The sequence below is a fragment of the Porticoccaceae bacterium LTM1 genome (assembly GCA_030252795.1).
Lineage (GTDB): Bacteria > Pseudomonadota > Gammaproteobacteria > Pseudomonadales > Porticoccaceae > SCSIO-12696.
In genome coordinates, this window is record CP127080.1 from 2,131,958 (window position 1) to 2,182,500 (window position 50,543).

The window sequence follows — 50,543 nt, forward strand, 5'->3', positions numbered from 1 at the left end:
TCAACTGTTCGGAGGAAAGTGAAGTTAACAACGACAGATTGGCACGACTCATGGCTTCATCATTGATCACTCGATGAAGTGCATCAATGTACTGCTGACCACTGCCCAGCGGGTTTTTCAGCCACTCCAACATGGCCAGCAGCTTCAGGCGGGTAGCATCTGCCTGCAAGTCATCCGGACAGGCTGATGCCAATTGTTCAAATGTCACTAATGGGTCTCGCGCTTCCAGCACCTTACCTGAGTCCTGATCCCAGGCGTACCAGGCCAGTTGATGCCACTGTTCACTGCTAATGGTGTCACCACGGAGCACCGCATTCATACTGTCTGCAACGGTTTGATCGGATTTCAACACCAATTCCAGCAGTTGCCGGTAATCTTCTGGCGGCGTGCCTCCGGGAATTCGAGTGACTTCCTCACCCCCTGGATTGAACAGTAGCACTGTGGGATAACCGGCAATGGCAAACTGATCGCCGTATTGCTGGGCGCGTTCGGTATCGCCATCCAGATAAACCGATACAAACTGATTGGTTGTATCTATAAATTCCGGCTCCTGAAATACTGTCGCTTTCAATACGTTGCATGGCGGGCACCAAACCGCCCCCCAGTATAAAAACAGTGGTTTACCGGTCGCCTGCGCTTCGGCAAACGCCTGATCGACACTGCCCTGATACCAGTTAATACCTGCGCTGTGCTGTTCAGTTTTTACCTGTTCCGGCTTTATCTCCTGAGGCTTTTCCAGTGGCGTCTGTTCCACTCGCTGATTACAGCCGGTCAGTACCATAGCCGGGAAAATAAGCCCGGCCAGTAATCTGTTTTTCACGCTTTTTCCTCCTCGCCAGATTCCACCGACACAACGACGCTCGACTCTCCTGCCCCCAGCATGGTGCCAATCCATTGAGTACTGGGGTTACTTTCCAGCGCAATCTTTACCATGATGGTTAACGGTATCGACAGCAACATTCCCACAGGGCCAAGTACCCAGCCCCAGAACACCAATGACAGAAACACGATCAACGGCGACAGGTTCAACCCCCTGCCCATCACTCGCGGTTCAATACCATTACCGACTATGCCGTTAATCAACACATAACCGATGGCTACCCACAGGGCATAGATTGGCCCAAGCCCAGGCTGTACCAATGCCAGCAATACGGGTGGCAGGGCTGCAAGAATAGACCCCACTGTGGGCACAAAGTTGAGCAAAAATGCCATCAGCGCCCACATCACCGCGTAATCCACACCAAGACTTACCAGCAGGATATAAGCCAATACCCCGGTCAGCAGGCTGATCAGGGCTTTCAGGCCCATATAATTGTTAACCGCCTTATTGAAGCTCTCCATCGCATTCAACGCGGCACGATCACCACCCCGTGCCTGCACCAGCTTGGTGGCGAAACCCGCCTCTTCCGCGAGAATGAATACGACGGTCAGAATAATCATCAGCGCGTTGGTCATGGTATTGCCAAAGCTGGCAAGCACTGTACCCACCACCTTCATGGCCTGGGCCGGGTTGAAAATCTGGCGAATATGCTCGGCATCGGTTTCCAGTCCAATCTTGTTGAGCCAGGGGATAACACTATCCAGCATCTGGGTTAACGCCAGCTGGTAGACCGGCATATCCTCACCGAAACGCTGAATGGAGCCACCAACCACCGCACCCAGCAGTACTACCGCCAAAACCACCATCAGAATAATCACTACTATCGCCAGCGATGACGGAATCCGCCTAGCCTGTAACCAACTGAGCAGTGGTGAGCAGAGCATGGCAATAAAAACAGAGAGAAGAAATGGCACCAGCAATGTCTGGGCCTGCTTCATTCCCGCCACAACGACAACAAATGCCGCCGCAAGCAGTAAAAATCGAGCAACCGGAGAAAAGGTTTCATTTGTGGTCATACCTGACACCTTCGTTATTCAAGTTTATTGTCTACAGATCCGAGCTGGAGTCGCTTACCGCCCTGAGGTAAAATCCGCGCCCCCTAACCTACCAAAATCAGGCGCAGTCATGCTATCACGTACAGATCAGACCCGTTTGTCTTCTTTCTTTGAACGGGTTAAAAGTCTCACTGACGACTATCTCGGATACCCCGTTAGTAAAGATTTTGATTACAGTGAACTGATACCGTTTCTGCAGGTACCCCTGAACAATCTTGGCGATCCGTTTGCAGTGAGCACCTGGAAAGTAGACAGCCGCGAATTTGAACGGGAGGCGCTGGGCTTCTTTGCAGACCTGCTGCGCGCGCCCAAAGATAACTGGTGGGGTTATATCACCAACGGGGGCACCGAGGGCAACCTGTATGGCCTGTATCTGGCACGGGAACTGTACCCCAATGGTATTGTTTACTTCTCCCAGGATACCCACTACAGCGTCAGCAAGAATTTGCACCTGCTGAACATGAGCCACATCATGATTCGCTCGCAGCCAAATGGCGAAATGGACTATCAGGACCTGAAGGAAACCCTGCGTATTCACCGCGATAAACCGGCGATCATCTTTGCCAATATCGGTACCACCATGACCGAGGCCAAAGATGATATCGGCAAAATTCGTGACATTATCAACGAGTTTGCCATCCCCAACAGCTACATCCACAGCGACGGTGCCCTCTGCGGAGCGATTGCTCCATTCCTGGAACCCAAACCCAATTTCGATTTTGCCGACGGCGCAGACAGTATCTCCATCAGCGGCCACAAATTCATCGGTTCTCCGGTTCCCTGTGGTATTGTTTTGGCGCGCAAAAGCAATGTGGATCGCATCGCACGCTCTATCTCCTATATCGGTAGCCTGGATACCACCATTACCGGCTCCCGCAATGGCCTTTCCCCGCTGTTTGTCTGGTATCAAACCCGTTCATTAGGCATTGAAGGTTTCCGCCGCCGGGTTAATCATTCACTGGCAATGGCCGAGTATACCGAGCAGCAGCTAAAAGCTCTGGGACTTGATGCCTGGCGCAACCCCAATGCCATTACCGTGGTATTCCCGGAAGTGGCAGAATGGGTTAAAGAAAAATGGCAGTTGGCCACCGAACCGGGGCGCACGCATTTAATTTTGATGCCCAATGTCACCAAAGAACAGATCGATCAATTTATTGCCGATGTAAAATCGTCACAGCAAACAGATTCCCAGGAGTAAGCATGAACATTATTTCTGTTGTTACCACTGACCAAATGGGCGCGGTTGCCAAAATTACCGGCCTGCTGTCAGAGCACAATATTGATATTGAATCCATTAACGTGCAGGTAATTGGCGCGGATGGCGTGGTTCACATTACCACCGCACAGAGTCAGGAAGCGCTCGAGGTATTGATTCAGGGAGGCTATCAGGCAATTACCGCCGACGCCCTGTTGATTCGTATTGAAGATGTACCCGGTGCATTGGCCAAAGTCTCGCAAAAACTGGCTGACCAAAATATTAATATTCGCTCCATGACCATGATGCAGCGCAATATGGGTTACAACCTGGTGGCAATCTCCACAGATAACAATGCAAAAGCCAGCGAACTCCTGGAAGCCATTAACTAACAGCTGGATCAGTTATCGGCGGGGCTTTTCAGTTCTGACAACAATTCGGCCAGCTCTTTGAGCCCCTGTGCCGTAAACAGACTGCGCCCGCCGATAAATTCCCGTTCGGAAATATCTTCACAAAGCTCGCGAATGGCCTCCAACTCGGGGTCATACCGCAATGGCATTCCAATAAATACATCCCAATCACTCTGGCTTGCCTGCCCCGCCAGCACCAATTCCAGAAGCCGAATAATATTCACTTTACCGATTCGATACGTCGGCGTGCCCAGCCGCATAAATACACAGAGTACGACGACGACCAAAAGTAATGTGAGAAATAATGTGATCAAAAAGCCCATGGATAACTCACTATTTCCCGGCCTTTAACCACATTCAAATTACAGTACATGTTGTGTTAACCGGGAACAAAACTCAGCTTGAATACCATCGGCGCAAGGTAAACCATCGCCAGGTAAATCAAGCCGATGGAAATAACATTCAACCAGACACCCGCCTTCATCATATCGTGAATTCTCAAACCGTCATAAGCAAAAACAATAGCATTGGGTGGTGTTGCTACCGGCATCATAAAGGCCATGGATGCCGCCAATGCAACCGGTATTGCCAGCATCATTGCATCAAAGCCCAATCCCACAGATACCGCCCCCAGTATTGGCAAAAATGTCGCGGTGGTTGCGGTATTGGAGGTAATCTCGGTAAGAAATACGATCGACGCAGTTGTCGCCAGAATAATCAGGGTGATATCCAGGGCATCCAGCGCTCCCACCATTTCGCCAATTTCCGCAGCAAGCCCGGTACTTTTAAACGCAGCCGCCAAAGCCAGGCCTCCCCCAAACAATAATAAAATCTCCCAGGGAATTCCTCGCGCAGACTCCCACTCAATCGTGAATTTGTTGTATTGAATGGATGCCGGAATTACAAACAGCAATGAAGCAGCGATCAGTGCAATGGACGTATCCGTGAAATTCAGGCCGGTCAGCTCGACAACCCACTTTCGTGTCATCCAGAGCATAGCTGTACAAACAAACACAGTGAGAACCACTTTTTCGCCTCGGGACATTTGCCCCATCTCCTGCAGCTCTCGCTCCACCAGGGCAGCCGCATTGCCCATATCCAGATTGCCCACAGGAAACAGCCATTTGCACAACAGCAACCAGACCACTGGAAGCATAATTAACATCAGTGGCGTTCCCATCATCATCCAGGTAGCGAAATCAATCTGAATGCCGTAGTTATCCGACAAAAAACTGGCCAGTAGTGTATTTGGTGGCGTACCAATCAAGGTTGCCACACCCCCAATGGACGCACTGTAGGCAATGCCCAACATCAGAGCGACACCGAAGCGTCGCACCTTTGACTTATCCTCTACTTTATGAGAAACAAAATCGATCAGAGAGATGCCAACGGTAAACATCATCAGAGCCGTTGCCGTATTGGAGATCCACATGGACAAAAAGGCGGTCGCAACCATAAAACCGCCAATAATACTGCCACTGGAGCTTCCCGCTATTTTTACAACGGACAGCGCAATTCGCTTATGCAACCCCCACCGCTGCATGGCTGCTGCAATCAGGAAACCACCCAAAAACAGGAAAACCAACGGGTTGCCATAATTTGATGACACCGCCTTTTGATCCTCGATTCCCATCAACGGCATCATCGCAATTGGCAGTAATGCGGTAACTGCAATAGGTGTGCATTCCGTCATCCACCAAATCACCATCCAGGCAGTAAGTGCCACCAGCTTCCACGCCTCAGGGGTCAGTGAACCCGGCGCAGGCAGTACTGCAAGAACCAAAGCAACAACTGGCCCCAACAAAATAAATAAAATGCGCTTGCGAGCCATTGGAGGTTCATTGTCGTGAACCTCTACTTCCACTTTTACGGAAACCGATGAGTGCTCTTGTGACTCTGTTGTCATAACCCCACTCTCTTGCAGTTTATGTCGGCACCTTGCCAAAGGTAATTCACGTTCACCTGCTTATTAGGAAAGCAGATTATTTCACCCCCAACAAACCACTCTCTCATTGTGGTCAACAGGTGCACTTTTAACAAACACTTCCAAATAACGCGAACAATTCATAAGCCCCTGAATATTCGAGCATTTTGAAATGAATCGTATCACTTAAGCGACGCCTGGTTGTATTGGGCAATATCAAGGTAACTGGCTACGCCCGCTGACAATTCAGTACATGGACTAGACTGAAAAAAAACAGTTCGGGCAGCGCAATGAAATGCTTTATACCTCTACTTCTGGCAGGCTGCACTCTCCACGCTGCTCAGGCAAGGGGGGAAACAACGCCCTCGTCCTTATCCAAGACTCTAGTGGATGACGCCACACTTAGCTTGCGGACACGTGTGGCAATCATTGACAGGGAGTTTGATAAAGACCCGCAAAGTGATCGCGAACAAGCTGCTGTCGGTTTAATTCTCAAATACGAATCCGGGAAAATTGCCAACTTCGCCAGTGTGGCAATAGCTGGTTATCACGTAGAAAAGCTATTCACTAACGGCCTTGCGGCCAATGATGTTCTGCCAGTTGGCAGCGACCAAAAACAGGAAAGTAGATTCAGTAAACTGGGCGAAGCCTATGTACACCTGTTCCCTGCCGAAGATCTCACCGTCAGCATTGGGCGTCAAACCAGCAAATCCCTGCTGATGTCCAGCTCCGGTCAACGCGCCATACCCAATACCTTTCAGGGCATTACTGCCAGCTACCAGATAGAGCAGGTAAAACTTTATAGTCACTGGTTCAACAAATGGTCTCGCCGCCACGATGATGGGTGGGAAAATTTTGCCACGGATATCAGTGGCAGCAAAATTGATCATATTTGGGTTAACGGCATAATTTATAAGAACAAGCAATTAAACCTGGAATTTGAACACTTAAACTCAGCTAATTTCCTGACTAAAATCGGCTTCAGAGCAACTTATGAGTGGCAATTGAAAAAGCACAGCAAACTCAGTGCACAAGTTGGTTACTTTACTTCGGAAGATGATGGCTCGCTGTTTGTAGTCGGCTCGGAGTCTGCTGAGCTGGATGACGAAGATGGTGCTCCCATTGGCACTCGCAGCAGTAACGATGGTCGGGGTACTTTTGCTCAACTCACTTACAGTTTTAACAACTGGATTTTTTCCACCGCTCTCAGCCAGTTTGATCAATCATGGATAGAAGATAACTTTGCCGGTGACCACGGCACCAACCCATTTCCGACTCGCTCTATTATCTTTCCCGACTTCTCCAACGCCAATGAACAGGCAATGATGTTGAGTGTCACCTACAACTGGCAGGATTACTTACCGGGACTGTCTACGGCGTTTACCTATGTAAAAGGCGACGATATAGAAAACAGTGTCGACGTATCACTGGGTAAAGCCGAAGAGAATTACCGTGAATTCTTCATCAAATACCAGCCGAAATGGCTGAAAGGACTATCCATCCAATGGCGCTACCACGACTACCGAAGCCGAAAAATTGGCGATGTTGACGGAGTGAAGACGGATGACCTGGATAATCGGATATTTATTGATTATACGTTTACGTTTTGAGGCACAGGGTCAATTCAGAATCAAACTGAAAGACAGGTTCAGAAAAAAACACCAATGGACTTAATTTGATCAAACTCGTTTGTCACGAGCTTGGTTCATAGTTAGCTCTTTCAATAAGCTTGAGGTCTTCACTGACAGCAACAAACATATAGCTACCGACGGGCGCATAGTCGGGATCATTATGAGCCAAAGGATTTTTACCAAGCCACTCGACCACGATAGAATCACTTTCTAACAGCCTGCTTTCTTTAACCCATGACTCAAAAGAAGCTTCAAGTTGGAGATGCTTATAGGTATCTCCCAGCATCACAACTCTGGCACGCTCCTGACCATCAGGCATCTCAAGCTCTACGATATCCCCGAGTTGTATCTTTTTATGGTCTCGATAATCCATTCTCTACACCTGCACTGCAGCCGCTTATTAACTGTGTATGGAACGCTGCCTCGCATCCCTCTCTCTATCACTATCTTCAACAACCTCAACCGAGATCATTTTTAGCTCAATGTACTCCGCAGGTAGTGATGTTTCTCTTGCGCCAATGAGTACATGGTTCATATACCAAGAGTAGGGCTTGAGTGTTTCATCAATTTTGGTGGCAACATAGATTGTTGCCTTTATCAATGTATCGTCCTGAGCTATGACCGTTACCACTTTTTCATCATACCCGTACCCAAGACCTTCTACTTGATCTAAAACTGGCTTTTCAGCTGGGTCAATCATGAAAAGAGAACCATATATCACGTCGACAGAGTTTGAGGTGAAATACGCATCACATTTTACTGAGCCATCCTCACTCAGTTTGTGAAATCTCAAATCGTGCTCATAGAGTCTATGGCACCCAAGAGGAACGGCACTTGGCGTTCTCTCTCGTAGTCGCGCAAGCGACATATTTGATCCGTAAGCGAAGTAATACATGACTTTCCTGAATAAGTTAACACCAGTTAAATGTCACCTTGTGATGCACATTATTTAGACATAACAGTAAGTATTCAGTTAGCGTAACAGACTCCAGGTCAACTTGACCTAGGACATGCTGTCTCCTAATCTCAAAGAGATCACCTAGGTAAACGAACTCCCGTTCGTCTCTGCCTGCTGTAGGTGCCGATCCGCTACGTGTATTAATTACAACTGACAATCGTCGAGGAAGGCACAAAATGCAATGCCGTCATGGAGAAATCCAAGCCTCTCGTTTCAGAACCGAACGTGTCTTTAATTGCAATGGTGCATGGTACATCTCAACGCGAGAACTCCCCAGTATTGGGCCCTTTGCGAGCCATGAGGAAGCCGATGCTGAACTAATGTTATTTATGCGAACAATTCAGCAAGGAGCTTTCTCAATTCGGGATTATCTTGCTGCAAATCAGTATTTGCCTACGGGTTGAGCAAACTCAACACTTAACATAGTCCGCCATAATCGGTCTGGGATTTAACCACCAACGAGCTCTGCCCCTGGGCCCAGTGGCTGGCCATAACTGAACTCAACATTATTTCCCGCGGGATCCTTGAGTCCGCAGTAGTAACCTACAGGATAGGGTTCCTCTCGAGGTGGCCAAAGCAGGCAGCCATCTGCCTCTGCCTGCCGTGCGATCTCGTCCACCTGCTCCCGACTCGCCACAGCAAAACCCAGGTGGCGATAGTCTCGCTCGGGCAGCGCTATATCATGCCCACCATTCATCATCACGAAGATGAAGTCGGTTTCCCGACCTGGCTCCGCCATCCAGACAATACGCTTTTCAGCACTTTCGCGATGATGAATGACCACCATATTGCAGTAACGCTGATAGAAACTGATACAGGCATCCAGGTCTTCCACATGAAGGGCGAGATGGGTCATTCGAGGGAGCTGCATGGTTACCTCTTCTTTCCGCTGAGCCTGATTCAGTTATAGCCTAATTCTATTCCACCAATCACGCCCTGGGGGTTAACCCCGGCTTAACTACCCTTCCTCTAAAGTTGCCGCTACCTACCCCCCTGGCAATGCTAATTGCCAACTTTCGGAGGTACAGCCTGCGGGTTCCCTACCTCCTTTTTTACCTGTTCTTGCGGTGATATGGTTACCAGTAGTTATTCACAAAGGCTTTCAGTATGTCCATGCAAATTCTCCTGGTAGAAGATGATCTTGATCTGGCCAGCACCCTGGTCGAGTACTGCGAGTTGAATGACATTATCTGCGACCATGCCGCCAATGGCGTTGCCGGCCTGGAACTGGCGACCCATCACCCTTATCGGGTTCTGGTTCTGGACATCAATATGCCGCGCATGAATGGCCTGGAACTGTGTCAGGCCTTGAGAAATCAGGGTATTGATACACCTGTACTGATGCTTACCGCCCGCGACACAATTGACGACAAGGTTGCCGGGTTTAATGCCGGAACTGACGACTATCTGGTCAAACCCTTTGAACTGAAAGAACTGTTGGTACGCATTCATGCGCTGGCCAAGCGCCGCAGTGGTCAGGTTCAAAAACTGACCGTGGGTTCACTACAGATGGATATGCAAAAGAAGACCGTCTGGCGTGATGAGAACCAGGTCAAACTTTCCCCAACCGGCTGGGTATTACTGGAGACCCTGATGCGAGCTGCACCTGCCGTGGTCTCCCGACAGGAGTTGGAACAGGCCGTCTGGGGCGATGACCCTCCCGATAGCAACAGCCTCAAGGTACACCTGCACAAACTGCGTCAGGCAGTTGATAAAGAGTTCACTACATCCCTGATTGAAACCGTAGCCGGACAGGGCTTTGCTTTAAGAGCCGACGATGAAAACTAAAACCACTGCTCGATTTTTTGCCCTTGGCTGGCTGATGGTGATTTCCACCATCACCATCGTGGGATACACCCTGCTGCTGAAACAGTATTTCCATAAGGGCCTCGATCTCAGCAACACCTATATGCTGGAATTTGAAGCACGTGACTTTGAACAGGCCTATCGTCAAAATCACGACGCGCCTCTGCCTCAATCCCCCATTTTCTCCAGTTATTTAGGCCTCTACTCCCTGCCAGACTGGGTATTGCAGGAATTTCCGCCTGAAAGCCATGAACCACTGAAAACCCAGCGCGTCGAGTGGTGGCCAGAAGGGGTGGAAAAAAACACCGACAACAAACACATTCTTTTCCTGTACCCGTTTGACCTCTACGATGGAACTCGGCTGTTTTTCCTCCAGCACATCACACCTGAACACGCCGCCAAGGAAACAAAAGCGAGATTTAATCGCATTACGTCAACCATCTGGCCAGTTGCGCTGATCTTTATTGTTTTCTCATTTATCGGCATCGTTATTCTTATACAGACATTCAGAAAACCGGTAGAGCAATTGTCTAACTGGGCTGACTCGCTGACTCTTGAAAATAAAGACCAGCCGCGCCCCCAGTTCCGCTATCGGGAGCACGACCTGATTGCCGAGAAACTGCAACAGGCCTTCCAGCGCATTGGTGAAATCATTGAAAGTGAACATCAGTTTTTGCGCCATGCCAGCCACGAACTGCGAACCCCAATTGCTGTATTGCGCTCCAATATCGAGCTGCTCAATCACATGAAACCGGATTGTGAAATGGAACCGCGCGCCGCCGCACCATGGCAGCGTATTGATCGCGCCGTTTCCAACATGCAGCACATGACCGAAACACTGTTATGGCTGAGCCGCAACGAGCCAATCGACAGCCACTTGCAACCGTTATCTGTCGACAAAATGGTTCAGCAGTTGATTGAGGAAAATAGCTATTTACTGCAAGGCAAAGAAGTAGAATTGACCACCGAACTAACCCCCACCACGATTACTACCGCCGAAATGCCGTGCCGAATCGCCCTGAACAATTTGATTCGGAATGCGTTTCAGTACACCGCTACAGGCTGGGTGAAGGTCCAGGTGACGAATGAGGGCGTTGTTATTTCCAACGCCAACACCGAATGTCCTCACGGAGAGCCAAACGGTACTGACATAGGATTTGGGCTTGGTCTTAAACTGGTGAAAAAAATCTGCGGCCAAATGGGCTGGGAATTCCAGAGTGACAAGATTTTTTGCGGGCGAAGAGCCACTTTGATGTTCTAGAAATAACACTATTATGAGAAAAGTCGTCACTTTGGAAAAGTTAGCCTTAATAACACTTTCCAAAATGACGACTTTTTGAATTAGCAGTCACACAAATTGGCTTATCCCAGCCTATTCCACAACAATCTTGACTGCTATAGCTTCAGTGCGAGGCGGCAGGCACATTTCGGCATTGCAGGTCTGGTAACTCAGTTTACCGTTGATGGTGTATTCACCCGCTGCCACCGTATCAGCCACTTTGATGTGCTGGATCAGCTCAATGCCCTTGCCGTCGTACACTTCATACATCCCTTTAGCATGGTGTTCTGGCAGTACCATATCACCCGCCAACTCAAAGCCTTCCGGCAACTCGAAGGTGATATTAGTTTCTGCCATACCATGTAGCTCATTGCGGCCAGTGGGTGCGTAGATATACCAGCCTTCATTTACATCCAGAGTAACCGCGACATTCAAAAATTCGCCCGGCTTTACCGTCGCAGAATCTGCAACATGATATTGCACCGGCAGTTTGCGCTTTTTCTTTTTGGGCTTTGGCTTGTCGGCACTATTATCTGTCGATAATTGATGAGCTATAGCTTTGGTACCCGTATCCTCACCCAAAAGAACATATACACGGCCCTGGTGACGCATGGTCAGCCAATCCGTCTTACCCATATCGGTATATTTGGCTTGAGTCCGGTTCCAGTAACCCAAAGCCATTTGATAAATACCTTTAATTTTTTCTTCTGAAAAACCATTGTCTTCTTTCAAGTAAATAAAGCCATCAAGCGCCGGTTTCTCCCGCCGCCCCATATCCTTGCCCGCGCTTTCAACACCATTCACGGCTTCCCACTGCCAAGTCAACTCGCTGCTGAATTCTCCGCCATTTACAGTAACAATGCTGGCGCCAATAATCAGGTCTTTAACACCATCCTTGTTCCAGTCATCCACATAAACCCGATTCCCGGAACCCGGCAAGGCTTTAACCCCACCTTTGGCAGGCAATAAATCGATACCCGGCTCAAAACGGTGGCCCTCAGCGGTTTTAACGCCCCGGAAAAACCCAACGGCCATACTGGTGTCCCTGCGGTACATATCCGTTGCCAGAATATCCAGCACACCGTCGCTGTCCCAGTCCACAACCACCATCTGAATTTTCGCAGCCCCTGATATAGACGGCTCCCAATTCTCGCTATATCCAAATTCTGAACGCTGTTGCTCAATTTTTTCTGAAGTCCAGTGACCCATTTTCAATGGCTGGCCATGGATATCCAACAGCAGCTCTCGCTTGCCAAACTTTGGCTCGGCTTTGGTACCAACATTGGCGCTGATACGCAACGCGGAACCCCCAACAACGAGATCCTCCAAACCATCACCAGTCAGGTCACCAAAGCTGGCGGTGGAGTAATGCCAATAATTATAAGACTCAGGGTTCGTCACTCCGCCACCAAAGCCTTTGGAGGACGGATAACCATACTGCTCCAGCTTGATGCCTGGCAGAAAACCCTCTTTACTACCGCGGAACCAAGTCACCTCTCCAGGATGGTACTGCCCGGTAATCATGTCCTGATAACCATCGTGATTGAGGTCGACAAATTGTGGCGTAAAGCCGATACAACACCACTGGTGTACAACCAGAACATTACCGTTGGTATCACGGGCATAGATCCAGTTTTTATCGTATTCAGGCTTGGCGTCTGTACCAATATTACGATACACACGCACAGTGGAACCGGCTTCTTTTAAATCCACATCACCGGTTTCAAATTCTCCCACCAGCAGGTCGCGCTTGCCATCGCCGTCCCAGTCCCACAGAGCGGGTGCAGCCAGGCCATGCTTTTCGGTTTTAACGGGTTGATCTCCAGCCATTAACATAACTGGCCTTTGCAGTTTTGGAGCACCTTGAACAACAGGCTGTTCAAATTCTGGAAAACCCATCTCACCTTGATGAACTGTCTCCGCATTAGCCGAAACGATTACTCCTAAGGCAAGAATAGGGGTTAGCAATTTTCTCTTCATTAAAATCACCAATCTGGTTATTTCATTCTCTCTAGAAAACTTCGCCATTCATTAGCAATGAATAAACAGAAAAGCATTAATCCTTTTTGCCCAGCATCACGTAAATACGGCCCTGATGTATCATATCGATATTGGCTATATTGTCGGTTTTCCCAAGATAGTATGCCTTGATAAAAGCACCCTGCTTTGGATCATTAAGTTTCTCGATGGCTTCTTTCTTTTGTTCATCACTCATGCGCCCCGGGTCTTTTCCTGCACTCTGTACACCAGTAACATTTTCCCATTGCCAAGATAATTCATCACTAAACACACCGTTAAGTGTTGCCACACTGGCACCAATAATCAGGTCTTTAACACCATCCTTGTTCCAGTCATCCACATAAACCCGATTCCCGGAGCCTGGCAAGGCTTTAATCCCACCTTTGGCAGGCAATAAATCGATACCCGGCTCAAAACGGTGGCCTTCAGCGGTTTTAACGCCTCGAAAAAATCCAACGGCCATACTGGTGTCATTGCGGTACATATCCGTTGCCAGAATATCCAACACACCGTCACTGTCCCAGTCCACAACCACCATCTGAATTTTCGCAGACCCTGACACAGACGGCTCCCAATCCTCGCTGTATCCATGTTCTGAGCGCTGTTGTTCGATTTTTTCTGAAGTCCATTGGCCCATCTTCAGCGGCTGACCATGGATATCCAACAGCAACTCTCGCTTGCCAAACTTTGGCTCGGCTTTGGTACCAATATTAGGACTGATACGCAACGCGGAACCTCCAACAACGAGATCCTCCAAACCGTCACCAGTCAGGTCACCAAAGCTGGCAGACGAATAATGCCAATACTCGAAAGACTCCGGGTCAGTCACTTCGCCATCAAAACCATTTGAGGACGGATCGCCATATTGCTCCAGCTTGATGCCTGGCAGAAAACCTTCTTTGCTGCCGCGAAACCAGGTCACCTCTCCCGGGCTATACTGGCCGGTGATCATGTCCTGATAACCATCGTGGTTCAGGTCGACAAATTGCGGGGTAAACCCAATACAACACCACTGGTGTACCACCAGCACATTGCCTTCAGTATCACGGGCATACGTCCAATTTTTATCGTATTCAGGCTTTGTATCTGTGCCGATATTGCGATACACCCGCACCGTGGAACCCGCTTCTTTTAAATCCACATCGCCCGTTTCAAATTCCCCCACCAGCAGGTCGCGCTTGCCATCGCCGTCCCAGTCCCACAATGCAGGAGCTGCCAAGCCATGCTTTCCGGTTTTAACCGGCTCGTCGCCCGCCATCAGCATAATTGGAGAGGCCAGCTTAGGCGCACCTGGAATATTTGGCTGTTCAAATATCGGAAAACCCATCTCGCCCTGATGTGCAGGAGTTAACTGTGTCAAGTGCGAACTGGCCTTTTCATTCGCACAACCTGATAACGCAGTAGCCACTCCCGCGGCAACAACCCATGAAAAACCACACAATTTCATCTTTTATCCCTCACTAATTAGGTCTATTAAAAACCTGAAAAATGTATTTCTGTCTGTAAAATTACAGCGCTTTCAATGACTCTTTAATTTGCTTTATAAAACTCCCCTCACCCTCCGGGTTCAGAGCAAGCCCCTCTTCCAGCACTGCTTTTGCTTTTTCCTTTTCACCCAACTTGGCGAGCAATTTCCCATAGATGGCCAAAATATAAACTTGCTTGTCCATTTCGTAACCCTGCCGAGCCATTACCTCAAATCGTCTCAAAACTTCCATATCCTCACAGGAATCCAAAATACTGGCGACCGGATGGATATAGTCGAAGGCAGTTTCCGCGCCAACTGATTGCTGTAGTGCCAGATACTCTTCACTGAAATTGGCGTATTGCTTCCAATCGCCTTTGGCGGGGTAATATCCAAGACCACCGGCCAGCCTCATCACTTCATAGCTGTCCAACTGAGAAAATTTATCGTCTTTTTCTGCATGCTCTTTGGAGTAAGCACTTGCTTTCTTAATAGCATTATTAGTGCGAATCTCTTCGACATACTTCAGGTATCCTTCATCACCCTTTCGGGCCAACTTATGAATTGTCAGATTATTGGTTCGCAATATATAGCTGGACAATTCGGCTTCAGGAGCCACATTGGCAAACTGATCATAATGACTGAACACTAATTCCGGCACACGCTGCCCACGATTTGGGCCATCCAGATAGGTTTTAATCAACGAAAAATCGGTGGCATTAATCAATTCATCCAACGAACGAGATTCAAAATATTTCTGACTCATTTCGCTGATACCATCCCAAAAAGAAGTTTGCGCCTCACTGCCACGCTCAAATTTTTGGGAATACAACGGTGCTTTAAGCAACATTTTTTGCATTAATTCGGCACTGCGCTCACCGTTGTCATAACGGGCCTGCAAATCCTCGTAAGAAATTGATTGCCCCAGCGCCTCACGACCCAACTCAATAAACAGTTGTGCGGACATAGCGCCCGCTTTACTTTTTACCAACTTGCCATTGCCATTGATAAACCAGTATGTGGGGTAACCCTCTGCCGGATAGCGCTCAATCAGCTCAGGGCCTTGTTCCTTTTCCGCATCCACTTTGTAGTTAATAAAATTTTGGTTATAAAAATCACCAACCCCCTTACTGGGAAACACATTGTTTGCCATCATCTTGCAGGGGCCGCACCAGTCGGTGTAAACATCCACAAAAAGCAGCTTTTGTTCTGCTTTGGCTTTGGCCAACGCTTCGTCAAAACTGCCGTAAAAGAAAGTCATTCCCTCTGCAAACACTGCGCAGGAAACCAGCGTCAACCCCAAGGCGATCAGTACCTTTTTCATAGCATCCTCTAAAAAATTATTTACTCAACGACAAAGAGGCGTTTGGCAAAATTTGCGCCAAACACCTCTATGGTTACAACTGATTAAAGATCAAAGTGTTTTTTCACTTCCAGATAGACATTACGTCCGTTCGGGTCAACCCGGCTGTTATCCCATTGGCCAAATGTCCTGTTGACAAAAGGCTTGCCTGCATGGAACAAGTCCCGAGCACCGAAGCTATAGCTCCAACCATTGTCACCGTGGTAATAGCCAGTTAAATCAACAGTGGTATAAGCTTCCACATCATTGGGCGAAGGATCCCAGCTACTGATTTGAATATTGGTGTAACTGGTGGAGTGCGTTACAAACAGATCCGCCCCATAGTTACCTTGGCTCCAACTCAATGATCCTCTCAACTTCCATTTATCAGGCCCCAATTGGGTCTCATCGCGCTGATAAGGTTCTGCACCATCAGTAATCACATCTTCCAGCTTGAGGGTTCTGACACCATTCAACCCGGCCTTAAAACTACCGACATTGGTATCAAAGCTGTAGCTTAGATTAATATCCAGTGATTCGCTGTTTCGTTTTGCCACATTAATAGGGGACTGATTCAATGCAATGAGGTATCCATCGGAATCACGAATGGCAAACTCCGGATTGGTCAGTACAACATCAGCTGGATAGCTAAATGTATTCAAGTCTGTAATCCGGTCCTCAAACTCCACTTTGTTGTACGTTACATTTACCGCCAATCCATCAATAGCTACTGGCGTCCAGTCAAATCCAGCTGAAAATGACGTCGACACTTCCGGTTTTAAGTTGATATTACCGCCATAGTACAGCACATAATTTCGTGGCGTAGGAGTACCACTGGGATCATAGATATCTATAACAGACAAATAAGGTGAACTCAGTATCGTCTGATCCCCAATTAGATCGTCATAACCTGGCGCCCTAAAAGACTCGCCCCAGGTTGAGCGAACAACCAGTTCATCGGTTAATGCCCAACGCATGCCTACTTTCGGGCTGAAGTGACTGAACTTCTTATCGGCATCAACCACATCGTACTCTTCCCAGCGGCCACCGAAAGTAAACATCAGAGACTGCATGCCGGTCATGGCATTGGCTTCACCGACGACGGGAACGGACAACTCAGTAAACAGCGCTGTAACTTTGCGCTCTGGTTTGAGGATCGTATCTACCCCTACATAACCTGGCTGACTGTAATCCAGATTAATTCCTATTGATGTCGCATCGGTGTAATCCATCTGATCAATACGATATTCAGTACCCAGTGCCATACGCACATCACCCGCCTTCAGGTCAGCAATGCTGCCTTCAACTTTGGCATTGAGGAAATAAGCATTGGATTCGGGTTGACCAGGAAAGCCTTCTTCCATGGTTTCGCCCAGGCGCGGAGATTGCACGGAACCATCGCCAAACAGGTTAATGGCTTCGGCGGGGTCAGACGAGGCCAGCAGCGATTGAAAAATAGTGTTGGGATTCCAGCCAACACCACCAATCCGGGTTTCCTTATTGTCATTGCCTTCCGTGGTATAGGTAACACTGGCATCCAACTGCCAGTCTCGAACAGGCAAGTCCGCAATAAAGCCCAACGTCAGATCTAGGCGCTCCTGAATCGTGTGAGTTACGTTTGGTGTAATTAATCCATTTGCCTGCTCGTTAAAGAAGGCATAATCCACATAGACATCTCGGCCGAATGCATTAAACGCATTCGATGCAGGAACAAGAACTCCTCTCGTGGAAGATCTGTCGCCTTTATTCTCTGTTTTGCTGTACAAAATATCTGAATAAACTTGGAATGTATCTGTAAACTGATGCTGAATATTGGCCGACAAGGACATATTTTTTGTGGTGGCCGTAGTATCCATATATGGAATTGTCGCTTCAGAACCCAGGTAAGCATTTTCTGGTGTCACCAGGCTGGTGTCCCACATATTATCGCTGATCACTGTCCCTTCGGGCAGGGCACCAATCAGTGTACTTGCCGAACCCCAAGGTGTTGCCTCATATATAGTGCCTGGCTGAGTCGCGCCAGTGACATCGTACCTCAAATCTTCACCACCCATGGGACGAAGATCATTGGTGGTATATCCGGCTTTGCCCATGGAGACAGACTTTGTTTCGTCGAGGCTAAGCGTTACTGTGGCACTGCCACCATCCCAGCCCATGCCAAACAGTTGGCTGATGGAAAACTTGTCGCCGCCATTGGTACCCCTTTCCATGCGAACCGCAGTTTCAGCGCCTTGATAGTCCTTGCGCAAAATAAAGTTAATCACCCCACCAACGGCATCGGCACCGTAAATGGCCGAAGCACCGTCGAGCAATACTTCAACTCGCTCAATGGCAGATGCTGGAATAGTTGACAGGTTGACAAATTGACCTTCCAGAATGGGTGAACCCGCGGTGCGACGGCCATTGACTAATGTTAAGGTTGAATTCACACCCAAACCACGCAGGTCAGCTGCTGCGTTACCCAAAAGCGTTGCCGCCCCCACAGATGCACCATCCGGGCCAAGATTAAGGCCATTACTGGACGCCCGATTTAAACTGGAAAAGTTTTGTGGCAGGGAACGAACAATATCTTCGGCAGACGAGACCCCCATACGATCAATTTGATCCCGATCAATAACAACGGTGGGAGAGGTTGGGTGGACATTCCGCAACAGAGTACCGGTAACAATTAGCTCTTCAACAACCTCCGAGCCTCCTTCTTCCTTGCGGTCGTCTTCCGTAACTTCGACCACATTATCAGTGCCGATTCGGTAGGTAAGCCCGGTATTATCAAGAAGTTGATTCAAGGCAGCACTGAGTGTCATATCACCGGTTATTGCCCTAACCTGATGACCCTTGATTTTTTCAGGATCAAAAATAATTTGTACGCCGGCGGTTTCAGCCAGCTCCAGCAATGCACGATCTGCTGATTGGGACGCAATATTCAATTCATGTTTTTCAGATCCAGCAAATGCACTAATACTCCCAAACAACAGTGCCGATGCAACACCGATTGCAATCTGACTCTTACGAAAAGCCGAAGGCCAATTACTCTGAAATTTTGATGATGAACTCATCATACCTACCTCTTGGTTATCAGTTTATATATTGGCGAAACATCACCAATCTAAATAACGTGAGACAAGAAAAAATTCCCTCAAGCCATTTGTAAATTAATTGGCATCCAAACCGGTTAATACAATTCGATCAGGGTGAATTGTGACCTGAAGGTCAAACATGGTCTCGAACCGTTCCAACATCGCATCAAAAGAATCCATTTTGAAAACACCGCTCATGCGCCTATCCATGATTCGACTGTCCTCTATCAAAATCTTTTTGCGACTGTATCGATTAAGCTCTTTGACAACTTCATATAAGGGCTGATTATTAAATCGCAACATACCGTAACGCCAAGCGGGGTAATTCTCACCACCCTCAATAGAAGCTACAGAAACAGTTGACTCGTTCCCACCAAGCTTCCCTCTAAATCGGGCGCTTATTCCTGCAGGTAATCGATACTGGCTTCCAGTAGCCACCTCATTATCTTTCGACAAAACAACAGCGCTGCTTTTATTAAGCGGACGCCCATTTTTTGGGTGGACAGCTACTTCACCCTCAACAACAGCCACATCCAGATTAAAACCGGAAGCCAGAACGTTAAACTTGGTACCAAGCACAGTAACCGCAGTGTCACCAACACTCACCACAAAAGGTCGATTTACATCCTTTTCAACTTCGAGGAAAACCTCCCCTCGATCAAGAATTAAGTGGCGTCTATTTTCGCTAAAATCCACCAGAAGACGACTATTGGTATTGATAACTGCAACACTGCCATCTGGCAGTGTCAGCGTTTGCTGCTCCCCTGTTTGAGTTTCATAGCGAACCAATTCACCAACATTTGATGGCTCACTCTGCTTATCAAACAATACACCGGTAAGAACAACCGCCAATAGAAGGCTGGCCGCCATAGCAACCCTTGAAAACAACTTGTGCGAACTTCTTTTTTGACTGGACTCAAGAACCTCAACAAGGCCTGTGCTACCAGACAAACAAGAAACTTCGTTCCAAGCATCCAGGGCTTTTTGGTACTCAACACGATTCTCAGGATCTGACGCCAGCCATAAGTCCAATGATTTGATACGTTCATCAGTCATTCGATCCAGATACATTGCCGAAACAAATTCAGCAGCAGTGTCTTCACGACTTTCCTGTTGGTGTTTCATACTTTTATACTCACTGGATCTCATCGCTTAACCTCCTTGCGAACGACCTTCAAGGCACTTGCTAAATATCGCTCAACTGTCGTTTCTGATATATCCATCTCTTCAGAAATCTCTCTGCAACTTTTCTGCATAAATCGATTCAATAAAAAGACTTTTTTATGTGAAGACTTCAATGTGTTCAAGCAATCAAGCAATCGATTGACCAGCTGCGATTCAGCTACCGAATTTTCCGGAGAACCGTCTTCCGAAGGCAAAATATCATCCGAATAGCTATCGTGTGCTTCCGACTTTCGAACAGCTGACTTTCGGTGCATATCAATGATCAGTGTGTTAGCAATCGCAAAGAGATATGAGCGAGTATTGCCTGTACTTTTTGACAATTTCTCAGTCAGATCTTTAACCGTCATCAACTTTAGAAAGACCTCTTGAACCAGATCTTCACGGTCTGCTTCAAGAGCCAAGCGAGCCTGCAGGAACCGCTTCAAAGCTGGCCCGTGATCACGCATCACCTCATCCAGAGCCGCTCTATGCACCTCTGAGTGATTTTTCATATATAGGACTTTGCCTGTCTTCTTTGCCATATCTGTACTTTTACGGTATCCCATCACTAGTAACGTGAAGCGGCACTTTTTTCCCTCAATAAGTATAGAAGGCAGACACAAAGGTAGACGACCATAGCTTGAAACCTGGTCACACACACGGAGGGGCTTAGAGGGTTCTGAAGCTATAGATCAAAGCTGGGAGTAATCGAAGAAGATTTACATAGACAAAAGTCAAAAAAATGCCCCCTCAGGTTGCCTGAGGGGGCATTAGCATTTAGTGGGCTTCTGGTTTACTACAACGGTTCAATACCCAACTGCTCTACCAAACTCAGGTACTGCTCAATCGTCTCGCGTTCTTTGGTTCGGTCCGCAGTGGCGATAAACCGCTTGATTTCGGCAATAGCCATCTCCTTTTCGCCCTGTTTCCACAGGCTGTTAAACAGCGCCACAGATGCTTTGCCATCGCCCGGCTCCAACCCCACGAGCTTGGCAAACCACTTGCTGGATTCGGCAAAATTACCATTACTGAAATTAGAACCCGCCAGCATCATCAGTGCTGCACGGTTTTTGGGGTCGTAGTTAACCACCTCAGCCAGTAACATCCAGGCATCCTGGTTATGGCCCTTTTGTAGGAGTTTTTTTGCGTGTTCGAGAATTTCGTTTAAATCAGGTTGCATAATATTTTCTAAAACTTTTCCGGGTATTTCGGTTTGAATTGACTGTAGTACTCTTTGATTTCCAGTAGTTGCTGATCCACATCTTCGCGGGCGGTGATCAGGTCTCCAAACAGAACGGTTTTGGAGTCAAAATCCAGTGATGACAGCAAAACCGGGCAATCTGCTGCATAGGCTATGCGCAGAAAACCGGACTTCCACTTTTCCACTTTCTTGCGAGTCCCCTCCGGCATAATGCCAATAATCATTTGATCACTGGCGCGGATTTTCTCTGCCATCTGCTCAGCCACCCCTTTGGGGTTGCTGCGATCCAGCGGTATTCCGCCGAGCTTGAAAAACAGGGTTTTAAACGGAAAACGAAAAATAGTGTGTTTGGCGAGCCAATTGGCGCGAAGGTCCAGCGCCATCACTACCGACATGGCAACCACAAAATCCCAATTGGAGGTGTGAGGCGCTCCGGCAATGATCAGTTTTCTGGTGTCGGGAACACGCCCCTCAATCTGCCACCCCATCAATTTGAGAAGCATTCGGCCAACCAAGCGGATAAAACCACTGCGGTGGGCTCGGTGATGGGCAGGAATATCGTCCGATGTCATAGGTTAATCATAACCCCTATTTTGCTACTGTCACCCTTGGACTCCCGCTTTCGCGGGAGTGACGGGAGCAAATTTGCCATCCTGAGTAATTATTTCATGTCATTTTGAGCGAAGCGAAGGATCCCACCCCTACAATCAAGCTCCCTTTCTTCGCTCATGGCGACACGCAAGATCAGTGCTCTCGCGTGGCCCGGAACTTCACTTCCGGGTGACGTTCTTCGGTCAGGCTCAAGTTAACACGACTCGGCGCGAGATATGTCAGGTGACCACCGCCATCAATGGCGAGGTTCTCTTTGCATTTGCGCTGAAACTCTTCAAGTTTCTTGGCATCGTCACACTCCACCCAGCGAGCGGTATTCACATTTACCGGCTCGTAGACGGCTTCAACTTTGTATTCATCCTTCAAGCGGTACGCGACTACTTCAAACTGCAGTACACCCACCGCACCGACCACAATGTCGTTGCTGTTTTTCGGGAAGAACACCTGAGTTGAGCCCTCTTCAGAAAGCTGTTGCAGACCTTTTTGCAGCTGCTTCATCTTGAGTGGGTCTTTCAGTCGAATTCGACGGAACAGTTCCGGTGCAAAGTGCGGAATTCCGGTGAACTTCAGATCTTCACCTTCGGAAAAGGTATCGCCAATCTGGATAGTGCCGTGGTTGTGCAGGCCGATAATATCTCCGGAGATGGCCTCTTCCACGTGGGAGCGGTCACCAGCCAAAAAGGTTACCGCATCGGCAATTTTTACATCTTTGCCAATACGGATGTGCTTCATCTTCATGCCTTTGGTGTAAGTACCGGAACAGATGCGCATAAAGGCAATGCGGTCACGGTGCTTAGGATCCATATTCGCCTGGATCTTGAACACAAAGCCGCTGAATTTTTCCTCGGCGGGCTCAACGTGGCGCTGCTCGGTATCGCGACCGATCGGAGCTGGCGCCCACTCCACAAAGCCATTGAGCATCTCGCGAACGCCGAAGTTACCCATAGCAGTACCAAAGAATACCGGCGTCAGGTGGCCAGCACGGTACTCGTCCAGATCAAACTCGTGACAGGCACCGCGAACCAGTTCAATTTCTTCCCGTACATCGTCGGCATAGTGACCCAACAGCTGGGTAAACTCGTCGCTGTCGATGCCCTGGATCTGAATGTCTTCTGGAATGGTGTGCCCCTGCCCCGATTTGTAGACATGCACTGTATCGGTGTAGAGGTTATAAACCCCTTTGAACTCCTTACCCATACCAAGCGGCCAGTTGATTGGCGCTGCCTTAATCTTCAGAACCTCTTCAATCTCGTCCATCACCTCAATCGGGTCGCGGATATCGCGGTCCATCTTGTTGATAAACGACAGAATCGGTGTGTCGCGCAAACGGCACACATCCATCAATTTGATGGTGCGATCCTCCACACCCTTGGCGCCATCAATCACCATCAACACCGAGTCCACGGCAGTGAGTGTGCGATAGGTATCCTCGGAGAAGTCTTCGTGCCCAGGGGTATCCAGCAGGTTTACCGTGCGGCCACCATAGGGAAACTGCATCACCGACGAGGTTACCGAGATACCCCGCTCCTGCTCCATGCTCATCCAGTCCGACTTGGCATGAGGACCGCGTTTACCCTTAACAGAGCCCGCCAACTGAATGGCATTGCCGAACAGCAGCATCTTTTCGGTGATGGTGGTCTTACCGGCGTCCGGGTGGGAAATGATAGCGAAGGTGCGGCGCTTGTTGATTTCATTGAAAAATTTGCTATCTGCCACTTACGAGACTCCTATTGTGTACGTAAATGTGTACACATCATTGATTAACGCCCAATCGGTACAATTGGTGAGGAAAAGCTGCGTATTTTAGCGGGATAGGGCCATTCTGTCAGGCTATGCCTAATAAAAAATCCGGAGCCTGTATAAGCTCCGGATCCCCTATCTAATCAAGAAAACGCTTAATGCGTCTGTCAAGGCATCTAGGCCGACTGCCATACGGTGGTCAATGTAGCTACCTGCTGCCTATGTAGATCCTCAGAAACTATCGTTCCTGCACCAGAGGGTGCATTAAATGAAGCCATAGCACTGACCAGGTGCTCAATATCCGCATCATAGAGAACCGTATCAGCCGTATGAATCTCTTCCAACTTGGCATCAGTATCAATATACCAGTCCTGAATCAGTACAGAATCCGATGTTGAATTTAACCTAACCAGCAAATCCTCGCCCTGCCGTGAAAACTGCAACATCTCTGAAGTGATATCTCCTGCAAAGCGAAGGGCATCTACATCGGTTTTCTTTGACGTGCCATTTACAATAGTGTCATTGCCATCTCCCAAAGCAAACACATAGATATCATCACCTACATCGCCCTGTAGAGTATCGTTTCCTTCTCCACCATTCAGAAGATCATTGCCACTACCACCAAACAAGGTGTCATCACCACTGACACCAAACAGGCGATCGACCTTATTCCCACCGTTTATCTGATCCGAGGCACCCGTACCTATTTGAGTGCCAGCAATAGAAGAGTCAATGCCCACATTTACAGATACACTTTCCACAACGGTCACTTGACCATCAGTAACGGAGTAATTGAATGATGCAGCCCCAATAAAGTCGGCTGCCGGATCAAAGGTTAGCGTTCCAGCCCCTTGATCCCAGAAGACATCGCCATTTGCAACCCCATTGATTGCAGCGATTGTTAATATATCCCCATCTGCATCTGAGTCATTGGACAACAGTTGGTCAATCGCAATGATAATTGACTGATTATCTAGTGTTGAAAGGGAATCCGGCATAGTCGATGGTGGTGTATTTGGTACTGAAACTGTCACACCAACCGCCCCAGATACAAGCTCAGCACCATCGCTTACCTCATAGGTAAATCCTGCACTTCCAGTGAACCCTGCACTTGGAGTAAAAGTGATCACTCCCGAATCCGAGTCATAGGAAACGCTACCATTGTACGCATTAGATACCCCACTAAGCTGGAGAATATCGCCATCCACATCGATATCATTTAACAACACTGAATCAGTACTAATAAGCAAAGCCTGATCCATATAGGTTTGCGTGGAATCTGCCATAACGATGGGTGCATCATTAACTGGGTTTACGACCAGGGTCACCATTCCACTTGAAGACTCCTTACCATCTGAGAGTTCGTATTCAAATGAAGCTATACCATTGAAATCTGATATCGGCGTAAAGGTAATAGTTTCCGCAGTAAAGTCTGCTGACACTACACCATTCAGTGCACTTGTGAATGATACGATTTCCAGTGGATCGCCATCTGCGTCACTATCATTTGCCAACAGCGTGTCAAAGGAAAAGACTATCGACGTATCTTCATCTGTCACACCTCCATCTTCACCAGCAACAGGCAATGCATTAGGTGTGACCATCAAATCAATATCTGAAGGGGACCAATAGCTACCACCCGAAAAACGAATTTCTTCCAGTGCTTGACCATCCTCAAAATAAGACAGGACCGTTATCGTTTCTCCAGAATTCAAAATTAGTTCAAGATTTGACTGCACACGGTTTGGGGTAACATCCGAAGCTAATATCGACGAATCAAAAGAAAGGACATCGATAGCTGAGTCATCAAAACTACCATTATCAATGACATCACTACCATCACCTGCCGTATAAAGATAGGTATCGTTACCTTTGCCTCCCGCCAAATAGTCATCACCTGTTCCACCAACGAGAACATCATCTCCAGCCCCACCATTTAGAGAATCAGATCCACCCTGTCCCTCCAGACTATCTGAACCCCCAAATCCTTGAATGGTGTCATCCCCTTCACTTCCAATTAAGGTATAGTTTCCTGAGGAATCTTGACCTATAAGAGAGTCGATATAGCTCAAATCCCATACTGTACCGTCAGAAAAATGCACTTCATTGAGTATCGAATCGTTAGCATACTTTCCTTTGCGAATAAAATGTCCCTTTACGGTAATTTCATCTTGAGAGTTGAGCTGTAAAACCAAATCATCTCCTACTTGCATAACCTGAACATCACCAGGGTTTACACCATAAGAGAATTGCAAAATATCTTTTCGATCGGATGTTGTATCATTGTTATCAACGGTATCTGTGCCATCACCAAAGCCAAATACATAAGTATCATTACCCGAACCGCCAATTAAATGATCATCTCCAGCGCCACCAAACAGCGTATCATTGTTATCCCCTCCCTCAAGCCAATCATTGCCATTTCCACCAGACAGGTAATCATTACCTGACTCACCATAGATTTGATCATCTCCCTGGTAGAGTTCTTCCGTATTAACTCCGGCGACCAAAATGTCATCACCCCATAGACTGTCATCACCATCACCACCATACAGAACGTCATGACCTCCATTACCAACTAACTGGTCTCTTCCTTCATCACCATGTAGTACATCGTTACCATGGTAATTTCCAGGCAGGATTAGATCATCTCCCCAAAGCTGATCATCATCTGAGCCTCCATGTATTTGGTCGTTACCCCCATTACCCAGAAGCGCATCACTCCCTTCACTGCCCTCTAGGTAGTCATTGCCTTCTCCACCTTCCAGAGTATCTTGGCCATTACCGCCGTAAAGATAATCTCTTTCTCCACCACCAGAAAGTGTGTCGTCCCCATCATCCCCATAAAGACGATCCGTAGAGCTTGCACCTATTATCGTGTCATTACCTGCTTCTGCGTGAAGCTCCACTCCAAATCCATTATCTACAACGACAATATGATCATCGCCGGAAGTAACCAAGTTTGTATAAAGCTGCTCATTAAGCTTTTTCATTACATCCGTGTGCGTATAACTTGCCCCACTTAACGAACCAATATATATACGTTTTAATTGGTTATCTCCGTCGTTGAAATATCCTGCAATTCTCGCTGAATCATCTTGACCGTTGGATACATTTTCAGAAAAAGAAATAACCAGATCATCATCCACCTGCTCCAACAGAACATCACCCCACGACACTCCCTCACCTTCGATAATCAAGTAGTCAAATGGACGCCGGTTCCCATCAGAGTCATACTGAAACTTAGTTACTGATCCAGAGAAAATAATATCGTGACCACCACCAACTCCCCAATAGTGATAATCTGTGTCGTCACCACCAAAAAGCTTGTCGTCACCTTCATCACCATGGAGATGATCATTACCTCTATCCCCTCGGATTATGTCATTCCCAGATCCACCATAAATCACATCATTTCCACTATCGGCATATACAACATCATCACCAGACATTAGGTCTATTGTGTCGTCATCTACGGTAAGATATAAAAAATCATCACCTGACGATGGGTTAGATAGCCTATTAACAATATAGGTGTCATCCCAAATAGTGCCTTCTGGGTCCGAAAATTCAATCGATGAGATAAAGACGGATGGCGCATATCTGGTTTTATAGAAATCAGAAACAGTTAATACATCATTAGTACCCAATATCTCGATAACGAGTTTATTTTCAGAACGAGACATTTTGATATCTTCAGGAGAAATACCGCCAATCAGGCGTATTACATCGTTATCCAATAGATTCACATCAGAAATTTGGTCACTCCCATAGCCTTCACCAAAGATAAATACATCATCTCCGGCCCACCCTACAAGGGTGTCATCTCCAGCACCCCCATCCAAAACAGAGTTTCTTGAATTAGAAATCAGAATATCGGATTCATCAGTAGGGGTATTGAGATAGTCTTCAATATCATTTCTTGAAAGCAACGGACCATCACCAAAACGAACCCCCTGAAAGCTTGATAAATCTAAATATCCAGCCAACAGAACAGAACCCTCGTGACCTTCAAAGGTGATTTTGAGAGAATTATGCAGTCCAAAACTAGAGTTAGTAGAGTAAGTAGATCTTTCAAACTTTACATCTGAAAGAGAAACAGAGCTATCAAAGAGAATGAGATCATTTGAATCATACCTGTCAGTAATAATTACATCGTTTCCATCACCAAGCGCATAGCGATAAACATTACTACCCACCTCTCCACGAATAATATCATTACCGAAACCACCCGTTATATCATCGTCTCCATACCCCCCTGAGAGGTCATCGTCTCCATCTTCACCATAAACAGTATCATTCCCCTGACCTGATCTAATAATATCGTTTTGATCAGTCCCATATATAACATCATCCCCCCTGGACCCATAAGAAACACCATATTCATCTAACGTATTGTACGCAGTGGATAAAATATGGTTCGAATCCCATCTCGCGACCTCTTCACCATTTGGATCAAAGAAGACAAACTCAGAAATTGTATAAGTGTAAAAGCTGTTGATTACTAGCCGATCTGTAATAAAATCTTCCCCGGACAACCAAACTCTCAGGCTACCGCTATAGTCAAAACGGATATTTACCTCCTCTTCTGCTATTCCATTTTCAAAATGAATAACATTGTGATCAGATCCAACTTCTTTTATTTCATCCCTGCCAGATAATCGACTAAACACATAAACATCATCACCCTCCCCTCCTTCCAGGAGGTCATCTCCAGCACCTCCATCTAAAAGATCCATTCCATACGAGCCAATTAGTCGATCCTCTCCCTCGCCACCGACCAATATATCGTTATCGTACCCTCCTTCAATGTGGTCATTACCTGAGCCACCAAGGAGAGTATCATCTCCTCTGAGCCCACGTAGAACATCATCGCCTTCTCCACCATCCAGCATATCTGACCAGTTAAATCCAGTCAGATAGTCATCATTTATTCCACCTTGATTTGCTCGATTTATAATATCGTCGAACGTCCATGACTCAAGAATGCTTCCACTAGAATCCACAAACTCCACAACTTCCAGATAAGGGTTAGAGTTGGGAACATCCCCATGCCCAAAGTAACCCGAAACTGTAAACTTATCTGAAGAATCTATTTTACTTTCGAGAATTAAATCTGATCGATCATTTGATTTAACGACAAGATCTTCTGACGATAACCCAGGGCCAATTACCAGCCTGTCAAAGTCAGTATCACTAGTTGAATTTGCATTATATAAGTCCGACCCATCTCCAGCATCATAATAAATGGTTTCATTACCATCACCACCTACGAGATTATCAAGACCTTCTCCTCCAGATAGGATATTATTTCCCAACCCTGAAACCAGGTAGTCATCTCCTTCTCCACCGAATATCCTATCATCCCCACCATCACCAAAAAGGTGATCATCACTTGTGCTTCCATTTATAACATCATTACCTGACCCACCATAAAAATAGACTGACTTTGACCCTGCAGAAAGATCATCATCGCCATTGGTTCCATAAAATTCCCCGCCATCTCTTCGTGAGAATGCTGTAAGCAGATCATCCGTATCGTATACAGACTCACCCAAAATCACTTCATTAAAAGACGCAAAGTGCGAATTACGAAGTACAACACCTGTATTCCATATTTTTTGCCCATTTTCATTCAAGTAATAACTGGTCAATATATTTGTATATCCAGGATTACTTGTTTGATCAAACAAAATACTGTCAATAGAAAAGTTATTGGTGAATTTAATTGTATTACTTCCTTCGTTATCCCAGATGGTATCTCCCTGATCATCAACGCCAATAATGTACGTATCATTACCTGCCCCTCCCTGAAGCTGATCACCCCCCATACCACCAGATAAGGTATCATCCCCTTCACCACCCAGAAGTGCATCATCACCATAACCACCTTCCAGAGTGTCATCACCTTCACCACCTTCCAGATGGTCATTGCCAGAGCCACCTATTAATTGGTCATCACCGCCTTCGCCAAACAAGGTATCGTTGTGATCACCGCCATCAAGCCAGTCATTACCGTACCCACCTACTAGCTGGTCGTCACCTGATTCTCCAAAGAGCTGATCATTTCCCTGATACTGCTCTTCTGTAACAACTCCTACACCTAAAACATCATCTCCCCAAAGAGTGTCATTACCATCTCCACCATATAAAGAATCATGACCACCATTACCTGCCAACTGGTCACCTCCTTCATCACCGCGAAGCACATCATTACCATGGTATTGACCTGACAGGTTTAGATCATCCCCCCAGAGCTGATCATCGTCAGCACCTCCATGTATTTGATCATTTCCTCCGTTTCCGAAAATTACATCCAGGCCGGCGTCGCCACTTAGCACATCATTTCCATGTAGTGCTCCATCAGTAAACTGATCATCTCCCCAAATAATGTCATCTTCGGTCCCTCCTGATGCTATGTCATCACCAAGATTCCCTTGGATAAAGTCATTACCTGCGCCTCCATAGAGAACATCATTACCATGTAATAAAGAGGGTAGATCACTGTAAGAAACGCCAAGTGAATCGATCCAGGCTACTGGAATAGACCCATAGTCAATACCGGGATACCATGCTTCATTATTTGATCGATCACCAAATAGCCGATCATCACCTGCACCTCCCTGAATCAGATCATCACCCAATTCCCCACTAACCTTGTCATTACCGTCTCCAGCATCAATAGTGTCGTTATAGGAAAGCCCTTCAATGGAAGAGTTTATTAACTGAGTTCCCCACAAAATATAATCATGATCAGGATCAAAGGCCGGATCCCAAAACGTATTTTCAATAATTCTTGAGTCACCATATATAATGTCAGAACCACTTCCCCCGGATAACATGTCATCACCTGCGCCTCCGGCAACTTCATCTTCGCCTTCGTCACCAAATATATAATCTCGATAACTACCTCCGGACAAGGAATCGTCTCCAGCTCCCCCACTAATAAAATCACTATCCTCAAGATTTTCATCAGTTATACCAGCATCTGGAGAGTATACTTTGGGATCTAAAGAACCAGCGACCGAATAATTTGAATCCCCCCAAATGCGATCGTCACCATCTTCGCCATACAGGAAATCACTGCCCTTACCACCACTCAAGTGGTCATCTTCCAAACCGCCGTGAACCTCATCCTGACCACCACTCCCCAACAACCTATCTTGCAGTATCCCCCCAACAAGTTGATCTGAGGCAGCGCCTCCTTCATATATGAAATATTTCCCTCCAATAGTGAACTCATTTAGAGAATTTGAATCAGCAATAATATTTTGATAGGACTCGAGTATTTCTGTACTTACTATAAGGGATCTGGAATTTACTATCGAAGACCGATAAATCTGAAGATAATCAGCTTTATCCAATTCACCATCTCCATCAAAGTCCACGGGGATTGAGTAGTCCGAAGAGACTATCAATGCCAATGGATCTATATCGGGTGGAGTATGATCTTCGACTTCTGGAGAGAGCGTTATTCCATAATCACCATCAACAAAGCCTACCAGGGTAATTGATCCATTTTCAGCACCAGAAAGACGAACAAGGCTGGCACCATCACTACTCCCCATAAAGAGGTGTATTAACTGATCTTCCGACTCGTATATTTCAGAGAATTCGCTGACTTTCTTGAATGATACTGAAGATAGATCGACGTCATTAACAACAATCCTGTCACCTCCAGTATCTCCATCAATAATCCAGTCCTGTCCATCCCCTGTGTTATAGTAAAAAACATCCGAACCTTCACCACCACTGAGCCTGTCATCACCCTCTCCGCCATAAAGGTGATCATTATCCTTTCCACCCTCAAGATAATCTTCTGACCCTAGACCATAGAGAAAATCAACACCAGAACCACCATATATAGAGTCCTGATACCCGCCTCCTCTTAAAGTATCATTTCCTTCAAAGCCATATATCTCATAACGACTCTCAAATAGCGCTTCTGAGGGACCATCGATCTGGGACAAATGATCTGATTTTTGAGAACCATAAAGAGTCGTAAGTAGCAACTGATTTTCTGCTCCAGAAGAAAACAGTTTATTTATTGCTTCAGCTCTTTCATTTTCGGCCCACTTATAAAGTTCTGACTGTAAAAACTCCAACAAAACATCCGATGAAATCACAGCATCTATCGACTCTTTCATCTTTTCATAACCCCATGCGAGCAAAGATGCAGCGTAAATAGACTCTCTAATAGAGAATCCATCCTCAGCTGAAGAATTTTCAAGATGAACAGCCAGTAAGTAGACTGCTTGCCCGACTTCAGCTAGAGATGCTATTGAATTTTCATCGTAAGTTGTTAATCGTTCTCTCTGCTCTGAAAAAAACTCATATAGATCGAACGACCAATGCGGAACAAAGGCTTCTTGTATATCTCTTATTTCTTGCTCTGTTCCAGTTAAAAATGCAGGTATAAGTCCAACCAGCAATCGACCAACAGCTTCGAGCTCACTAAATGTCGAATCATCCCCCTGAGCACTAGCTAAAATTGATGCTGTTATTTGTGCATTTGATATTTGTAAATATTGAAAATCTTGATCTAGATAGGCTGTAGAAAAGTCAACAGGAGGATATTCATAGTCATTCTCACCAGATTCACCCAACCCAGTGAAATTTGACATACCGTGATAATCAAGTACATTCTTTTCGCTAGAGGCTTCAATCTGCAGGATTTCACCGCCAATATGACCATCACCCAACAGGATTACTCCGTCATCACCATATCGGTAGTGAGAGATTTTACCACCTATAAATTGGGATTCATCATAGACCTTGTATTCAGAATTCTCTTCTATCCGCTTTAGAATCCCTGCTTCTCCACCTAGTGAGTTGAATGTTGTCAGTGATAGATCATCTATCGAAAAATTAAATTCGTTACCCAAGGGATCAATTAATAAGTCATAATAGGCAAATTGCGCTAGTGCGCCTCCTAGGCTATGACCTGTAATATCAAATGAGCTGTACTCTATTCCATCTACATCCCCACTCTTCAAATCTAGTATCTGGCTAAGCAGATCTTTATACTTATCACTTCTCCATTGGTTAACCCCATAATTGAGATTAGTGTACCAATCCTGGGCACTTTCCATATCAGTGCCGCGCAACGAAACAACAACTTCACCAGTAGTGGAATTTTTCCAGATAGCAGCCTTAAAACCCGTTTCAGAATCATCGAATGAGCTATCAAATTCAAACCCTTCCTCACTAAGATCTGTGTAGGTGTAGCTATCATTATCAATATTTAAATAGGAATTCTGGGCTGCCAATGCCAATAGATATGACTCTTGAAATATACTCATAAATCTCTCCTTGATTACATACGTTAATAGTTATTAACATTTCCTTTTAAGAGCCTCCCAAAAACACTAAACCATAATCCTTTTGGTTATCAGGAAATCCCCACATAAACACTCACAAATTTTCAGATTAATCGCACACATCAATAATTTTTAATGTTCTATTTCGAGCCGAGCCTTCATAATGAGATATAGCTAATTTGCACCCATCTTCTGAAATTGAACTTGCATATAACGGATTAAAGACACCTTGAATTAGCCTTGTTACTTCCCCATTTTTTCTTCTTAGATACACCCCTCGCTTGCCTGTAGACTTTAACCCTCTTTCTTTTTCATTAGATATATAGACAATACCCTTTTTAGTCATATAGGCATACTGGCTACTATCCGCCCCTCCAAGTGAAGGATAACGGACCACAAATACACCATCTCTTTGAAACAAGTAAGTAATTAGTTCTCTCTTACCAGTCTCCGAATTTACTACTTTACTCTTAGCTCCGTAAAAATATGAATTAACCCAAGAAACATACTGAAATTCATCTCTACCAGAGTAAGTATGCAACTTACTAAACTTACCCTTTCTATCTATGTACACAGAATCACCATTTAAATACCAATTCACCTGCCCACCAACTTCATCTAAATACACAATCGGCCTAGTAGAGGGATCATTTCTAGGCACTATGTGAAATCTTGGCCCACATCTAATAATTTGTTTATCGGGATCATAATCAATCGAAGACATACCATTCACATAATATTCCTCACCTTCAACCCCAAGATAAACCTCGTAAAACTCATGCCTACCGCCTAGATATTTACTTTTTTTAGTTGGATCTCGAAAGCTAATAATCAAACGACCGTTCTGATAATGACAAAAATTAGAAGGCCTCATACTGAGATCGTACCCAGACATCGGGTACATTTCCTTTTTCTTTTGATTCCAAACTACAAACACCCTGCCATCTTTATTCTCTGAATGATCCTCAAAAAATAGTGACTTTTCAGCTGTAAATAGGAGATTGTCATTATCTAGCCAGAAAAATTTGTTAGACAAAGGGAACACCCCCGTATCGGTTATCTCATAATCTGTCTCATTCCCCCAAGGCCCCTTTACTTCAGGGTATTTCACCTTAGAGCTATCCGAACATGAAGCAACCAAGCACATAGTCAAAATAGCAACTAATCGAGCCAAACTAATGACATACACACCACAACCTTTCAAGCTCATCACCGTTCCCTTCCACTTTCACTTTCGTACTTAATCAACGGCGACAAAATAAATTCAATCAATCGTCGCTTTCCAGTCTTGATTTCAACAGAGGCTTTCATTCCCGGAATCAGGTCAACCTGTCGCTTGTCAATCTTCATCACTAATTGATTCATAGACGCCTTCATTTTGTTGCTCCCAAACTGCACCTCTTCGCCTGCCACCGCATCCCTCGGTCATATCCTTTGCTTCCCCTTCAATGACTCCATATTTGGCGAAAGGAAATGTGTTTATTTTAATTTCTGCACTCTGGACAACCCAAACAAACTCAATATATTTATTCTCGAGCCAGGCCTCCATCTCCAACACAAACATCATTACTTGGGCAAGCATTACCACTTAATCGACTATCAAAATTTAGGAGCCATTCTATACAGAGGACTAAAAACCCGTTTCAGAATCATTGTATTAGCTATCCCACGCAAACCCAGCTTTACTCAGCTCCGCATAGGTATTACCGTCATATGTAGAATCTAAATAAGAATTCTGGTCTGCCAATGCCAATAAGTATGGCTCTTGATAAATGCTCATTAATCTCTCCTTGATTACATACGATATTAGTATTTAACCTATCCGAAATGAGATTTCCTAACATGCGACGGCCATCTTTCTCCTATCAAGATAAATCTACATACTTACTCGACCCACCTGTTTACACACATCAACAATCTTTAAAGTCTTTTCTTTTTCCGACCCATTGTAATGTGAAATAGCTATCCTACATCCATCCGGCGAAATTGAGCTTGGATAAAGCTGCTTTGGATTTCCGCGCATCAATCGACTAATTTGACCATCCTCCATCCTTATATACAGACCATAGTAATCTTCTGGCCTCCGCACCCATCTATTCTCAATACTAATATAAACCATTCCTTTTTTTGTAAGGCACGCTGAAATTCCACTACTTCTACTACTAATTTCAGGGTATCTCGCCTCAATCACTCCATCCTTTGTGAATAAATAGGAAATAAGTTCCCTCCCTCCAACATCCGGATTGAAGTCTATATTTTTGGCACCATAGAAATATACATCCATCCAGGAAACATACTGAAATTCATCTCTACCAGAGTAAGTATGCAACTTACTAAAGTTACCCTTTCTATCTATGTACACAGAATCACCATTTAAATACCAATTTACCTGCCCACCAACCTCATCTAAATACACAATTGGCTTAGTAGAGGGATCATTTCTAGGGACTATGTGAAATCTTGGCCCACACCTGATAATGTGTTTATCGGGGTCATAATCAATCGGTGACATACTACTCACATAATACCCACCACCTTCAACCCCAAGATAAACCTCGTAAAACTCATGCCTGCCCCCTAGATATTTGCTTTTTTTAGTTGGATCTCGAAAGCTAACAATCAAACGACCGTTCTGATAATGACAATAATTAGAAGGCCTCATACTGAGATCGTACCCAGGCATCGGGTACATTTCCTTTTTCTTTTGATTCCAAACTACAAACACCCTGCCATCTTTATTCTCTGAATGATCCTCAAAAAATAATGACTTTTCAGCTGTAAATAGGAGATTGTCATTATCAAGCCAGATAAACTTATTCGACAAAGGGCCAACACCTGTGTCCGTTATCTCATAATCTGTCTCATTCCCCCAAGGCCCCTTTACTTCAGGGTATTTCACCTTAGAGCTATCCGAACATGAAGCAACCAAGCACATAGTCAAAATAGCAACCAATCGAGCCAAATTAATGATATACACACCACCACCTTTCAAGTTCATCACCGTTCCCTTCCGCTTTCACTTTTGTACTTAATCAACGGCGACAAAATGAATTCAATCAATCTTCGCTTTCCAGTCTTGATTTCTACAGAGACTTTCATTCCCGGAATCAGGCCAACCTGCCTATTGTCAACCTGAATCGTTGATTGATTCATAGAAGCCTTCATTTTGTACCTAAATTTCATTTCTTCGTCTGCCACCGCATCCTGTGTCATATCCTTTACATTTCCTTCGATGACTCCGTATTTGGTGAAAGGAAATGTGTTTATTTTAATTTCTGCGCTCTGGCCAATCTCGACAAATCCAATATCTTTGTTCTCCAGCCAGGCTTCCACCTCCAGCTGTGCATCTGTTGGTACAATAAACATCAGTGGCTGCGCTGGTGTCACCACACCTCCGATGGTATGCACAGCCAGCTGCTGAACCTTGCCACTTATGGGCGCATAGAGTATCTGCCGACTATTAAGGTCTTTGGCTTTACTGAGTTCTTGCTGGAGGCTTTGTTTTTGACGTTGCTGCTCAGATAATGCCGTCAAAACCTGAGTAGCGACTTCGGCTTGCAACGCTTCGAGCTGTTTTTCTACGCGCCTAATACCGGCATTCATTTGTAACTGCATGGCTTTTTCGGCCGATAATGCATGTGCCTGCTGGATTCGCTGCTCTTCTAGCTCCAGCCAAGTGGCTTCAGCGGCGAGATCTTTCTTTAAAAGCGACTTGATCGCTTCTGCTCTCTTGGTCACCAGAGGAATGGTGGCTTCTAACTGTGCAATACGCTCTCTACTGGCTTGACGCTCAGCAATTCGCTCCTGCATTTCAGCTCGCAGAGCGTCTCTTTTAGACTGAAAGGATTGCCATTCTTGCCAAAGTAGGGCCAGTTGCTGGCTCTCTGTAACATTTAGCTCGCTGGCCTTAGTAATAAACTTGGCGTAATTGATATCTTGCTGAGGTGACTCCAGCATTTTGGTATATGCTTTCTGACGGTTGATTCCCGCTTCGACAAAGCTAAGCTCTTTAGCAAGGCGCTCCTGATCGGCATTGGTTAGAGTCTGATCCAGCTCAATCAATGGCTGGCCTTTTTTGACTATCTGACCTTCTTCGACATAGAGGGATTTAACCACTCCCTTTTCCAGTGGCTGGATCTGCTTGATCTGACCGCTGGGGATAATTCTCCCTTCTGCTATGGCGACTACATCCACTTCACCAATACAGGTCCATATGACTGCAATGGCAAATAACGTAATTAAACACCAGCTGACAATACGGCTTGTTGGGGATGGGGGCGCCTCCTGAATTTCAAGGGCAGCTGGGAAGAACTCCTGTTCTGTATGAGCTATTTTGCGCTCACCCAATTTATCACGTTGTGACCAAATTGAAGCTGTTATCTGCCACCACTTCCTTGTGCCTGCCATTATTCCGCTTCCTCTACCGCCACTTTTTCATCCATTCTGTTCGTTGGAGCGGCAGCATCTACCTTGCGAATGACAGGTATATTGCTCTGATAACTGTGTAGTTTGGCATAGTAGCCGTTCTGCTGAATCAATTGATCGTGGCTACCACTTTCCACTACTTTGCCGCTATCCATGACAATCAAACGATCACAGTGGCGTACAGTGCTAAGACGATGGGCAATGATAAATACTGTTCGTCCCTTGCAAATGGCTCCCATATTTTCCTGGACTATTCGCTCTGATTCATAGTCCAGGGCACTGGTGGCTTCGTCAAATATCAAAATGCGAGGATTGGTGATTAGCGCTCTGGCAATGGCCAAGCGTTGACGCTGTCCTCCTGACAAGTTACAACCATGCTCACCAACCAGACTGTCATAGCCCCCTGGAAGCTCCAGAATAAATTCGTGAGCCCCGGCTAGCTTGGCAGCCTGCACAATCGCGTCCATTGGCAGACCAGGATTGGCAAGTGCGATGTTCTCTCGAACGGTGCGATTGAAGAGAAAGCTCTCTTGTTGAACAACACCTATATTGCGTCGTAACCAAGCGGAATCAACAATTTTAAGATCCACACGATCCACTAGTACCCGCCCTATCTCTGGTACATATAATCGCTGTATCAACTTGGTCAGAGTGCTTTTTCCAGAACCGGAACGGCCAACAATACCGATTATTTCGCCCGACTGTACATTCAGGTTAAGATTATCCAGAACAACAGGCCCGTCGGGCTGGTAACGAAAACGCACATTGTCAAAGGTAATGCTCCCGTGTAACTGAGGCAGTGTACTGCGGTTAGGATTAAACCCGGGCTCTTTGGGGGTATTTAAGATATCTCCTAACCTCTTTAAAGAAATTCCTGCTTGCTGAAACTCTTGCCACAATTGTACGAGTTTCAGAATGGGGCCGCTGACTCTACCAGCAATCATATTGAAGGCCACCAGTTGACCAACTGTTAACTCGCCACTTATTACCAAATGAGCCCCCCACCAGATAATTAACAGTGTAGTGATCTTGTTAATTAATCCAGCAATTTGATTCGCGACATTGTTAAGGTTCTGCGCCCTGAAGGATGCCGTCACGTACTTTGACTGCTGATCCTCCCATCGCCTCTGCATTTGAGGCTCTACCGCCTGAGTCTTGAGTGTCTCTATACCTGATACCGCCTCCGTGAGAAATGCTTGATTTATCGCGCCATGCTTGAACTTCTGATCGAGACGATGACGAAGAATCGGCGTAATAAATACAGATAATGCAACATAAAAAGGTAATGTACCCAATACGATCCAGGTGAGCCTAGGGCTGTAGTGCCACAAAACGACAAAGAACACGACTGTGAAGAAAAGATCTATTACCAATGTTAGTGCCGACCCGGTAATAAAATTTCGAATAGTATCTAACTCTCGTACCCGCGCTACACTTTGACCGACCTGACGAGCCTCGAACCATGCAAGTGGCAAGCTGACAAGGTGATGAAATAATCGTGCACCCAACTCCACATCAACCCGGTTGGTGGTATGACTGAACAGGTAAGTTCGTAAACCACCCAGCACTGCATCGAATAACGCCACTACCACAAACCCGAATGCCAAAACATCCAGGGTCGTAAACCCCTTATGAACAAGTACCTTGTCCATAACTACCTGGAAGAACAAAGGGGTTATAAGAGCGAAGAGCTGCAAGAAAAAGGAGATCACCACCACTTCGCTGAAGAGTTTTCGGTACTTAACCAGTGAGGGGATAAACCAGCTAAGGTTAAATACCTGGTGCCCACCAACCGAAGAGTTACTTCGTGTTGTCAGTAGTATTAGCTGGCCAGTCCATCGCTCTTTCAGCTCCTCCAGAGTAAGGATGGTTGGCACTTTTTTTCCACATTCCTGTATTAATACTCTCTTTTCAGCAACAGTCCCTGCCTCAGAGTCAGTAACTCTGGCTATTACAAAGAACTCGCCAGTCACAGCAAGAGCAATGGCAGGAAGGATTTTACCGTTTAGGCGATCCGGACTTGTTTCAATAAACTTGGACTTAAACCCCAGTGACTTCGCTGCGCGAAGTATATCTTCTGTCGAAAACAGCTCTTCATCTCGACCAAACTGATGTTTCAGCTGTGGAGAGTCAACGGGGATTTGGTGTAAACGGGCGATTATAGATAGAGACTGCAGACCACTATCATCACCACTCCTTTGGTGTGACATCACGTCCATGTATTCCTTATTTGCACAAAATCTTTCGCACATCTACGAAAGATCCAGCACCTTAGCATCCCCATTCAAAAACTTTCAACTACCTATTGGATTGGAATGAGTAATGTGTACTTTTGTATTACAAGTGAATGACTCCAGCTAAGAAGAGTGAGTGATAAGCCGCCATTATTTTGAACAGGAGTGACACTAAGGTTATGCGAGGTTTGCCTCACACTAAACGTAGTTATGAAAACTTGAATTTGATTTGAACTCTATAACTGGCAGCAAACATTGCAAGACGACTAGAAATTTGGCCTTAAATTGGCACCCCCTGCGACACTTTGTCGCATCCCCTACCTATTTAGGTCGCGATACCATTTATCTATACAAGCCAGTTAGAAGAATGGAGCCGATTTTGAATCTGACAGCCAAGACCCTGCCGCTCACCGTAGCGCTTTTCAGCGCTGGATCCCTCGCCAGCACCAATCAGGCCATCGAAGAAGTAGTAATACAAAACAGCAAAGCGGAACACCACCAACTTGCTGCAGACCTCGCCAATAGTATCGCCACTGACGCAGCTCAAATACTGCGTACTGTTCCCGGAGCTAACGTCAATGGCTCAGGCACTATCACTGGAATTGCTCAATATCGCGGCCTGAGTGGTGACCGGGTTTCCATTAGCCTTGACGGTGGCCCGGTTTATAGTGGCGGCCCCAATGCCATGGATGCCCCCCTCTCCTATGCGCCAACATCTTTACTGTCTGAATTGAAGGTGACTCGCGGAATTGCTTCTGTCAGCTCTGCACAGGAAAGCATTGGTGGTCATATCGAAGCTGTTTTGGATCGTGGTGATTTTTCTACTGATAACCATTGGGCGCTCAGCGCTGAACTGACCAGCAATTATCAAAGCGCCAGCAACGGCACCAGAACTGCTGTGCGCACGGTCACTGCAAATAACAGCCATAAAATTGCCGGGCTTTTCAGCCGTGATAAAGGCAATGACAGCGAATTTCCCGGTGGGCAATTAACGGATACCAAGTACAAGCGCAATCGCTTTGACTTCAGTTACGGCTATCGTACAGCTGATAGCAACCTGCTTTTATATGCTGGGCAGAACAGCACCAAAGACAGTGGCACACCAGCGCTGGCAATGGATATTCGCCATATTGATACCGACCTGGCAGGTATGAGCTTTGACACTGAAATCAACAATGTGAAAGTTCTCGGGTTTCTTTCCTGGAGCCAGGTAGACCACGGTATGGACAACTTCAGCTTGAGAACGCCTCCCGCTGCTGCTGACTACCGACAGACCCAGGCGGATGCCGAGCATCTGTCATACGGTGTCAGCGCCGAACTTCCTTTGGCTGGCAGTTCCCTGACTGTAGGTGCTGACGCCAGCCGCAAGGATCAAAGCGCCACGGTGACCAACCCCAACAACGCAGCCTTTGAGGTTATCAATTTCAATCGCATAGACCGCGACATCAACGGACTCTTTGCCGAATGGCACACAGAATATCAATCGCTGAAATGGGAGGTTGGCGTTCGTCACAATCGTACCCGACTGGATGCAGGAACTGTTTCTGCGAATGGCATGATGGGAATGATGGCAATGAATGCCAATATGCTGGCTATAAACTTTAACAGTTCAGACAGAAGTCAGTCCTTTAACACCACGGGCCTGGTGGTTAAAGCGGATTACACCCTGACACCGGAGTGGTCTCTCAACGCGGGGTTGGCTCGCAAGCATAGGGCGCCCTCTTATCAGGAGATGTTTCTGTGGCTGCCAATGCAGTCCACTGGTGGACTGGCTGACGGTCGCAGCTATATAGGCAATCTTGACTTGAGGGCCGAGCGGGGAGAGGAAGTCACTCTCGGCTTGAACTGGCGTAATAAGCAGTTCTATTTCACACCCCAGATATTTTACCGTCGAGTCACTGATTACATTCAAGGCACACCGGCTGACAATGTGGCTGCGAATATGATCTCTACCATGATGGGTGGATTACCGGCCTTGCAATTTAACAATGTGAATGCCGAACTCTACGGTTTTGATACCGGTTACGGATTTTACTTGAGTGACCATTGGCATTTGGAGGGCGCTATCAGCTATGTGCAGGGACAGCGTAGAGACGCCAACGATTACCTGTACCGAATAGCGCCATTGAATCACCAGCTTGCTGTCAGCTACCAAGATCAAGGCTGGAGCCTGCGGGCAGAATCGATTCTTTACTCTGCCCAAGACAAGGTCGCCATCTACAACGACGAAGAGAACACATCCGGTTACGGCATAATCAATCTTCGCGCCCGTTACAATCTGAGTGATAACACCACCCTATCTGCAGGCATCGAAAACCTGTTCGACAAAGGTTATCAGGACCATCTGGCCGGTTATAACCGTGTTATGGGGAGTGATGTTGCCGCTGGTGAGCGTATGTACGGAGTTGGCCGGAACCTCCACCTTGGGATTCAATTGTATCTTTAATATTTAACCCCGAATCACACAAACAGTCTGGAGGCCCTTTGGCCTCCTTTTTTATGCAGCAACCCAGTAACATAGTGCCATGAATCAAGCCCATCACATCTCTGCCATACGCCGTAACTTCAGGCGACTGAATATCATCCGGTGCATAACGGTCGGCGGGCAATTTTTGGCGCTTTATTATTTCTGGAAGATCCAGAACATCGGCTTGCCCGGTACTATTCTCACCACCATTTTATTGATCTACAGCGCGGTTCTGGGTGTGAGCTGCTGGCGGGGACACTGGCGTGCTGCGATTACCGAACTGGAGTTTTTTGGTCACCTGCTGATAGACGTGATCTTCTTTACGGCACTATTGTACTTTTCTGGCGGTGCCAATAATCCGTTTGTCTCCTATTACCTGGTTCCGATCAGTATTGCGGCTGCAACACTTCCGCGCAGTTACGGCTGGATAATTGCCGCGCTGTCGCTGGCCGCCTACAGCGGGTTGTTTGCCTACAATTATCCGGTCATTGCTTTGGCCCCCTTCCACAACCATCACGGCAGCGATGACAGCCTCAACCTTCACACGATAGGTATGTGGGGCAATTTCCTGGTGAGCGCGGTTCTGATCAGTTTCTTTGTAACTCGCATGGCAAGCGAGCTGCGCCAACAGCAGAATCAGGCCAATCTATTGCGTGAACAGGAGTTGCGCAACGATCAGGTGCTGGCGGTTGCGACTCTGGCAGCGGGAACAACCCATGAATTGAGTACGCCGTTAAACACGATGCGTATATTGCTGGATGAAATCAGCGATACAGACTTGCCAGCAGAAACCCGCCAAGACATCACCACATTGCAGCAGCAAGTTAATATTTGCCGCAAAACCCTCCAGCAATTGGCGGCCACCGCTGAACTGGCCAGCGACAAGGCAATCACGCCACAGAACTTGCGCGGCTACTTTGTTGATCTTCTGGAAAATTGGCAATTGATACGCCCCGATGCTGCACCCAGTATCCACATCGACTCACGAAGCCCTGAGGTAGAAATCAGCTACCCTCCCACCGTGGCACAGTCGCTGCTTAATCTTTTCAATAACGCTGCGGATGCCAGCCGTAAAATCGACATCTATATTCGATGGGATCAAGGCCAAGCGACTGTAAATATTCGCGATTATGGGCCAGGTATTAAAGGTGAGCAGGCAGAAAAACTGGGCACACCTTTCGTCAGCTCAAAAGCTGGCGGATTAGGACTCGGTTTATTTCTGAGCCGCTCCACACTGGAGCGTCTTGGTGGCGAGGTCATCATCCGCAACCATCCTGAAGGCGGTGCAGAAACCCGTATTATCTTACCCACCGGGCATGCATCATGAATGGCATTTCGTGGTTAATCGTCGATGATAACGAGACCTTTGCTGCCACTCTTACACGAGCACTGACCCGTCGTGGTTTTAATGTGGTCGCCGCCAATACCGCCAAGGGCGCCATTGCCCTGGCAAAAAAGAACCAGCCTCAGCAGATTGTGCTGGACCTGAAGCTGACGGAAACCTCTGGGTTACACCTGCTCAAAGAGTTCAAACAACTGTTGCCATCTTGCCGGATTGTCATTTTAACGGGGTACTCCAGTGTAGCGACTGCCGTAGAAGCCATTAAACTGGGCGCCACCAATTACCTGTGCAAGCCCGCATCTGTTGATGAGATTCTTGGGGCTTTTGATAATATCGAAGGCTGCGTAGAACAGACCATCCCAGAAGACCCTCCATCCGTAGAGCGACTGGAATGGGAGCACATCCAGCGTGTCCTGGCAGAGAATAACAACAATATCTCCGCTACAGCTCGACAATTGGGCATGCATCGCCGTACTCTGCAAAGAAAGTTGCAAAAGCGACCTGTTAAGAAATAACAAGATTGACGAGTTTGAGGGAGAAAATGAATAACAGATCTAAATACTACCAGCGCGTTTTCATCGCTTTAGCATTGTTAGCTATTGGAGCGGCTGGTTACTGGTACCTGACCGATGACTCCCTGAAGGTGAAGTCATTAGCCGATGGTACAGAGATATTTTATTTCCGGGGCTCCAGCTTTGATACCGCAAGAGGTTTCCCCGAAAATCGGCTGATAGAGTCGGTGGATGGCGAGTTCTACGTTCGTACCACGGCAAACGATCAACCGTTGATTCTTCATACCAAGCTGCTGGAAATTACGGTCACCGGTGAGTCCGGGCTGCGAATTCTCGCCAATGCCGATAAAAATGGCGAGCGGGTTGATGTCCTGTACGGCCAGGCGCATACCGAAAAGCGTTATGACTCTCCCGTTCAAGAGAGGGTTGATATGGTTGGCGGCCAGATGATGATGATCAACATCACCATTGATTTTGTGGAGAAAGAGGTCTTACATGATGATGAAGTGCCGGAGTGGATACTGACAGTAGAGCCTGAAGGAATCCAGCGGCCTTCAACTGAAGGTAATGAGTAACTGCCATTTGCAGACAGGGAGTTCGCTACGATGAGCCACTTCAGCCCCGCCACCATCCAGTTTTTGAAAGATCTTAAGAAAAACAACGAACGGGAATGGTTCAACGGGCACAAGGATGATTATGAATCGCTGGTGCGAGAACCGGCGCTGGACTTTATCGAATCCATGGCAGAACCACTCTCCAGGATCAGTACTGAATTTGAGGCCATACCCAAGAAAGTGGGAGGCTCCCTGATGAGGGTTTATCGCGATACCCGTTTTGGCAACGATAAAACCCCATACAAAACCAATATCGGCATTCAGTTCCGTCACCGATTGGGCAAAGACGTCCATGCGCCGGGCTATTACCTGCATATTGAGCCGGGTGAGTGCTTTGTTGGGGTGGGAATCTGGCGGCCTGACAGCGATACCCTATCCAGAATCCGCAATGCCATTGTCGACAAGCCGGAGGCCTACAAGGCTGCCCTCAAACATCGCCCTTTCAAGGGTTTTGAAATGGCTGGCGACAGCTTAAAACGCCCTCCACGCGGTTTTGATGGCGACCACCCGATGATCGACGAAATCAAGCGCAAAGACTTCATCGCAATTACTCCGCTCGAAGACAAACAGCTTTTTGGCAAAGACCTCACAAAGCAGATTGCCAAGCAGTTTTCTGCAGCAACCCCGCTGATGGAGTTCCTCTGTAAAGCCATTGACCTCAAATTCTAGGAAATTAATTTCAATGAACTACGATCAACAGGACGAGCCAAACATTCAGCCTGAACGAGGCATGGGAAAAGGCATGATGTATGTTGGCTGGCTGATAGTACTTGCCTTGCTGAGTTATTTGTTTGGGAACTGGGAAGAGAGCCGCTATAACCCCAACCGCGAAGTTCGCAGTCAGGTAACTGGCAGTATGGTTGAGGTGACGCTGGAACGAAATCAATGGGGTCACTATGTTGCCAACGGCCTGATCAATGGCAAGCCAGTTACTTATCTTCTGGATACCGGTGCCACAAATGTTTCAATCCCTGGGCATCTGGCCAAAGAGATTGGCCTGAAGCGAGGCGCTCCATTTACTGTTTCTACAGCCAACGGCTCCATTCAGGTATATCGGACTCGCCTGAACTCACTATCTTTGGGTGATATAAAAGTCGAAGACATTCACGCCGATATAAACCCTCATATGAAAGAGGATGAAGTTCTTCTTGGGATGAGTGTGCTCAAGCATCTGGAATTGGTACAGCGTGGAAATACTTTGATCCTGCGGCAATACTCTGGCGACTGATTCTTCAACACCAAAAACAAAATACCGCGCTTTATAGCGCGGTATTTTTGGTTGGAAGAGCTCCCATTCAGTTAGTTCAAAACCCGATAGCCACGACCTCTCAGGCAATTTCGAATAACATGGCGTTTCTCATATTCTGCAGTTTTAGCACCTTGCGCTCCAGATAACACAGCACCTGTTCCCGCTCCTCGCGCAGCGCCATGACTTCCATCGAAGATCGCGCCTATTGCACCACCGACAACTGCGCCTTCTACGGCTTTTCCTGCCGTTGAAGTTGCTTTATCTATACCGGCGGCATATTGCTCACAATCGGCAAGATCTACATAAAACTGCTCCATATCGACGCCCTTTTCGTCGATTACTATTCCGCTGTGACCATAGCCACGATAAGTGGAAGCACAGGCAGCCAGGCCCAAAATGAAAAAAGTCATCACTGTATAGAGAATTGAACGACGCATAATCATTCACTCCTTTGCGCTTTATATCTAACTCCCAGAATTTATACCGCCAGAATTCAACAAAGAAAAGACTTCAATAAGAGAATAGACCAATCTTCACGCCATAAGTTTATGTGCCGAATAATTTACATTTTGCTTACATAAGGAGTTCGGCAGTGATATTACGAGTTTGATCTTTTACCATCAGACAATGGACCGCTTCACGGTGTTCACGATGACAGGCCTTGTCATCCTGAGCGCAGCGAAGTACCACTATGACTTGGTGTGGACGGGGATTGTCTCATTATCGATATCCCTCCCATTTCAAAGAGAGGTGTCAGAGTTAGTCTGTACTAATGTAAATTAGCTCACCCTCATACTTTCAATATACAGACTCAAGAAACTCCTAGTGAGCATTCCCCATATAAGTATGCACACATACGAGATCACCAAAGCGGGACACTTTTTTCATACATAAAAAATAGGCCGCACAGCAGTGTGCGGCCTTTAAGAAGGAGGAAAATCCCCCTTTTCAAAACTTATATTGGGAATCAGTCTAGAATAACCACGCCGCCATCTTGATTAATCGCCCTTACCCCTTCGACTGTCAGAGAGCCTTTACCCACCAGCGCTGTGGCACTTGCGCTACCTGCACCTGCGCTGCTGCTGGTGTTAATTGACGCCTCGACGGTCACAACATGGTCACCTGATGACAAGTTCGGCATTACAAAGTTAAAGTGGTGGGCTGACATCGTACGCTGTATCAATTCAATTTCTTCATCAGTTACAACGCAATCGTCTTCAATGTTAATTGTGATGTCGTCATCTACCACACCATCACCGTCATTGTCTGTACTGAAAGTACAAGACTCAATAACCCCTCCCAGAACAGCATTCAGTTCCTGCTCTCGTTGATTAAAGGTGATCGTGCCAGGCTCTGCCGGTATACCATCCACATAGACAGTGATATCCACTCCAGCCATAGCATTGGCAGAATCATAACTTCCATTTTTGCCCTTTACTTGAGTCTGGGTATATAGCCCCGCCTCCAGTGAGACGCCAATCAACAACTCTTTCTTGGAGGCTGTGTGAATAGTGGTTTCAAGCACTGTCGCTGTATGGTTTGTGGTTTCGTCCAACAAAGCAGTTTTACTCAGGGTCGCCGAGAATTTTGAACCCTGAATGGCAAACGCGGGAGCAGTAAATAGGCTAATGGCCAGTGCAGAAGTGAGTAGTTTGGAAATTTTCATAGTTATACCTACCAGTTTTGTAATTAGTTAATAATCTCCTTATGGATTGTTTTTATTTCCAATTGAGTGGGCATACTAGCCTAGCCTTAGCCCCTTCTGGCAAGACCCACTTCACCACCACAATGTGAGCAAAGTCACACTCAGCCTTAAACAGGTTAATTTGTGTACAAATGTCTTCCTTGGCTAAGAAGGACACAATTTTTGTACACAAAAAATGCCGGCTTTTACCGGCATTTAGGACAATCTCTATAGATCGTTTTGTTCTATCCAGGTTCGTGAAAAAAATCGGGACTCTTCACTGCGCTCAGAGTGACAGCGCTCCACTTCCCTAACAGCAGACCAAAAAGCCATAAATACAAAACCCCAGCCGCATAGCGACTGGGGTTTTGTATTTAAAGCCTGGCGACAATCCGGCAGGAGCCGGTTTGGGCGTCGAGCACCGCGAGACGGGCGCGGACCGCCTGCACGTTGCTGCGGCGCCCAAATTTGTTCCCGACAAATTTGTCACATGGAGCCCGATTTCCGTAACACTAAGTCAAAAAGCCATAAATAAAAAACCCCAGCCGCATAGCGACTGGGGTTTTGTATTTAAAGCCTGGCGATGACCTACTCTCACATGGGGAAACCCCACACTACCATCGGCGATGCATCGTTTCACTTCTGAGTTCGGGATGGGATCAGGTGGTTCCAATGCTCTATGGTCGCCAGGCAAACTGGCTTGGATCGGTTTTAGTCTTACCTCGTGATGAGTGCAGTTTCCGGTTCCAAATAGGGTGGTAAATTCTTAAGTCTTTTTCTGTTGCTCTGCTTCTGTTCAAGCGTGTCTTACTTACTTGTCCTACGTCACTGATCAGTAACTTCAGTTATATGGTCAAGCCTCACGGGCAATTAGTACTGGTTAGCTCAACGCCTTACAACGCTTCCACACCCAGCCTATCAACGTCATAGTCTTTAACGGCCCTTTAGGGGATTTAAAATCCCAGGGAGAACTTATCTTGAAGGGGGCTTCCCGCTTAGATGCTTTCAGCGGTTATCCTGTCCGAACATAGCTACCGGGCAATGCGTCTGGCGACACAACCCGAACACCAGAGGTTCGTCCACTCCGGTCCTCTCGTACTAGGAGCAGCTCTTCTCAATTCTCCAACGCCCACGGCAGATAGGGACCGAACTGTCTCACGACGTTCTGAACCCAGCTCGCGTACCACTTTAAATGGCGAACAGCCATACCCTTGGGACCGGCTTCAGCCCCAGGATGTGATGAGCCGACATCGAGGTGCCAAACACCGCCGTCGATGTGAACTCTTGGGCGGTATCAGCCTGTTATCCCCGGAGTACCTTTTATCCGTTGAGCGATGGCCCTTCCATACAGAACCACCGGATCACTAAGACCTACTTTCGTACCTGCTCGACGAGTTTGTCTCGCAGTCAAGCACACTTCTACCTTTGCGCTCATAGCATGATTTCCGACCATGCCGAGTGTACCTTCGTGCTCCTCCGTTACTCTTTGGGAGGAGACCGCCCCAGTCAAACTACCCACCATACACTGTCCTCGATCCGGATAACGGACCTGAGTTAGAACCTCAAACATACCAGGGTGGTATTTCAAGGACGACTCCACGATATCTAGCGACATCGCTTCAAAGTCTCCCACCTATCCTACACAAATAGGCTCAAAGTTCAGTGCAAAGCTGTAGTAAAGGTTCACGGGGTCTTTCCGTCTAGCCGCGGGAACACGGCATCTTAACCGCGATTTCAATTTCACTGAGTCTCGGGTGGAGACAGCGTGGCCATCATTACGCCATTCGTGCAGGTCGGAACTTACCCGACAAGGAATTTCGCTACCTTAGGACCGTTATAGTTACGGCCGCCGTTTACCGGGGCTTCGATCAAGAGCTTCGCTTACGCTAACCCCATCAATTAACCTTCCGGCACCGGGCAGGCGTCACACCGTATACGTCCACTTACGTGTTTGCACAGTGCTGTGTTTTTGATAAACAGTTGCAGCCACCTGGTCACTTCGGCCAGCCTCAGCTTAGGGAGCAAGTCCCATCACCAAAACCGGCGTACCTTCTCCCGAAGTTACGGTACCATTTTGCCTAGTTCCTTCACCCGAGTTCTCTCAAGCGCCTTGGTATTCTCTACCTGACCACCAGTGTTGGTTTGGGGTACGGTTTCTTGTGAACTGAAGCTTAGAAGATTTTCTTGGAAGCATGGCATCAATGACTTCGTCCAAAAGAGGACTCGACATCGCGTCTCAGCCTTAGGAGTCCGGATTTGCCTAAACTCCCAGCCTACTCGCTTATACAGGGACAACCAACGCCCTGATCACCTAGCCTACTCCGTCCCTCCATCGCATCCACAAGAAGTACGGGAATATTAGCCCGTTTCCCATCGACTACGCATTTCTGCCTCGCCTTAGGGGCCGACTAACCCTGTCTCGATTAACGTTGGACAGGAAACCTTGGTCTTCCGGCGAGGGAGCTTTTCACTCCCTTTAACGTTACTCATGTCAGCATTCGCACTTCTGATACCTCCAGCATGCCTTACAACACACCTTCAACGGCTTACAGAACGCTCCTCTACCATGCGTGCAAGCACGCATCCGTAGCTTCGGTTTACAGTTTGAGCCCCGATACATCTTCCGCGCAGGCCGACTCGACTAGTGAGCTATTACGCTTTCTTTAAAGGGTGGCTGCTTCTAAGCCAACCTCCTAGCTGTCTAAGCCTTCCCACATCGTTTCCCACTTAACTGTAATTTGGGACCTTAGCTGACGGTCTGGGTTGTTTCCCTTTCCACGACGGACGTTAGCACCCGCCGTGTGTCTCCCACGATTGTACTCCTCGGTATTCGGAGTTTGCATCGGGTTGGTAAGTCGGGATGACCCCCTAGCCGAAACAGTGCTCTACCCCCGAGGGTAAGACGTGAGGCGCTACCTAAATAGCTTTCGAGGAGAAC

General features: G+C 46.9%; 36 protein-coding genes and 2 rRNA genes (2 of these 38 running past the window's edge). 11 read left to right on the plus strand and 27 right to left on the minus strand.

Features of this window, described 5'->3' with window-relative positions; all coding sequences use genetic code 11:
• Window positions 1-820, minus strand: partial view of a thioredoxin family protein gene (locus tag QP938_09390; protein ID WIO73512.1) — the 5' portion only. 743 nt of this gene lie to the left of the window's left edge; the window shows 820 of its 1,563 coding nt (coding positions 1-820); its start codon is at window positions 818-820; its stop codon lies beyond the left edge, outside the window.
• A complete protein-coding gene (locus QP938_09395) occupies window positions 817-1,896 on the minus strand; it encodes an AI-2E family transporter (GenBank protein ID WIO73513.1) in 1,080 nt (359 codons plus the stop codon). Before QP938_09395 ends, QP938_09390 begins: the two co-directional genes overlap by 4 nt.
• A gap of 109 nt (window positions 1,897-2,005) precedes the next feature.
• Here QP938_09395 and QP938_09400 point away from each other — a divergent pair, with 109 nt between their 5' ends.
• A complete protein-coding gene (locus QP938_09400) occupies window positions 2,006-3,133 on the plus strand; it encodes a histidine decarboxylase (GenBank protein WIO73514.1) in 1,128 nt (375 codons plus the stop codon).
• 2 nt (window positions 3,134-3,135) lie between these two features.
• The gene (locus tag QP938_09405) at window positions 3,136-3,522 is read left to right on the plus strand and encodes an ACT domain-containing protein (protein WIO73515.1); all 387 of its coding nucleotides are present in this window, start codon (window positions 3,136-3,138) and stop codon (window positions 3,520-3,522) included.
• A gap of 8 nt (window positions 3,523-3,530) precedes the next feature.
• Here the strand turns inward: QP938_09405 and QP938_09410 are convergent, their stop codons facing one another.
• Together QP938_09410 and QP938_09415 are read right to left on the minus strand one after the other, a co-directional pair.
• On the minus strand, window positions 3,531-3,863 hold the full coding sequence (locus QP938_09410) for a hypothetical protein (GenBank protein ID WIO73516.1): 333 nt from the start codon (window positions 3,861-3,863) through the stop codon (window positions 3,531-3,533).
• A gap of 56 nt (window positions 3,864-3,919) precedes the next feature.
• Window positions 3,920-5,446 (minus strand): DASS family sodium-coupled anion symporter, encoded by a 1,527-nt coding sequence (locus tag QP938_09415; GenBank protein ID WIO73517.1) that lies wholly within the window; start codon window positions 5,444-5,446, stop codon window positions 3,920-3,922.
• A gap of 437 nt (window positions 5,447-5,883) precedes the next feature.
• Here QP938_09415 and QP938_09420 point away from each other — a divergent pair, with 437 nt between their 5' ends.
• Window positions 5,884-7,074: an OprD family outer membrane porin gene (locus QP938_09420; GenBank protein WIO73518.1), complete on the plus strand. Its 1,191-nt coding sequence runs from the start codon at window positions 5,884-5,886 to the stop codon at window positions 7,072-7,074.
• A gap of 82 nt (window positions 7,075-7,156) precedes the next feature.
• Here QP938_09420 and QP938_09425 read toward each other — a convergent pair whose 3' ends face one another.
• The 3 genes from QP938_09425 to QP938_09435 all read right to left on the minus strand — a co-directional run bounded on the left by QP938_09425 (window position 7,157) and on the right by QP938_09435 (window position 8,924).
• Complete coding sequence (locus tag QP938_09425) at window positions 7,157-7,468, minus strand: hypothetical protein (protein WIO73519.1); 312 nt, start codon at window positions 7,466-7,468, stop codon at window positions 7,157-7,159.
• 27 nt (window positions 7,469-7,495) lie between these two features.
• Window positions 7,496-7,963, minus strand: a complete 468-nt coding sequence (locus QP938_09430) for a gamma-glutamylcyclotransferase (GenBank protein WIO73520.1) — start codon at window positions 7,961-7,963, stop codon at window positions 7,496-7,498.
• A 538-nt stretch (window positions 7,964-8,501) separates the two neighbouring features.
• Complete coding sequence (locus tag QP938_09435; GenBank protein ID WIO73521.1) at window positions 8,502-8,924, minus strand: VOC family protein; 423 nt, start codon at window positions 8,922-8,924, stop codon at window positions 8,502-8,504.
• A gap of 236 nt (window positions 8,925-9,160) precedes the next feature.
• Here QP938_09435 and QP938_09440 point away from each other — a divergent pair, with 236 nt between their 5' ends.
• The gene (locus QP938_09440) at window positions 9,161-9,841 is read left to right on the plus strand and encodes a response regulator transcription factor (protein ID WIO73522.1); all 681 of its coding nucleotides are present in this window, start codon (window positions 9,161-9,163) and stop codon (window positions 9,839-9,841) included.
• Complete coding sequence (locus QP938_09445; GenBank protein WIO73523.1) at window positions 9,831-11,120, plus strand: HAMP domain-containing sensor histidine kinase; 1,290 nt, start codon at window positions 9,831-9,833, stop codon at window positions 11,118-11,120. The genes QP938_09440 and QP938_09445 overlap by 11 nt, the downstream gene beginning before the upstream one ends.
• Before the next feature lie 111 nt (window positions 11,121-11,231).
• Here the strand turns inward: QP938_09445 and QP938_09450 are convergent, their stop codons facing one another.
• The 16 genes from QP938_09450 to QP938_09525 all read right to left on the minus strand — a co-directional run bounded on the left by QP938_09450 (window position 11,232) and on the right by QP938_09525 (window position 39,713).
• The gene (locus QP938_09450; GenBank protein WIO73524.1) at window positions 11,232-13,118 is read right to left on the minus strand and encodes an FG-GAP-like repeat-containing protein; all 1,887 of its coding nucleotides are present in this window, start codon (window positions 13,116-13,118) and stop codon (window positions 11,232-11,234) included.
• Window positions 13,119-13,194: 76 nt separating this feature from the next.
• A complete protein-coding gene (locus QP938_09455) occupies window positions 13,195-14,604 on the minus strand; it encodes a VCBS repeat-containing protein (protein ID WIO73525.1) in 1,410 nt (469 codons plus the stop codon).
• Between the two features lie 61 nt (window positions 14,605-14,665).
• Window positions 14,666-15,946, minus strand: a complete 1,281-nt coding sequence (locus tag QP938_09460) for a thioredoxin family protein (protein ID WIO73526.1) — start codon at window positions 15,944-15,946, stop codon at window positions 14,666-14,668.
• A gap of 83 nt (window positions 15,947-16,029) precedes the next feature.
• On the minus strand, window positions 16,030-19,023 hold the full coding sequence (locus QP938_09465; GenBank protein ID WIO73527.1) for a TonB-dependent receptor: 2,994 nt from the start codon (window positions 19,021-19,023) through the stop codon (window positions 16,030-16,032).
• A 93-nt stretch (window positions 19,024-19,116) separates the two neighbouring features.
• The gene (locus tag QP938_09470) at window positions 19,117-20,166 is read right to left on the minus strand and encodes a FecR domain-containing protein (GenBank protein WIO73528.1); all 1,050 of its coding nucleotides are present in this window, start codon (window positions 20,164-20,166) and stop codon (window positions 19,117-19,119) included.
• A 20-nt stretch (window positions 20,167-20,186) separates the two neighbouring features.
• Window positions 20,187-20,747: an RNA polymerase sigma factor gene (locus QP938_09475; protein WIO73529.1), complete on the minus strand. Its 561-nt coding sequence runs from the start codon at window positions 20,745-20,747 to the stop codon at window positions 20,187-20,189.
• A gap of 254 nt (window positions 20,748-21,001) precedes the next feature.
• Window positions 21,002-21,385 carry a hypothetical protein gene (locus tag QP938_09480; protein ID WIO73530.1) on the minus strand — a complete coding sequence of 128 codons (384 nt, stop codon included), beginning with the start codon at window positions 21,383-21,385 and terminating at the stop codon, window positions 21,002-21,004.
• 8 nt (window positions 21,386-21,393) lie between these two features.
• Window positions 21,394-21,978, minus strand: a complete 585-nt coding sequence (locus QP938_09485) for a lysophospholipid acyltransferase family protein (GenBank protein ID WIO73531.1) — start codon at window positions 21,976-21,978, stop codon at window positions 21,394-21,396.
• A 172-nt stretch (window positions 21,979-22,150) separates the two neighbouring features.
• Window positions 22,151-23,734 (minus strand): peptide chain release factor 3, encoded by a 1,584-nt coding sequence (locus QP938_09490; protein ID WIO73532.1) that lies wholly within the window; start codon window positions 23,732-23,734, stop codon window positions 22,151-22,153.
• A 200-nt stretch (window positions 23,735-23,934) separates the two neighbouring features.
• Window positions 23,935-33,060 carry a tandem-95 repeat protein gene (locus QP938_09495; protein ID WIO73533.1) on the minus strand — a complete coding sequence of 3,042 codons (9,126 nt, stop codon included), beginning with the start codon at window positions 33,058-33,060 and terminating at the stop codon, window positions 23,935-23,937.
• Between the two features lie 127 nt (window positions 33,061-33,187).
• Complete coding sequence (locus QP938_09500; protein ID WIO73534.1) at window positions 33,188-34,288, minus strand: hypothetical protein; 1,101 nt, start codon at window positions 34,286-34,288, stop codon at window positions 33,188-33,190.
• Entirely contained in the window at window positions 34,288-34,431 is a 144-nt protein-coding gene (locus QP938_09505) for a hypothetical protein (protein WIO73535.1), read from the minus strand. Before QP938_09505 ends, QP938_09500 begins: the two co-directional genes overlap by 1 nt.
• Window positions 34,418-34,660 carry a hypothetical protein gene (locus QP938_09510; GenBank protein ID WIO73536.1) on the minus strand — a complete coding sequence of 81 codons (243 nt, stop codon included), beginning with the start codon at window positions 34,658-34,660 and terminating at the stop codon, window positions 34,418-34,420. Before QP938_09510 ends, QP938_09505 begins: the two co-directional genes overlap by 14 nt.
• Window positions 34,661-34,954: 294 nt before the next feature.
• Window positions 34,955-36,076, minus strand: a complete 1,122-nt coding sequence (locus QP938_09515; GenBank protein ID WIO73537.1) for a hypothetical protein — start codon at window positions 36,074-36,076, stop codon at window positions 34,955-34,957.
• A complete protein-coding gene (locus QP938_09520; protein WIO73538.1) occupies window positions 36,076-37,485 on the minus strand; it encodes an HlyD family type I secretion periplasmic adaptor subunit in 1,410 nt (469 codons plus the stop codon). Before QP938_09520 ends, QP938_09515 begins: the two co-directional genes overlap by 1 nt.
• Window positions 37,485-39,713, minus strand: coding sequence for a type I secretion system permease/ATPase (locus QP938_09525; protein WIO73539.1), 2,229 nt, complete (start codon window positions 39,711-39,713; stop codon window positions 37,485-37,487). Before QP938_09525 ends, QP938_09520 begins: the two co-directional genes overlap by 1 nt.
• Before the next feature lie 403 nt (window positions 39,714-40,116).
• On the opposite strand from QP938_09525, the gene QP938_09530 reads away from it, so the two are divergent.
• The 6 genes from QP938_09530 to QP938_09555 all read left to right on the plus strand — a co-directional run bounded on the left by QP938_09530 (window position 40,117) and on the right by QP938_09555 (window position 45,900).
• On the plus strand, window positions 40,117-42,183 hold the full coding sequence (locus QP938_09530; protein ID WIO73540.1) for a TonB-dependent receptor: 2,067 nt from the start codon (window positions 40,117-40,119) through the stop codon (window positions 42,181-42,183).
• Between the two features lie 79 nt (window positions 42,184-42,262).
• Window positions 42,263-43,531, plus strand: a complete 1,269-nt coding sequence (locus QP938_09535) for an ATP-binding protein (protein WIO73541.1) — start codon at window positions 42,263-42,265, stop codon at window positions 43,529-43,531.
• Window positions 43,528-44,061 (plus strand): response regulator transcription factor, encoded by a 534-nt coding sequence (locus tag QP938_09540; GenBank protein WIO73542.1) that lies wholly within the window; start codon window positions 43,528-43,530, stop codon window positions 44,059-44,061. The genes QP938_09535 and QP938_09540 overlap by 4 nt, the downstream gene beginning before the upstream one ends.
• A gap of 26 nt (window positions 44,062-44,087) precedes the next feature.
• Window positions 44,088-44,633 (plus strand): hypothetical protein, encoded by a 546-nt coding sequence (locus QP938_09545; GenBank protein ID WIO73543.1) that lies wholly within the window; start codon window positions 44,088-44,090, stop codon window positions 44,631-44,633.
• Between the two features lie 30 nt (window positions 44,634-44,663).
• The gene (locus QP938_09550) at window positions 44,664-45,341 is read left to right on the plus strand and encodes a DUF2461 domain-containing protein (protein WIO73544.1); all 678 of its coding nucleotides are present in this window, start codon (window positions 44,664-44,666) and stop codon (window positions 45,339-45,341) included.
• Between the two features lie 13 nt (window positions 45,342-45,354).
• Window positions 45,355-45,900: a TIGR02281 family clan AA aspartic protease gene (locus QP938_09555; protein ID WIO73545.1), complete on the plus strand. Its 546-nt coding sequence runs from the start codon at window positions 45,355-45,357 to the stop codon at window positions 45,898-45,900.
• Window positions 45,901-45,971: 71 nt separating this feature from the next.
• Here the strand turns inward: QP938_09555 and QP938_09560 are convergent, their stop codons facing one another.
• The 4 genes from QP938_09560 to QP938_09575 all read right to left on the minus strand — a co-directional run.
• Window positions 45,972-46,358, minus strand: a complete 387-nt coding sequence (locus QP938_09560; protein WIO73546.1) for a glycine zipper family protein — start codon at window positions 46,356-46,358, stop codon at window positions 45,972-45,974.
• Between the two features lie 530 nt (window positions 46,359-46,888).
• Window positions 46,889-47,587: a hypothetical protein gene (locus tag QP938_09565; GenBank protein WIO73547.1), complete on the minus strand. Its 699-nt coding sequence runs from the start codon at window positions 47,585-47,587 to the stop codon at window positions 46,889-46,891.
• Window positions 47,588-48,180: 593 nt separating this feature from the next.
• Window positions 48,181-48,296 (minus strand): 5S ribosomal RNA (gene rrf, locus QP938_09570).
• 158 nt (window positions 48,297-48,454) lie between these two features.
• A 23S ribosomal RNA gene (locus tag QP938_09575) occupies window positions 48,455-50,543 on the minus strand (it continues 791 nt past the right edge of the window).

Bases quoted from the DNA above. Each gene is read 5' to 3' on its own strand.
- QP938_09395 (WIO73513.1), bottom strand. From the start codon at position 1,896: ATGACCACAAATGAAACCTTTTCTCCGGTTGCTCGATTTTTACTGCTT.
- QP938_09400 (WIO73514.1), top strand. From the start codon at position 2,006: ATGCTATCACGTACAGATCAGACCCGTTTGTCTTCTTTCTTTGAACGG.
- QP938_09405 (WIO73515.1), top strand. From the start codon at position 3,136: ATGAACATTATTTCTGTTGTTACCACTGACCAAATGGGCGCGGTTGCC.
- QP938_09410 (WIO73516.1), bottom strand. From the start codon at position 3,863: ATGGGCTTTTTGATCACATTATTTCTCACATTACTTTTGGTCGTCGTC.
- QP938_09415 (WIO73517.1), bottom strand. From the start codon at position 5,446: ATGACAACAGAGTCACAAGAGCACTCATCGGTTTCCGTAAAAGTGGAA.
- QP938_09425 (WIO73519.1), bottom strand. From the start codon at position 7,468: ATGGATTATCGAGACCATAAAAAGATACAACTCGGGGATATCGTAGAG.
- QP938_09430 (WIO73520.1), bottom strand. From the start codon at position 7,963: ATGTCGCTTGCGCGACTACGAGAGAGAACGCCAAGTGCCGTTCCTCTT.
- QP938_09435 (WIO73521.1), bottom strand. From the start codon at position 8,924: ATGCAGCTCCCTCGAATGACCCATCTCGCCCTTCATGTGGAAGACCTG.
- QP938_09440 (WIO73522.1), top strand. From the start codon at position 9,161: ATGTCCATGCAAATTCTCCTGGTAGAAGATGATCTTGATCTGGCCAGC.
- QP938_09445 (WIO73523.1), top strand. From the start codon at position 9,831: ATGAAAACTAAAACCACTGCTCGATTTTTTGCCCTTGGCTGGCTGATG.
- QP938_09450 (WIO73524.1), bottom strand. From the start codon at position 13,118: ATGAAGAGAAAATTGCTAACCCCTATTCTTGCCTTAGGAGTAATCGTT.
- QP938_09455 (WIO73525.1), bottom strand. From the start codon at position 14,604: ATGAAATTGTGTGGTTTTTCATGGGTTGTTGCCGCGGGAGTGGCTACT.
- QP938_09460 (WIO73526.1), bottom strand. From the start codon at position 15,946: ATGAAAAAGGTACTGATCGCCTTGGGGTTGACGCTGGTTTCCTGCGCA.
- QP938_09465 (WIO73527.1), bottom strand. From the start codon at position 19,023: ATGATGAGTTCATCATCAAAATTTCAGAGTAATTGGCCTTCGGCTTTT.
- QP938_09470 (WIO73528.1), bottom strand. From the start codon at position 20,166: ATGAAACACCAACAGGAAAGTCGTGAAGACACTGCTGCTGAATTTGTT.
- QP938_09475 (WIO73529.1), bottom strand. From the start codon at position 20,747: ATGGCAAAGAAGACAGGCAAAGTCCTATATATGAAAAATCACTCAGAG.
- QP938_09480 (WIO73530.1), bottom strand. From the start codon at position 21,385: ATGCAACCTGATTTAAACGAAATTCTCGAACACGCAAAAAAACTCCTA.
- QP938_09485 (WIO73531.1), bottom strand. From the start codon at position 21,978: ATGACATCGGACGATATTCCTGCCCATCACCGAGCCCACCGCAGTGGT.
- QP938_09495 (WIO73533.1), bottom strand. From the start codon at position 33,060: ATGAGTATATTTCAAGAGTCATATCTATTGGCATTGGCAGCCCAGAAT.
- QP938_09500 (WIO73534.1), bottom strand. From the start codon at position 34,288: ATGAGCTTGAAAGGTTGTGGTGTGTATGTCATTAGTTTGGCTCGATTA.
- QP938_09510 (WIO73536.1), bottom strand. From the start codon at position 34,660: ATGCTTGCCCAAGTAATGATGTTTGTGTTGGAGATGGAGGCCTGGCTC.
- QP938_09515 (WIO73537.1), bottom strand. From the start codon at position 36,076: ATGAACTTGAAAGGTGGTGGTGTGTATATCATTAATTTGGCTCGATTG.
- QP938_09520 (WIO73538.1), bottom strand. From the start codon at position 37,485: ATGGCAGGCACAAGGAAGTGGTGGCAGATAACAGCTTCAATTTGGTCA.
- QP938_09525 (WIO73539.1), bottom strand. From the start codon at position 39,713: ATGTCACACCAAAGGAGTGGTGATGATAGTGGTCTGCAGTCTCTATCT.
- QP938_09535 (WIO73541.1), top strand. From the start codon at position 42,263: ATGAATCAAGCCCATCACATCTCTGCCATACGCCGTAACTTCAGGCGA.
- QP938_09540 (WIO73542.1), top strand. From the start codon at position 43,528: ATGAATGGCATTTCGTGGTTAATCGTCGATGATAACGAGACCTTTGCT.
- QP938_09545 (WIO73543.1), top strand. From the start codon at position 44,088: ATGAATAACAGATCTAAATACTACCAGCGCGTTTTCATCGCTTTAGCA.
- QP938_09550 (WIO73544.1), top strand. From the start codon at position 44,664: ATGAGCCACTTCAGCCCCGCCACCATCCAGTTTTTGAAAGATCTTAAG.
- QP938_09555 (WIO73545.1), top strand. From the start codon at position 45,355: ATGAACTACGATCAACAGGACGAGCCAAACATTCAGCCTGAACGAGGC.
- QP938_09560 (WIO73546.1), bottom strand. From the start codon at position 46,358: ATGCGTCGTTCAATTCTCTATACAGTGATGACTTTTTTCATTTTGGGC.
- QP938_09565 (WIO73547.1), bottom strand. From the start codon at position 47,587: ATGAAAATTTCCAAACTACTCACTTCTGCACTGGCCATTAGCCTATTT.